A 44463-nucleotide genomic window follows, 5' to 3' on the forward strand; every position below is an offset into this window, starting at 1 on the left:
ACGTCAAACGGTTCGAGACCCTGCCTGCCTTCGACGTGGTCAAGTCGAGCCAGGCGGTCCCGGTTCCCGGCGTCAGCCGTGGATCCGGCCGGTGAGTTCGGCGAGCCGCGAGCCCGAACCGCTCCACCGCAGCGCGATGATCTCCGCCGCGATCGACACCGCGGTCTCCTCCGGCGTCCGCGCGCCGAGGTCGAGCCCGATCGGCGAGGCCAGCCGTCCGAGTTCCGCCTCGGTGACCCCGGCCTCGCGCAGCCGCGCGAACCGGTCGTCGTGGGTCTTGCGCGAGCCCATCGCGCCGACGTAGCCGACGTCGAGCCGCAACGCGACCTCCAGCAACGGCACGTCGAACTTCGGGTCGTGGGTGAGCACGGCGATCGCGGTCCGGCCGTCGGTCCGGCCCGCCTCGGCTTCGGCGTTCAGGTAGCGATGCGGCCAGTCGACGACGACCTCGTCCGCGTCGGGGAACCGGCTCTTCGTCGCGAACACGGGCCGCGCGTCGCAGACCGTGACCTGGTAGCCGAGGTACGCGCCCATTTTCGCCATCGCGGCGGCGAAGTCGATCGCGCCGAACACCAGCAGCCTCGCGGGCGGCTCGAAGGAGTTGACGAAGACCGTCATCCCTTCGCCGCGGCGCTGCCCGTCCGGCCCGTGGTGCAGCGTGCCGGTGCGGCCCGCCACGAGCATTCCGCGCGCGTCGTCGGCGACGGCGTCGTCCATCCGGGAGGAGCCGAGCGAACCGGCGACACGGTCCGGCCAGACGATCAGGTGCTCGCCGACCAGCCCTTCCCGTTCGTGCTCGATCACCGTCACCACGGCCACCGGCTGTCCACTGTGGACCGATTCGACGACGTCGCCGAGTTCCGGCATCGAGTCGCGATCGATGTGCTGGACGTAGATGTCGATGATCCCGCCGCAGGTCAGCCCGACCGCGAACGCGTCGTCGTCGGTGACGCCGTAGCGCTGCAACACCGGGGCACGGTCGGCGACCACCTGTCGCGCGAGTGCGTAGACGGCACCCTCGACGCAGCCGCCGGAGACGCTGCCGGTGACCGTGCCGTCCGGCGCGACGAGCATCGCCGCGCCCGGGCTCCGCGGCGCCGACGAGAACGTCGCCACCACCGTGCCGACCCCCACGGTCTCACCGGCCGCCCAGCGGCGGTGCAGTTCGTCCAGTACGTCACGCATCGGCGATCTCCACCAGCAGTCGTTCCAACGTGGCCAAGCTGTGCCCGGCGAGCAGCCGATCGAGGTACGGGAGCGCGGCCACGATGCCGGACTGCACGGGCGCGTAACCTGCCCGCCCCGCGTGCGGATTCACCCAGAATACGACGTGCGCGAGCCGTCGCAGCCTGGCGAGCTGCTCGCCGAGCATCCCGGGGTCGCCCCGCTCCCAGCCGTCGGAGAACACGGTGACCACGGAACGCCTGGCCACGCCGCGTTGTCCCCAGCGGTCGAGGAAGGCCCGCAGGGTCTCGCCGAGCCGGGTCCCGCCCGCGAAATCGGGGACGGCGGCGGCCGCGGCGAGCATCGCGTGCTCGGGATCGCGCAGGCGCAGCTGGCGGGACACCCTGGTGAGCCGGGTACCGAGGGTGAACACCTCGACCCGGCCGGGAGCGCGCCGGGTGACGACGTGCGCGAACCGCAGCAGGGCGTCGGCGTACGGGCCCATCGAGCCGGAGACGTCGATCAGGAAGACGAGACGGCGCGGTTTCGTGCTCCTCCGCCGGTACGCCAGGCGAACGGGCTCGCCGCCTCCGGCCAGCATCGCGCGGAGCGTGCGTGACGGATCGAGAGTGCCCCGCCGGGCGGCGCGGCGGCGCGGCGATGACCGCGGAGGGAGGGCCGGGCGGAGTTTCGCCAGCAGTTCCCGCAGGTGAGCGCGTTCGGCGATGGTCAGTTCGGCGAGGTCGCGGTGTCGCAGGATCTCGTCGTCACTCGCCGCCACGCGGAGCTGGTCGGGCTCCGCGCCGGACTCGCCCTGGCCCGGGGCCTGCGCGAGCGCGGCGATCCTGGCGCGCTTCGGGGGTGCCTCCCGGCCTCGCCGCCGGGGACCGGATTCCGCCTCGGTGAACCAGCTGTCGAACGCCGTGTCGTAGCGCGGGAGGTCGTCGGGGTCGGAGCACAGTGTCAGCCGTCCTGCCCAGTACAGCTGCTCGGAGTCGGCGAGGTCGACCTCGCCGACCGCCGCGAGGTACGCCTGGACTCGGTGTGCGTCGCACGGCAAACCGGCTTCGCGCAAAGCCTCCGCGAAGCCGACGAAACCCGCCAATGGATCGCTCACCCCTCCATTGTGCGCGCGTTTCGTCCTCTAGTTGCGGTAGTTGCGTGTGCAAGTACCGCAACTAGAGGACGAAACGCGGGGTCGGCGGCGGGCGAAGACGGGGGGTTTCTCGCGGAGGGGGCCGATGCCACCCATGAAGGCGCCCAGGCCGGTGAGCAGCGGAAACCGGTCCGAGATCCGGAGAACCAGGGGGATGGTCCGCTCGTTCAGCGTCCCGTCGAGGGCGGGCTCGATGAGCATCTTGTGTTCCCCCAGTTGCTGCTTCTGGGCGAGGGTGACGGCGACGTTCCGGCGGCGTTGCACGCGGCCGAGGTCCCGCGCGGTCAGCGTGCCACTCCGGAGCGGCGCGGCGAGGATCCGCGCGGCCGCCACGGCGTCCTGCACCGCGATGTTGACGCCCATCCCGCCGACCGGCGACATCGCGTGCGCGGCGTCGCCGATGCAGAGCACCCGTTCGGAGTACCAGTGCGGGAGTTTGGACATCCGGACCTTCAGCAGTTTGACGTCGTCCCAATCGCGGATCGCGGCGAGTTCACCCTGTCCCCAGCCGAACAGGGCGCCGATCCGCTCGCGGAACTTCTCGATGCCCTCGGCACGCAGCGCCTCGTCCTGGCCCTTCCTGATCAGGTACGAAGTCTGGTAGTAGTCGCCGCGGTCCATCGTCACGCCGGCGTGGCCGTTCGCGAAACAGCCGAACACCTGGGCTTCCTTACCCGTGTCTTCGAGTTTGGGCACGCGGACCCACCACACGTCCATCGGCACGTCGTACTCGTGCGGCACGAGCCCCGCTTCCGCGCGCACCAGGGAATCCCGGCCGTCGCAGCCGACCACCAGCGACGCGGCCAATTCCCGCTCCACCCCGTCGGAATCGAGGTAACGCACCCCGCCGCCCTGGCGCAGTCCGGTGACCTCGGCGCCCATCCGCAGGGTGAACGTCGATTCCTCGGCAGCCGCTTCGGCGAGCAGGTTCAGGAAGTCCCACTGCGGGACCATCGAGATGTACTTGTGCGGCCCGGGAACCCGGCTGAAATCGGCGGCGACGATCGTCTTGTCGCCGATCACCATCCGCATCTTCTCCAGCCGTTTCGACGGGAGTTCCGCAAACCGTTCGCCGAGCCCGAGTTCGTCGAGCAGCGTCAACGTCGGCGGATGCACCGTGTCACCACGGAAATCGCGGAAGAAGTCCTTGTGTTTTTCGAGAACGGTGACCTCGACCCCGGCTCGCGCCAACAGGAGTCCGAGCACCATCCCCGCCGGACCGCCCCCCACCACACAACACTGTGTACGTTCCATAATCGAGTTGTAGCGCGCCCGGCGGGCCGTCGCCAAGCTTTCGGCGCCGAAGAGGACCTAGGTCCTACCGGGAATCCTCGCTACGGTGACGCCATGTTCCCGTCCCGTGCCGTGCTCGCCACCCTGCTCGCCTGCGCCCTCGGCGCGGCCGCCGCCCCGGCCGCCTCGGCGACCCCGCCGCCCGCCCCGGTCCCGGTGGTGTTCGACGGCGACTCCGATTTCGCGGACATCGCGACACTCGCGTATCTGTGCCAGGCCCACAAACACCGCCGCGTCGATCTGCGCGCCGTCACCGTCACCAACAACGGCGCGGGAATTCCCGGACGCGCGCTGACCCACGTGCGGACGACACTCGGGAAGTGCGGACTCTCCGGCATTCCGGTCGCGGACGGATCCGACACCGGCGTGAACCCGATGCCCGCCGACAGCCGTGCGTGGACCGAGAGCATCCTCAACGGCGCACTCGGTGACGCGGGGGTTTCGCACCGTCCGTCGCGGGTCCGGGCGTCGGCGCTGCTCGCCGCGACGGTACTCAAGTCGGCGAAGCCAGTCGTTGTGATCGCGACCGGTCCGCTCACGAATGTCGCGAAGGCCATGGCCGTTCCCGGTGTGGCGCAGCGGATTTCACGGCTTTCGGTGATGGGCGGTGCCTTCGACGTCCCCGGCAACGTGTTCGGCCCGGACGCGGGGAAGTTCGACGGAACCCAGGAAGTCAACATGTGGCTCGACCCCGCTTCGGCGGACAAGGTCTTCGCCGGGATCCGCCGCGTCGACATCGTTCCGCTGGATGCCACGAACGACGTCCCCATCACACCGTCCTATGTGGAGCGATTGGGCCGCGAAGCCCGGACCGCGGAGGCGAAGCTGGTGCACTCCATCGTCACCCAGCCCGATCTCGTCCCGTACGTCCAGGACGGGACCGCGTTCTGGTGGGACACGCTCGTCTCGTCCGAGGTGTTCGACGCCGTGAGCCCGGTGAAGCTGCGGCAGGCGAAGGTCGACGTAAGGCAGGACGGCGCCGCGGCGGGCCGTACTTACGTGACGCCGGAGGGAACTTCGCAGAACGTCGGCTACGACGCCGATCCCGTGGCTTACGAGAACGGCTTCCTGAAGATGCTGAACGGTCAGGTCGTGACGCGCAGTCCGGCGATGAGGACCCCGACCATCCGGCGCGCGTCGTAGCGGGGATCGCTGTCGGCGCCGATGCAGAGATTCCCGACGCCTCGCATGACTTCGATCGCCTGCAGATCGGAGCGGATCTCGCCGGATTCGGCCGAGGCGTCGAGCAACGTCGTGCACGCGGGCAGGAGCCTGTCGAGGAAGTAGGCGTGCAACGGCTCGAAGCCGGTGTTGTCCGACTGGAACGCGGCGGCGAGGCCATGTTTGGTGACCAGGAAATCGACGAAGAGGCCGATCCAGCGTCGCAACGCCTCGTACGGGGAATCGCTCGACGCCAGTAGCTCCGGCCCGGCCTCGGCGCAGGCGTCGACCTGGTGCCGGTAGACGGCGATGATGAGATCCGCCCTGGTCGGGAAGTGCCGGTAAATGGTGCCCATCCCGACGCCCGCCTTGGCCGCGATGTCGCGGACCGGCGCCTCGACGCCCGAGGTGACGAAAACGGCGGCGGCCGCGTCGAGCAGGGTCTTCTCGTTGCGCCGGGCGTCCGCGCGTTTGGATTTGGCGCCTTCTTCACTCACCACGCGGCATCCTCCACCATGCTTGCCAAGCGGAACAGTGTTCCATATCGTTAGCGGAGCAACGTTCCGCTTGCTCATCCTGCCATGGAGGACACCGTCATGCAGTACCGCACCTTGGGCCGGACCGGCGTGCAGGTCAGTACCCTCGCGCTCGGCGCGATGAACTTCGGCGCGATCGGGCGCACCACCCAGGACGAGGCCACCGCCATCGTCGACGCCGCCCTCGAAGGCGGGATCAACCTCGTCGACACCGCCGACCTGTACAGCGCCGGCGAGTCGGAGAAAATGGTCGGCAGAGCCATCACCGGACGCCGCGAGGACATCGTGCTTGCCACGAAGGCGACCATGCCGATGGGCGGCGACCGCAACCATCAGGGCGCTTCACGGCGCTGGCTGGTCACCGAACTGGACAACAGCCTGCGCCGCCTCGGCGTCGACCACGTCGACCTCTACCAGATCCACCGCTGGGACCCGAAGACCAGCGACGAGGAGACCCTTTCGGCGCTGACCGATCTCCAGCACGCGGGGAAGATCCGCTACTTCGGTTCGTCGACGTTCCCCGCCTACCGCGTCGTGCGGGCACAGTGGGCCGCCCGCGAACACCGCCTGAGCCGGTACGTCACCGAGCAGCCCAGCTACTCGATCCTGCAGCGCGGCATCGAAACGCATGTGCTGCCCGTGACCGAGGAATACGGGCTGGGCGTGCTGGCGTGGAGCCCGCTCGCCTCGGGCTGGCTTTCGGGCGCGGTCCGCGCGGGGCAGGAGATCACCACCAACCGCTCGAAGGTCCGGCCGCAGCGCTTCGACCTGGCCATCCCGGCGAACCGGGCCCGGCTCGAAGCCGTCGAACGGCTGGCCAAGGTCGCCGACGAGGCCGGTCTGACGCTGATCCAGCTCGCGCTCGGCTTCGTGACCGCGCATCCGGCCGTGACCAGCGCGATCATCGGGCCGCGCACCCTGGAGCACCTGGAATCCCAGCTCGCCGCCGCGGACACGGTGCTGCCGTCCGACGTCCTCGACGCGATCGACGAGATCGTCGCTCCCGGTGTGGACCTCGCCCCGGACGAAAAGATGGATACCCCGCCGTCGCTGCTCGACCCGGCACTACGGCGGCGCTGACCAGGTCAGGTGAGCAGTTTGTCCAGCTTGGCGCGGACCCGGTCGAGGTCTTCGCTGTACTTGAGCACCGCACCGAGCGTCCGCGCCGCCGCCGCGGCGTCCAGTTCGGACACTTCCAGCGCTAGGAGCGCCTGAGCCCAGTCGAGGGATTCCGCCACCCCGGGTGGTTTCAGCAGTTCCATCGCCCGGAGCCGGTGCACCGCGTTCGCGACCTGCGCCGCGAGCCCTTCGCCGAGGTTCGGGATCCTGCGTCGCAGGATCTCGATCTCACGGCCGAGGTCCGGATGTTCGAGCCAGTGGTAAAGACAACGGCGCTTGAGCGCGTCGTGAACTTCCCGGGTCCGGTTCGAGGTCAGCACCACGAGCGGCGGATGCTCGGCGCGCACCTCGCCGAACTCGGGAATGGTGACGGCGTTCTCGTCGAGGAGTTGCAGCAGGAACGCCTCGAACTCGTCGTCGGCGCGGTCGATCTCGTCGACCAGCAGCACGCACGGCGCGATCTGCAACGCCTTCAGCAGTGGCCGGGAGAGCAGGAATCGTTCGGTGTAAAGGGACTGCTCGGCGGCCTCGACGTCGAGGCCGCCGTCACCGGCGGCTTCGAGCGCCCGCAGATGCAGCAACTGGCGGGGGAAGTCCCACTCGTACAACGCCTGGGCGGCGTCGATGCCTTCGTGGCACTGAAGCCGGATGAGTGGCATGCCGAGTGCTTCGGCCAGTCCCAAGGCGAGTGAGGTCTTGCCGGTGCCCGGTTCGCCCTCGCAGAACAACGGGCGGCCGAGCCGCAGGGCAAGGAATCCGGCCGTGGCGATGCCGTCGTCGGCGAGGTAGCCGACCGCTTCGAGGGCTTCGGCCAGTTTCTCCGGCGATTCGACGGTCACTTCCCGATCGTAAGCCTCGGAGAGTGCGAGATCAGCCTGGAAGATCCTCGCGGCGGTCCACGTCGTGCCCGGTGCCGAGGTCGCCGCATTCGACGAGCCGCAGTTCCGGGCGTCCCTTCAGCCAGTCGCGTGCGCCCTTGTCCCCGGACGTGCCCGCCGCGATCTCCGGCCACCAACGGCGGCCGAGCACGACGGGATGGCCGGGGACGCCGTCGTAGGCCGCCCGCGCGACGGTGTCCTCGTCGGCCTTGTCCGCGACCCGGTGCACCACTCCGGCACTGACGCCGGGCAGATCCACGAGATGCACGACGGCGGCTTCCGCGGCAGTGGTTTCCAGTGCCCTCAGGCCCGCGCGCAGTGACGCGCCCAGGCCGGATTCCCAGTCCTCGGCCACGACTGCGGCCTCGGAGTCGGGCAGGAGCGCGCGGACTTCCTCGGCCGAGGCGCCCAGCACCACCCGGACCGGTGCGCAACCGGCGTCGGTGAGCACTCGCAGCGCGCGGACGACGAACGGCTCACCGTCGAGGACGGCCAGTGCCTTCGGCCCGCCGAACCGGCGGCCGGCCCCGGCCGCGAGCAGCAGCCCGGCGGTCTCAGCCATGCCCTGCCTTGGTCGGCGGCGCGGAGGCCAGGTCGGTCTCGATGGCTTTCGCCGCGTTGAGCAGCGACGGCAGCAGTTCCTGCTCGACCGACTCGGGCGTCGTGCGGCTGGCGTGGGTGGAGAGGTTGACCGCGGCCACGACCTTGCCACGCCGGTCCCGGATCGGCGCGGCGATGGAGCGGAGGCCCTCTTCGAGCTCCTGGTCGACCATCGCGTACCCCTGCCGGTAGACCCGCTCGAGTTCGGCGATCAGGTCTTTTCGCCTGGTCAGCGTGCGCGCGGTCAGTTTCTCGAGTTTGGCCGCGTCGAAGTAGCCGTGCAGGTCGTCACCTTCGAGGTCGGCCAGCAGGACGTGCCCCATCGACGTCGCGTGGGCCGGGAAGCGGGTGCCGACGTTGATGCTGACGGTCATGATCCGCGAAACGGCTACGCGCGCGACGTAAACGATGTCCAGGCCTTCGAGCACCGACACCGAACTCGACTCGTGTACCTCGGCGGACAGCCGTTCCAGATGCGGCTGGGCGACCTCGGGCAGCGACAGGCTCGACAGATATGAGTAGCCGAGTTCGAGGACCCGCGCGGTGAGCGAGAAGTATTTGCCGTCCGTGCGCACGTACCCCAGGTCGACGAGGGTGAGCAGGAACCGGCGGGCGGCCGCCCTGGTCAGCCCGGTGGAGCGGGCGACGTCGCTCAGCGTGAGTTCCGCCGCGTCCGCGTTGAACGCCTTGATCACCGCCAGTCCGCGTTCCAGCGACTGGACATGATGCGCTCCGCGCTCGGTCACCTCGCCTTCGTCCATACGAGAACCCTAACCGTCACCCTCTTCCTGAGCGGCAGGCTCACCGAGTTCGGCCAGCACCCGCTGGGCGACGGCGAACGCCGCGTTGGCGGCCGGGGCACCCGCGTAGACGGCGGTGTGCAGCAGGACCTCGGAGATCTCCTGCGCGCTGAGTCCATTGTGGACGGCGGCCCGGACGTGCATGGCGAGTTCGTCGTGTGCGTGCAGCGCGGTGAGCGCGGCCAGGGTGACGCAACTGCGGGTCTTGCGGTCGAGTCCGTCGCGGGACCAGACCGACCCCCACGCGCCCCGGGTGATGTAGTCCTGGAACGGGCGGCTGAACTCGGTGGTGCGGGCCACCGCGCGATCGACGTGCGCGTCGCCGAGGACTTCGCGGCGCACCCGCATCCCGGTCTCATAGGGGTCTTCGCTCATCGGGCCACCTCCAGGTGTTCGAGGATCAGCGCGGTGAACCGCTCCGGCTGTTCGAAGTTCCCCAGATGAGCGGCGCCTTCGACGACCTCGAGCCGCGCGTCCGGTATGCCGCCCGCGATCACTTCGGCGTGCTCGACCGGGGTGGCCGGATCTTCGGCCCCGGCGATGACCAGGGTCCGCGCCGCGATCTTGGGCAGATCGCCGACGAGGTCCATCCGTTCGATGGCCTGGCAGGACGCCGCGTATCCCTCGGCGGGGACACTCGCGATCATCTCGCGCAAGAACCTCGCCTGGTCGGGACGGGCGGCGGCGTAACCGGCGGTCACCCAGCGGCCGACCCCGGATTCGGCGACGGATCCGGTGCCGTTCTCCCGGACCGCCCTCGCCCTGTCCGCCCACCTCTCCGGCGGCCCAAGTTTCGCGGACGTGCAGCACAGCGTGAGGCTCTTGATCCGGTCCGGCGCGTTCACGCCCAGCCACATCCCGGTCATCCCACCGAGCGAGAGCCCGACGAAATGAGCGCTTCCGACGCCTTGCTCGTCGAGCAGCGCGAGCAGGTCGCCGCCGAGGTCCTCGAGCGCGTACGGCCCGGGCGGGACCGGAGAGGCGCCGTGCCCGCGGGTGTCGTAGCGGATCACCCGGAAACCCTGCTCCACCAAGGGTTTCATCTGCGGTTCCCACATGCGGTGGTCACTGCCGAGCGACCCGCTGAACACCACGACGGGACCGTCCACGGGTCCTTCCGCGATGCTGTGCACCTTCACCGGCTCAGACATCGAAGAACACCGTTTCCCCTCGGCCCTGCAACCGGATGTCGAACCGGTAGCCGTCGCCTGTCTTGGTGGCGATCAGCGTGCTCCGGCGTGCTTCCGGGACCGAGGCGAGCACCGGATCTTCGGAGTTGTCGTTGTCCTCGAAGTAGATCCGGGTGACGACGCGGTGCAGGAGACCGCGCGCGAGCACCGAGACGTCGATGTGCGGCGCCTGCGTGCTGCCCGCCGGACCGGGCAGTACGCCGGGCATGATCGTCCGGATCTCGTAGTTCCCGCCCGGATCGGTCGGGCAGCGCCCGAAGCCCCGGAACCCGCTCGCGACGGCTCCGCGCGGGTCGTCGGGGTGGTTGAACCGGCCGTCGGCGTCGGCCTGCCAGGTTTCGATCATCGCGTCCGGGACAGGGTCACCCGCGCCGTCGAGGACCCTGCCGTGGATGCGGATCGCGGCCGGTTCGTCCGCCGGGACGACGTCCGGCCCGTCGGGCCACGGCAGGCCGATGGACAGGTAGGGGCCGACGGTCTGGGAAGGCGTCGTCTCCGGCATCAGTGCTCGTCCTCCTCGTCCTCGAAGACCGACGCCTCGCGGCCACGCACGACGATGTCGAACTGAAAGGCCAGCGCCCACTCGGCTTCGGTGCGGTCGAGGTCGAAGCGCGCGATCATCCGCTGCCGCGCCTTCTCGTCCGGGATGGAGTTGAAGATCGGGTCCTGCGAGAACAGCGGGTCTTCCGGGAAGTACATCTGCGTGACCAGCCGCTGGGTGAACGCGCTGCCGAAGACGGAGAAGTGGATGTGCGCCGGCCGCCAGGCGTTGTCGTGGTTCTTCCACGGGTACGCGCCCGGTTTGACGGTGGTGAAGGTGTAGCGTCCCTCGCCGTCGGTCAGTGTCCGGCCCGCTCCGTCGAAGTTGGGGTCCACCGGCGACGGCCACCGGTCTCCGGTGTGCCGGTACCGGCCACCCGCGTTCGCCTGCCAGATCTCCACGAGCGAATCCCGGATCGGCCGCCCGTCGCCGTCGAGCAGCCGTCCGGTGACGATGATCCGCTGTCCCTGCGGCTCGCCCGCGTGCCCCTTGGTGAGGTCGTTGTCGAACTCGCCGATCCGCCCCGGCCCCAGCGCCGGCCCGGTGACCTCGGTCAGCAGGTGCGGGAGCACGATCAGCGGTTCCTGGGGGTGGCGCAGCGCCGTCGACCGGTACCCGGCGTAGTCGAGCGGCGGATGCGTTCCCTCCGGGTCGCGCCGGTAGCTCGGGAGCCTCAGTTCTGCGGGTGCGGACATGTCGTGTGCCTCCTCCAGGCGCCGGTCAGTGAGCTTCGAGGACGACGGCCAGCCCCTGGCCGACGCCGATGCAGATGGCCGCCAGCCCCCACCGGCCGCCGGTGCGGCGCAGGTGGTGGGCGAGCGTGCCGAGGATCCGGCCGCCGGAGGCGCCCAGCGGATGCCCGATCGCGATCGCGCCACCGTTCACGTTCACGATTTCCGGGTCGAGCTTCGACCAGTCGCGCAGACAGGCCAGTGATTGCGCGGCGAAGGCCTCGTTCAGTTCCACCGCCGCCAGGTCGTCCCAGCCGATCCCGGCGCGCTCCAAGGCGATCTCGGCCGCGCGGACCGGGCCGATGCCGAAGACGTCGGGATCGACGCCCGCCGCGCCCCGGCCCGCGATCCTGGCCAGCGGCGCCTTTCCCAGCTGCTTCCCGGCGGCCTCGTCACCGAGCAGCAACGCGGACGCGCCGTCGTTCAGCGGCGACGCGTTCGCGGCCGTGACCGTCCCTTGTGGACGGAACACGGGCTTGAGCTTCGCCAGCTTCTCCAAGCTGGAGTCCGGCCGGATGCCTTCGTCACGGGTGAGTTCGACGCCCGCGACCGGGACGACGTGGTCGTCGTAGAACCCCTCGTCCCAGGCGCGGGCGGCGTTGACGTGGCTGCGGACGGCGAACGCGTCCTGCTCGTCGCGGCCGATGCCGTAGCGCTCGGCGAGCTGCTCGGTGGACTCGCCGAGGGAAACCGTCCACTGCTCGGGCATCTTCGGGTTGACCATGCGCCAGCCCAGCGCGGTGGAGTGCAACGTCTGGTTGCCGGCGGGGAAGGCCTTCTCCGGCTTCTGCATGACCAACGGCGAACGGCTCATCGACTCGACCCCGCCCGCGACGGCGAGCGAAGCGTCACCGACCTGGATCGACCGGCTCGCCTGCATGACCGCGTCGAGACCGGAACCGCACAGCCGGTTCACGGTCGCGCCGGGGACGGTCGTCGGCCAGCCCGCCAGCAACGCCGCCATCCGCGCGACGTTGCGGTTGTCCTCGCCCGCGCCGTTGGCGTCGCCGAGCACGACCTCGTCCACGGTGGCCGGGTCGAGGTCGTTGCGCTCACCCAGGGCCCGCAGCACGGTGGCGGCGAGGTCGTCCGGCCGGACCCCGGACAGGGCGCCGCCGTACTTGCCGAACGGGGTACGGATGGCGTCGAACAGGAAGACGTCGGTCATGCGCTCGCCCTTTTGAGGTCTCGGAGGATGCGGAGTTCCGCCTCGGTCGGCGCCGGGGTGGTTCCGGCGTCGCCCGCCACTTTCAGTTTCCACCCTGTCGCCTCGACGACCTGATCGACTTCGATTCCGGGATGCAGTTCGGTGAGCGTGAGCTCGGCGGTCTCCGGGTCGGGCCGCATCAGGCCGAGGTCGGTGACCACCAGCGTCGGCCCGGCGCCGGGGAGCCCGAGCCGCTCGCGGTCGCCCTTGCCGGTGCCGTGGCCGAACGACGTCACGAAGTCGACCTTCTCGACGAACGTGCGGGTGCTCTGCCGCAGCACCACGAACACCTCGCGGCAGGACGCGGCGATCTCCGGTGCCCCGCCCGCCCCTGGCAGCCGCACCTTGGGGTTGGCGTAGTCCGGGCCGATGACGGTGGTGTTGATGTTGCCGAACTTGTCCAGCTGGGCGGCGCCGAGGAAGCCGACGTCGATCCGGCCGGGCTGGAGCCAGTAGTTGAAGACCTCGGGAACGCTGACCACGGCGTCCGCGGTGTCGGCGAGTTCGCCGTCGCCGATGGACAACGGGAGCCGGCTCGGTTTGGCGCCGAGGCAACCGGATTCGTAGATCAGCGTGAGGTTCGGCGCGTGCCCGCGGCGGGCGAGGTTGGCCGCCGTACTGGGCAGGCCGATGCCCACGAAACAGGACATCCCGTCACCGAGCGCGCGAGCGGCGGCGACGCTCATCATCTCGTCGGAGGTGTACTCGGTCATGCCTTCACTCCAGTCAGCTCGTCGAGCCAGCGGGTGAAGCTCTCCCTGTCCCGGCCGATCGCGTCCCATGCCTGGTAGGCGTCGTTGTCCCGTTCGTAGTACCCCGCCGCGTACGACGGCCTCGCGCCGCCGGGAACCTCGGCGACGGCCGTGACCGCCCACGACGGCAGCACGATCGCGCCCGGCCGGGGCTCCAGTGCGTCCACGACCTCCTCGACGGTGACGAGCGATCGCTTCGCCGCCAGCACCGCCTCCTTCTGCACACCCGTGATGCCCCAGATCTGGACGTTGCCGGACCGGTCGGCGCGCTGGGCGTGGACGATCGTCACGTCCGGGTTGAGCGCGGGGACGGCCGCGAGCTGCTCACCGGTGAAGGGACAGGTGATGGGCTTGATCGTGGCCGTCTTGGCGGGGAGATCGGTGCCGGTGTAGCCGCGCAGCACGGCGAACGGCAGCCCCGACGCACCGGCGACGTACCGATTCGCCATGCCCGCGTGGCTGTGTTCCTCTATCTCCAGTGGCACCGGCCACGCGTGCTGGACCGCGTCGCGGAAACGATGCAGCGAGCCCACACCGGGATTGCCGCCCCAGGAAAAGATCAGCTTGCTCGCGCAGCCCGCGCCGATGAGCTGGTCGTAGACGATGTCCGGGGTCATACGGACCAGCGTCAGGCCGGTGCGGCGCTGACGGATGATCTCCTGGCCCGCGGCTACGGGGATGAGGTGCGTGAAGCCCTCGAGCGCGACAGTGTCCCCGTCGCGCACCAGCCGTGCCACGGCCTCCTTCAACGACAGCAGCTCCGCCATCCCCACTCCCGGCTTGTTCGTATCGCGCACACATGTTCTTCATATGAACATAGCACAGCGGAGCCAGTCGGGCACTCCTTCTTTGAGCCGGCTGCGTGAAGGTGCCGGTCGCGACACTTGCCCGCTTGAAGTACGTGAAGGCCCCCTTCCTACGCCTAGCGCCAGGGCCTCGGCAAAGGTGAGGTCTTGCCGGTCAGGCGGCTGTGCCCCCATTCCTCCATCGTCGCGCGATCACACCGGTCGCGAAGCTTGATCAACAGAGGTTCAGAGACATGCCCCCTCCGGCACACGCCCGAGTGGGAAAATTCCGGACGTTGAACGCCCCAAATCCTCCCCGCTCGGCCTTGCGGGCGCCAGCGATGCCAAGCCCGGACTCCCACCAGCAGCTCTGTTGCGGACACCAATCACCCCCACCGACACGGCATGAAGGCCTCCTTGAGGGACCCAGAGTCCCTCAAGGAGGCCTTCACAGACCACAGGACCTGCCGTGGTCGTACACCGTCATCCCGACCCGGCGGTCCTTGAGCCTGGGAACGTTCGCGTCCTTGACGATGCCGGTGACCACGGCGACCGGGCCGCCGACCACCAGGCAGTCGACGATCCCCTGGAAGTAGCCGGAGAAGCCCTCGCCGACGTGGCTCACCCGGAACGTCCCGCGACTGTTCGGATAGAGGCCGTGGGCGTCGAAGGCGAACCGGACGTCGTCGCCACCCTTCCGCAGCATCTTGGCGCTGCCGACCAGACTCGGTTCGGCCGGCTTCCCGCCGCCCTCCTCCGCACCCGATGCCGGACCGGCGGCGGCGAGAGTCGCGGCGAGGACCATCGCGGCACCGACGGCCGCCAGTGCTCGTGATCGTTTCATTTTCACCCCTGGTATCCCCTGGTCGCGGAACTTTTCCGCACTTACCACGGTCCCGGGAGGCCCGACGGTGAAGACTCCCCCGCACAGGGGAAGCGCCTCCCTCATCACGGGGATTCTCACGGTTGGGATACCAACTGCCGCACACTAGGCTGAGGAAGTGACCTCGACGACCGCGGTGACCCGGTGGATTCCCGACGAAGCGCTGAAAGTGCTCGCCGAAGCCGGGGAGGTGAAACTGTCGCGCGCCGACCGGCCGTTGACGCCGGAAGAGCTCCGCGAGTTCGTCAAAGGCGCCTCCGCGGTCGTCGGCATGCTGCACGACCGGATAGACGGCGTGGTCGCCGACGCGGCCGGGCCGGGACTGAAGGTCGTGGCGAACGTGGCCGTCGGCTACGACAACATCGACGTCCCGGCGCTGGCCGAACGCGGGATCACCGTCACCAACACCCCCGGCGTACTCACCGACGCCACCGCGGATCTGGCGTTCGGGCTGATCCTCGCGGTCACGCGACGCCTCGGCGAGGGCGAACGGGTGATCCGCTCGCGCACTCCGTGGTCGTTCCACCTCGGTTTCCTGCTCGGTTCCGGACTGCAGGACAAGACGCTCGGAATCGTCGGGCTCGGCCAGATCGGGCAGGCGGTCGCGCGGCGGGCACTCGGGTTCGGCATGCGGATTGTCTACACAGGACGGTCGCGGGCCGCCGAAGACGTCGAGAAGACCTTGGGCGCGAAGTACGTGTCCCGCAACGAACTGCTGGAAAGCTCCGATGTCGTTTCCCTGCACTGCCCCCTGACGCCGGAGACCCGGCACCTCATCGACGCGGGCGCGCTGAAGTCGATGAGGCCGGGCGCGTACCTGATCAACACCACGCGCGGTCGGGTCGTCCACGAGGCGGCGCTGGCGGACGCGCTCGAAGCAGGCGAGATCGCCGGAGCGGGGCTCGACGTGTTCGAGGCCGAACCCGAGGTCGAGCCACGCCTGCTCGCCCGCGAAAACGTCGTCTTGACGCCCCACCTCGGATCGGCGACGGTCGAGACCCGTACCGCCATGGCCGTGCTCGCGGCCGAAAACGTCGCGTCGGTGCTCACCGGCGGAAACCCGCTGACGGAGGTTCGTCCATGACTCGTGTGGTCATCGCGCCCGACAAGTTCAAGGGAAGCCTGACCGCGGTCGAGGCCGCGGAGGCGATCGCCCACGGCGTCCGCGACGCACTGCCCGAGGCCGAGGTTTCCTCCTGTCCGGTCGCCGACGGCGGCGAGGGAACGCTCGACGTCCTCGTCGCGGCGGGTGGCCGCCTCGTGGAACTCCCGGTCCGGGGGCCGCTCGAGGACACCGTCGACGCCCGCTACGTGCTGCTCGACGGGACGGCCTACATCGAGTCGGCCCGCGCGTGCGGAATCGAGTTCGTGGAGCCGAGCCCGGAAGTGGCGCTGGCCGCGCACACCTGGGGCGTCGGCGAACTCCTCGCGCACGCGCTCGACAACGGCGCGCGGCGGCTGGTGCTGACCGTCGGCGGAACCGCGAGCACCGACGGCGGCGCCGGGATGCTGGCGGCGCTGGGCGCCGGGGTGTTCGACGCGTTCGGCGCACCCGTCGGACTCGGTGGCGGCACGCTGAGCCGCGTCGCCTCGGCCGAACTCGGCCCGGCACGCGAACGGCTCGGGGACGTGACGGTCGCCGTCGCCACGGACGTGACGAACCCGCTGCTCGGATCGCGTGGCGCGGCCGCGATCTTCGGTCCCCAGAAGGGTGCGGGCCCGCACGAGATCGAGCGGCTGGACGAGTCCTTGGCCCGCTGGGCGCAAGCGTTGCGGAACGCCGGGACTCCCGACGTTTCCGACATCCCCGGAGCGGGAGCGGGCGGCGGGGTCGCCGCCGGTGCGATCGCGGGACTCGGCGCGACGGTCGAATCGGGCTTCCAGCTCATCGCCGGGCTCACCGGGGTCGCCGACGCCATCGAACGCGCCGACCTCGTCATCACCGGTGAGGGCTCACTGGACGAGCAGAGTCTCGACGGCAAGGCCCCGGCCGGCATCGCGGCCCGCGCGCGGGAGCACGCGGTGCCACTGATGGTGCTTGCCGGGCGGATTCAGCTGGACGAGAGCCAGCTCGCCGGCCTCGGAGTCGTGGGCAGCGCCGCCCTGATCGACCACGCGCCTTCGCTCGACCACGCGCGTGCGCACGCCGCAGAGCTTCTGCGCGAGCGGGCCGGCGAACTGGTCCGTGCCTGGTCCCGGATTTGAAAGCCTGAACTCGCCGGGCTCAGCTGCCGGACTGGGGCTGAGCCTGCGGGAGTACGGCGAAGGCGACTTCGCCGGTCTCGTCCTGCTGAACGTCGAGCACCTTGTCGTCGAGCAATGCGGCCGCTTCGGGTTCCAAGTACACCTTCGGGCCGCCGTCGGCGCCGACCACCTTGTCGCCGCTCTCCGGCTCGGGGGCGACGGAAACCGCGAGCTGGGGACTGTCTCCCTGCTGGGAATGCATCGCGAACCGCAGCCCGCCTCCGTCTTGCCCGTCTTCCTGCCCGGTCAGTGCGGTGATCGCCTCAGCGGCGGCTTCGGTGACTGTAAGCATCTCTGCCTTTCCTTCGGCGCGTCTTGCACTGGCGGACCACGCCAGGGGTCGCGGCATGGCCTGCCACCTGGGTGAAGATCATTTTTCGCCCACGTCCGGCTCCTCTTCGGCCAGCCGCATGGCGTGGGATTCCCCTTCGCGGACCTCCGCGGGCGTGGTCCCGAACCGGTCGGCCCCACTCCAGTGTTCAGGCGGCTCAACGCCTTCCTCGAGCGGATCGACACTGAGTTCGTCCTCGTCGAGCGCCTCACTGGGAGGCAACGTTTCCGGCTCTGCGGTCTCGCGGTCACTCATCGGCCGCTCCCTCCTCATCGGACGTCGGCCGGGTCGTGCTGTATTCGCCCGGCCCCTGTGGCCTACCCGATGACTTCGGCGGCCAAACGACGGCACTGTCGCCGGGATCACAGGCCCCAGCGGGTTTACCGGCTTCACAAGTTTGTGAAACGAGGAGTAGCGTCGTCGTCATGACCACCACCAGGTGGGCGCCAGGACACCGGATCATCCGGCGCGCGCCGGAACGGCACCACGAACTCGGCCACCATGCCGCTTGGTACGTCGTCGCCGGTGTCGTCGCAACCGGCCTGCAGGCGGTGCTCTTCCTCCTCCTGCAACCGGTCCTCGGACCTCAGGTGGCCAACCTGGTCGCGCTCGCGGTCACGACCGTCGGGAACACCGAGTTCCACCGCCAGGTCACCTTCGCCACCCGGAAGAGTCATGCGGGCAGGCGGCACTTCCAGGACCTGGTGACGTTCGCCTTTTACGCCGCGTACGGTTCGATCGTGCTCGCGTCCCTCGATGCGGTGATCACCGAGCCGACCGCGTTGGAGCAAACGGGTGCCCTGCTCGCGGCCAGCGTCGTAGGCGGCATCGCGCGCTTCGCGGTCCTTCGCTGGTGGGTCTTCGCGCGCCGGAATGCGTAGGCGCTACTCGGCCGCATCCGCCCGTGCCGTCAGGAACCGCCTGGGCGCGAGCAGACTTACTCCAGCAGCGCCTACTGTTCGTCGCGTGGCAGAGATCAACGGACCGCACGAAGGCGGTTCGGAACCCGACTACCGATTCACGCTCGCCAACGAACGGACCTTCCTCGCCTGGCTTCGGACGGCGCTGGGCCTGCTCGCCGGCGGCGTCGCCGTGCACCAGCTGGTCCCCGACCCGACCGCGCTGAGCACCGTCCTCGCGAGTCTCTGCGTCGTACTGGCCGCCGTGCTCGCGGCGAGCGCGTATCCGCGCTGGCGGCGAGTGCAGTCGGCGATGCGTGCGGGGCGGCCGCTACCGAAGAGCGGGATGCTGGTCTTACTGACGGCCGGGATCTTCGCGATCACCCTGACCGCCGCGGCACTGATGGTCCTCTCGTGAGTTCGGGCAATCACGGAGCGCAAGCGGAACGGACGGGACTGGCCTGGCGCCGGACCGCGCTCGCGGCTACTGCCTGCACACTCCTGCTCCTGCACCTGGCCGCCCGGCGAGGCTGGGGGACGACGGTCATCCCGGTCGTGTTCGCAGGCGCCATGGTGATCACTTTGGTCGTCATCGGTTCGCTTCGTGAACGGGTACTGCGCAGGGCGGAAACCCCGAAACCTCTTAACCCCGCCTTCGCCGTCACCGCGTCTGCACTCGTCGTAGCGACGGCGGCCGCTTTGATCGCGGTGCGCTAAAGGCCGCACACATCCTGCGATCACGACCCGCGTTTTTCCTGACGCGGAGTCTCGGTTGTGTTAAGCCGACTCCGGCGAATGGGCTATCTCTAGTTGAAATCTTTACTGCCGTTCGATCGACGCCTACGATTACGCTGCGTCGCAACGGCGGTGGATGGATCTGATCTTACGGAGTATCCGCCGCCCTCAATCGTTACGGATTGTTGACCCCTCGACAGCGACGGTCACAGGGTCGGCCGGGGAGGACGACCATGCAGACACTTTCCAGCGCGTCCAGAACCGTTACCCCCGATGCGGTCCCCGGGTACACGACTCCGGAGAACCTGCCTCGACCGGGCGGACGGCTGACGAAGGAGGACCTCGATCCCCTCGTCAAGGACGCGGGTGACGGGAATCCCGCCGCCGTTCAATCGCTGCTGCGGATGATCGGGCCCGTCGTGGTCCGCTACTGCCGCGCCAGAATGGGCGGCCGCGACCTGTCCTACCTGTCGGCGGACGACGTCGCGCAGGAAGTGTGCATGGCCGTGCTGAAAGCACTGCCCGGCTACCAGGATCGCGGCGGTTCGTTCCTCTATCTCGTGCACGCGATCGCGGCCAACAAGGTCGCCGACGCCTATCGCGCGGTCTCCCGCGACCGGTCGGAGCCGGTGCCCGAACTGCCGGAACGACCCATCGGCGACAACGAGCCCGAAACGCACGCCCTGCATCTCGACCTCGGTGCCCGGCTCAACCGCCTGCTCTCCACTCTTCCGCGAGTGCAGCAGGAGATCCTCGCCCTCCGTATCTCCGTCGGCCTCTCCGCCGCCGAAACCGCCGAGGCGCTCGGGATCTCCGCCGGCAACGTGCGCGTGACGCAGCACCGCGCATTGGCCCGCCTGCGGACGATGGTCAAGCAGGACGAATTCTGAGCTTTCTTCCCCCTGCCACAGGTCGTTGATCGGCGGTTCGCAGGCGCCCGGTCCCCGAGCCCGCCCACTTCTTCCGTCTCCGGTTCCGGCCGGGGGTGGATGAGCCAGGCCCCCTTCCTTGCTGGGCGCGGGTGGGCAACCGCGCGACAGGACCACATGGCTCACGAGAGGCGATAAGCCCGCCGCGCGGTCCCCTCGAAGAATTCCCACCGCTCCGCGTCGCTCAACGAGCCGGTCAGCGAGAACGCCGTGTCGACGACGACCTCGTACGCGGCCGCGAGTTCGCAGACCGGCCAGTCGGAGCCGAACATCAGCCGCGAAGCCCCGAAGGACTCCAGCACGTGTTCGGCCCAGCGCGCCAGATGTCCGGCCTTCCACTGTGCCCAGTCGGCCTCGGTCACCAGCCCCGAAAGCTTGCAGTACACGTTGTCCAGCTCTCCCAACGCCGCGACACCGTCCGCCCACGGCTGCCATTCCCCCGAGGAGATGGGCGGCTTCGCGGCGTGGTCGAGCACGAAGACCTGGTCCGGCAGGGTGGAAGCCGCGGCGAGCGCCGCCGGAAGCTGGGCTGGCTTCACCAACAGGTCGTACGCCAGCCCGGCCTCACCGAGAGCGGCGAGGCCACGCAGAACGTCGGGCCGCGTGAGCCAAGACGGGTCCGGCTCGTCCTCGACCTGATGCCGGATTCCCACCAGGGGGCCGGAAAACGCGGCGAGACGATCGGCGACATCGGGCGCCGTGAGATCGGCCCAGCCGACGACACCCGCGATCAGCGGTTCGGCACGGGCGACGGAAAGGAACTCGTGCGTCTCCTCCTCCGACGAGACCGTCTGCACCAGGACGGTCCCCTGCACGCCCGCCATCTCGGTCACCGCGTGGAGATCGTCCACTGTGTACGGACGGCGGATCGGGTCCAGCGCCGCGCCCGTCATCCACGGGTAGTGCCGTCGCGAGGGATCCCAGAGATGGTGGTGCGCGTCGATCACGACTGTCCTTCCGGCCGCAGCGAGGTGTCCTCTCGCAACAGTCCCGCACGGATCAGGTCCGTCCACAACTCGCGCGGCACCGGGCGACGGAACCGTTCGGCGTTGAGCCGGACCTGGCCGGGATCGTGCGCGCCGACGACGACGGACACCACCGCCGGATGCGCGGCGGGCAACGCCAAGGCGGCCTGGGGAAGTTCGACACCGTGCCGCTCGCAGACCTCGGCGATCCGCTGTGCCCGCTCGACCAGTTCGGCCGGAGCCTCGGCGTAGTCGTACATCGTGCCGGGTGACGCCGTGGCGAGGATCCCGGCGTTGAACGCGCCACCGGCCACCACGTCGACCCCACGTTCCGCGCACAGCGGCAGGAGATCGTCGAGGGCGGGCTGGTTGAGCAGGGTGTACCGGCCTGCCAGCAGGATCACGTCGAGGTCGAACCGGCGGACGAACTCCGTGAGCATCGGCGCCTGGTTCATCCCTGCCCCGATGGCGTCGACGACACCCTGTTCCCGCAATTCGAGCAGCGCGGGGAAAGCGCCGTTGACGGTGTCTTCGAAGTGCTCGTCCGGGTCGTGCACGTAGACGACGTCCACTCGGTCGAGCCCGAGCCGCTCCAGACTGTCCTCAAGCGACCGGAGAATCCCCTCGCGGCTGAAGTCCCAGCGCCGTTTGTAGGCCGCCGGCACGACGAAACCCTGGCTGTCGGTCCGCGAAGCGCCGCCGGGATCCGGTTCCAGCACGCGGCCGACCTTGGTCGACACCACGAAGTCCGCACGCGGACGCGACGAAAGCGCCGCGCCCAGCCGTCGTTCCGACAGGCCGAGACCGTAGTGCGGGGCGGTGTCGAAGTACCGGATGCCTTCGTCCCACGCCTGCCGGACGGTCGCTTCGGCCGTCTCGTCGGTGATGGCGTGGTACAGATTGCCCAGCTGCGCGCAGCCGAGCCCCAGTGGGGACAGGGAGATCTTCACGGAAGCTCCCAAACCAGGCCGATACCCGAATCGTTACCCGAGTAGTCGTCTTCGACGTCGAGCAGTTCGGACATCCGCGCCTGCCAGGGAATGTTGGCCGGATGATCGCGCAGTGTCGCGCGCATCTTCGCGTAGTCCTCGACTTCTACCAGGTGGAACAGATCGAGACCGTCACGCCAGATCCGCCACGAGCGCACCCCCGCGGACCTCAGCGCTTCGTCGAGATCGACCGGGATGACGGCGTGGACCGACTCGTATTCGGCCTCCTTCCCCGGCTTCAGCCGGGTGTGGAGTGCCACTCTTTGTAGTGCGACACCGTGGGTCACCGCGCCTCCTCAGCTCGAAACATGGCACTCTGTCAACTAACACTCAAACATCCGAGGTCTTCGGGGAGGGCGGTGGAACATGCCGGTCACCGATGTCGCGATCGACAAGATCAAGGACATGATCATCTCCGGCGAGCTTGCTCCAGGCGACAGGCTGCCGAAGGAGGCCGAACTGGCCCAGCGGCTCGGTCTGTCCCGCAGTTCGCTGCGCGAAGCGGTGAAGGCGCTGTGCCTGATCCGCGTGCTCGACGTCCGCCAGGGCGACGGAACGTACGTCACCAGCCTCGAACCGAATCTCCTCCTCGACGCGATGACCTTCGTGGTGGACTTCCACCGCGACGACACCGTGCTGGACTTCCTCGCCGTCCGCCGGATCCTCGAACCGGCCGCGACGGCGATGGCGGCGATACACATGAACGACGAGGACATCGCGGAACTAGGCCGCCTGCTCGACGAACTGGCCGACTCGCCGACCGTGGAAGCGCTGGTCGCGAACGACCTGCAGTTCCACCGCAAGATCGCCGACGGCTCCGGCAATCCGGTGCTGTGCTCGCTGCTGGACAGCCTCTCCGGCCCCACCGCGCGTGCCCGCATCTGGCGCGGGCTCACGCAGGAGGGCGCGGTCGCGAAGACCCGCGAGCAGCACTCGGCGATCTACGAGGCCATCGCCGCCCGCGAACCCGAACTGGCGCGTTCGTGGGCGACCGTGCACGTGGCCGGGGTCGAGCAGTGGCTCCGCAACGCCCTCGGCACCGCCGACGACCCGACCGTGGCCGCCGAAGCTTCCTGACACAACTTCCTCCATTAGGGTCCTCGAACCGTCTCGCGGCGTGCAATGAACGGTCCGTTCCTTGCAAATTTTGCAAGGAACGGACCGTTCATTGCATCCGCCGGCTAGGTCTGGGCCTTCCCGCCGGCATAGCGGGAAATGATCAACGCGACCAGGATGATCACGCCGTAAATCGCCTTCAGCCACTCGGGTGGCACCTGCGCCACCTGCAGCAGGTTGGTGACCGTCTGCAGGAGCAGGACGCCGGTGAGCGCCCCCACCAGCGTGCCCTTCCCACCGTCCAGTGAGACACCGCCGATCACCGCAGCGGCGAACACCTGGAGGATCAATCCGTCGCCCTGATCCGCGCCGAGCGCGCCGACGTACCCCGTGTACGCGAGCCCGCCGAGCGCGGCCAGCACACCGGCCACGACGAACACACCCCACGAGATCCGGTCGACGCGGATGCCCGCGGCCCGCGCGGCTTCCCGGTTGCCGCCGATGGCGTACAGCGATCGGCCGATCCGGTGATAGCGCAGCCCCAGCCCGAACACGGTGAACAATGCCGCGGCCAGCCACACTGACATCGGCAGCCCGATGAACGTGGTCGTCGCCAGCGCGGTGAACACGTCCAGCTGGTCGAACAGCGTCTTCCCCTGGGTGGAGCCGATCTGCGTGCCACGCAGCACCGTCAGCATCGCCAGCGTGACGATGAAGGCGTTCAGTTTCAGCTTGACGATCAGGAACCCGTTCACGAAACCGATGGCGGCACCGGCCACCAGCACGGCAAGGATACCCGCGAAACCGGGGAGTTCGGTGCCGAAGCCCGAAGACGCCACCGGGATCACCAGCATCGCGCCCAGCGCGGGTGCCATGCCCATGGTGGATTCCAGCGAAAGGTCGAACTTCCCGGTGAGCAGGACCAGCGATTCGCCAAGCACCACCATCGACAGTGCCGCCGAGGCGGACAGGATGCCGACGATGCTGCCGAAGGTCAGGAACGTGTCACTGATCAGTCCTCCGATGATCAGCACCACGATGAGGGCGGGCACCAGCGCGAGTTCGCGCAGCCAGCGGAACTTCCGGCGTTTCGGCGAGGCCGCGAAGGACGTTGTTGGGCCTGTTATCAAGGCTCGACTCCTTCGATGTCAGCCACCAGATCGCCGTCGGACCAGCCCGCCCGGTGTTCGGCGACCACCGCACCGGCGCGCAGCACCAGCACCCGGTCGCTCAGGCGCAGATCGTCCAGCTCGTCGCTGACGATCAGCACCGCCTTGCCCTCGGCCCGCACCCGGTCGACGACCGCGAGCAGTGCCTCCTTCGATTTCACGTCCACGCCGGCGGTCGGGTTGATCAGCACGACCAGCCGGGGGTCCCCGGCCAGCGCGCGGGCCAGGACGACCTTCTGCTGGTTGCCGCCGGAAAGGTCGGACACCGGCTGGTCGGCGTCGGCCGCGACGATGCCGTAGTCCTTCAGTGCCTTGGACGCCCGCTCGTATCGCGCGCCAGGTGACGCCAGGCCCACCTTGCCCATTCGGTCCAAAATGGACAGTGTGGCGTTGTCCATGATGGAGTGTTCGAGGACCAGGCCTTCGTGGTGCCGGTCTCTCGGCACACAGCCGATTCCGGCGCCAATCGCGGCCGGGATGTCACCCGGCTTCAACGACTCGCCTTCGACCCGGATCGTGCCGGAGGCCGCCGAACGCAGCCCGTACACGGTTTCGGCGACCTGGTGCTTGCCGCTGGCGTTGCTGCCCGCGAGCCCGAGCACCTCACCGCGGTGGATCCGGAAGGTCACGTCGTCGAACCCGGCACCGGAAAGCCCGTCGACGGTCAAGACCTCGTCCGCGTCCGAAGCCAGCGCCTCTCGCGCCGAGGCGTCGCGGACGGAAAGCCCGCCCTGCTCACCGGTCATCGCGTCGATCAGCTCGGCGTGACCGACCTCCGAGACCGGCGCGGTGAGGATGTGCTTGGCGTCGCGCAGCACGGTGACCGCCTGGCACACCTCGTACACCTCGTGGAGGTGATGCGAGATGAACAGGAACGTCACCCCGTTCGCCCGCATCTGGCGCATCCGCCCGAAGAGCCGCTCGATCGCCTGGCTGTCCAGTTGCGCCGTCGGTTCGTCGAGCACGATGAACCGGGCGCCATGGGAAAGCGCCCGCGCGATCTCCACGAACTGCCGGTCCTCGACCGCAAGCTCGCCCGCCGGGGTGTCGACGTCGACCCGCACGTCCCACGAGTCGAGCAGTTCCCGCGCCTGACGGCGCAACCGCTGCCAGCCGATCGCGAAACCTTTACCGGACTGGCGGTTGAGGAACAGGTTCTCCGCGACGGTCAGCTGCGGGACGACCATCGCGTGCTGGTACACGCAGGCGACCGCGCGCTTCCATTCGTCCTGTTTGGACAACGGTGGGGCGGGAACGCCGCCGAACTCGACGCGGCCGGTGTCCGTTTTGGACAGTCCGGTGAGGATGGAGACGAGGGTGGACTTCCCCGCGCCGTTGCGGCCGACGAGCGCGTGCGACTCGCCGGGGTGCACGGTGATACTGACGTCGGACAGCGCCACGGTCGGGCCGTAGCGTTTACCGACGCCCTGTGCGCTGACCACCGGTACGGCGGCGGAGCCGGCGGGCAGCGCGCTCACAGGTTGTTCCCCCACAGGGCCTTGTCGTCCACGTTGTCCTTGGTGACCACGGGTGCGGGAAGCTGGTCCTCCAGTATCCCGGGCCGGACCTCGACGATCGTGCTGCCGTGGTCGGTCGGCCCCGCCTCGAAGGTCTCTCCCGCCATCGCCTTCTTGATCCAGTACATGCCGTACTTGGCGTAGTCGTCGGCGGGCTGGGAGACGGTCGCGTCGAGTTCGCCGGCGCGGATCGCGGCCAGTTCCTGCGGAATGCCGTCGTTGCTGACCAGGACGACGTGCCTAGGGTCGCCGACCGGGAAGTAGAGGCTCTTGCGTTTGAGGGCCTGCTGCGTCGGCGCCAGGTAGACACCGCCGGCCTGCATGTACACGGCCTTGATGTCCGGGTTGGCGGTCAGCAGACTGTCCAAACCCGACGATGCCTTGTCCGCCTTCCACTCGGCGGCGATCTCCAGCACCTGGACGTCCGGGGACTTCGCCTTCATGCACTGCCGGAACGCCTCGGAACGGTCGCGGCCGTTGACCGAGGCGAGGTCACCCATGACCTGCACGACCTTGCCCGAAGTGACCTTCGCGCCGATCGCCTCACAGGCCTTGGTGCCGTACGCCTTGTTGTCCGCGCGCACCACCATCGCGACCTTGCCGCTCTCCGGTGCGACGTCGACGGCCACCGCCGGAACACCCTTGTTCTCCGCGGCCTTGAGGCCCGCCACGACGGCGGCGGAGTCCAGCGGAGTCACGACAAGCCCCTTGATGCCCTGGTTGAGCAAGGTGTTGATGTCGGTGATCTGCTTCGCCGAATCACTGTCCGCGTTGACCGTCGGCAGCGCGTCGACGCCCTGTTCCTTCGCCTTCAGTGGTACGTAGTTGTTGTAGGCCTGCCAGAACGGCGAGGCCAGCAACGGGATCGTCGCACCGACCTTGCCACCGCGGGCCCCACCGGCACCCGGTGCCGGCGCGTTGTCCTTGGTGGACCCACAGGCCGACAGGGCCAGGCCGAGCGCGGTGGCCGCGGCGGCCACCTTGATCACCCTCGTACGCACCGCATCCTCCTCGATGACCGGGAACCTACTGCTGGACCGGGCCGCGCGGACGCAGCCCGTACATACCTCCGTCGACGGCGAGCGCCGTTCCGGTGGTCGACGCGGACAGCGGACTGGCGAGGTACGCGATCGAGTTCGCGACCTCGTCCGCGGTCACCAGCCTGCCCATCGGCTGGCGGGCGGCCAGCGCGGCCCGTTCGGCCTCCGGGTCGCCCGCGGAGTCGAGCAGCCTGCCGACCCACGGGGTGTCCGCGGTGCCGGGGCAGACGCAGTTGACCCGGATCCGGTCGGCGAGGTGGTCGGTCGCCATCGCCAAGGTCAGCGAGAGCACCGCGCCCTTGCTGGCCGAGTACAGCGCGCGGCTGGGCAGGCCCGCCCACGCGGCGATCGAGCAGGTGTTGACGATCGCGGCCGACGGCGACTTCTTCAGCTGCGGCAACGCCGCCCGCGCGAGCCGCACCATGCCGACGACGTTGATGTCGAGCACCCGGTGCCATTCGTCGTCGTCGTTGGCGGTGACGTCACCCTGAGCGCCGATCCCGGCGTTGTTGACCAGGATGTCGAGCCTGCCGAACCGTTCCGCGACCGCGTCGATCGCCGAGCGCACCTCGTCGTCCGAACCGACGTCACACCGGAATCCGGTGAGGCCCTCGGGGAGGTCGCCCGGTTTGAGGTCGAGCACCGCGACCGTCGCCCCTCGGGAGGCGAGCAGATCCGCGGTGGCCCTGCCGATCCCGGACGCGCCACCGGTGACGGCGGCGACGAGGCCTTCGAACTCACTCACTGGCGGTCTCCGTCCATTCTGGACCGTCGGGGAAGGTGAACCGGCGCAGCGTCGCGTCGTGCATCCGCGCGGAGAAGCCCGGCGAGGACGGCGCGAGGTAGCGGCCATCGGCCACGACGGCCGGATCGGTGAAGTGCTCGTGGAGGTGCTCGACCCACTCGATGGACCGGTCGGCGTCGGAACCGGACACCGCCACGTAGTCGAACATCGACAGGTGCCGCACGAGTTCGCACAGCCCGACACCACCGGCGTGCGGGCACACCGGGACGTCGAACTTGGCCGCCAGCAACAGGATCGCCAGGTTCTCGTTGAACCCGCCGACCCTGGCGGCGTCCAGTTGCAGCACCGAGATCGCCCCGGCCTGCAGGAGTTGCTTGAACACCACGCGGTTCTGGACGTGCTCGCCGGTGGCCACGCGGATCGGGGCGAGTGCCTTGGCGATCGCGGCGTGCCCGAGCACGTCGTCCGGTGAGGTGGGTTCCTCGATCCAGTACGGGTCGTACGGCGCCAGCGCGGTCATCCAGGCGATCGCGACCGAGACGTCCCAGCGCTGGTTCGCGTCGACGGCGACCCGGATGCCCGCACCGACGGTCTCGCGGGCGAGCTTCATCCGGCGGACATCGTCCTCGAGGTTGCCGCCGACCTTCAGCTTGATCATCTCGAAACCGTCCGCGACCGCCTGCCCGGCGAGCCGGACGAGTTTCGCGTCCGAGTAACCGAGCCAACCGGGAGACGTGCTGTACGCGCGGTATCCGTCGCGTTCGATCCGGGCGATCCGTTCGGCGCGGCCGGGCTCGGCGGCACGAAGGATGTCGAGCGCTTCCTCTTCGGTCAGCGCGTCGGAGAGGTAGCGGAAGTCGACGAGGGAGACCAGATCCTCTGGCGACATCTCGGCGGCGAAACGCCAGACCGGGAGCCCGGCGATGCGCGCGGCGAGATCCCAGGCGGCGTTGACCACCGCGCCGATCGCCATATGCGCGACACCCTTTTCCGGGCCGAGCCAACGCAGTTGCGAGTCGCCGACCAATGCCCTGGACAGGTCGCCGAGCGCTGCCGCGTCCGTGGGGACGTCACGGCCGACCACATGCGTTTCGAGCGCGCGGATGGCGGCGGCCTGGACGTCGTTGCCGCGGCCGATGGTGAAGGCGAGCCCGTAGCCGTCCGGGCCGCCGTCGGTGTGCAGCACGACGTACGCGGCCGAGTAGTCCGGGTCCGGGTTCATGGCGTCCGAACCGTCCAGCTCGCGCGAGGTGGGGAAGCGGACGTCGAGCACCTCCATGCCCACGATCTTCGCCATCACGCCTGCCTCACGGTCTGGCGCTGGCGGCCGAGGCCGTCGATCTCGAGCTCGATGACGTCACCTTCCCGCAGGTACGGCTTGGGATCGGGCTGACCGAGCGCGACGCCCTGCGGGGTTCCGGTGTTGATGAGGTCCCCCGGACGCAGCACCATGAACTGACTCAAATAATGCACGATCTCGGCGACCGTGAAAATCATGTCCTTGGTCGACGAGTCCTGCTTCTTCTCGCCGTTGACCCACAGCCGCAGGCCGAGGTCCTGCGGGTCGGGCACCTCGTCCGAGGTGACCAGCCACGGGCCGAGCGGGTTGAAGTTCTCGCACGACTTGCCCTTGTCCCACTGGCCGCCGCGTTCGAGCTGGAACTCGCGCTCGGACACGTCGTTAGAGACGGTGTACCCGGCGACGTAGTCGAGAGCTTCTTCGACGCTGTCGAGATAGCGCGCGGTCTTGCCGATGACGACGCCGAGCTCGACCTCCCAGTCGGTCTTCGCCGAGTTCCGCGGCACGAGCACGTCGTCCTCCGGGCCGACGACCACATCGGAGGCCTTCATGAAGACGACCGGCTCGGCCGGGACGGCGGCGCCGGACTCCTCGGCGTGCCGCCGGTAGTTGAGGCCGATGCAGACGACCTTGCCGGGCCGGGCGATCGGCGCGGCGACCCTGGGCCCCGCGGCTTCGGCACCGGCTTCGGGCAGCTCACCGGCGGCCAGCGCGGCCGCGACCCTGGCGACGCCGTCGCTCGCGAAGAAGCTGCCATCGATGTCGGCGGTCAGCCCCGCGAGGTCGCGCAACGTGCCGCCCCCGGCACGTACGAACGGACGCTCACTCCCCGGCTCCCCGAGACGCAACAGCTGCACGGATTTTTCCTTCCGGCCGAACCAACAGCAACGAACAGACATCCGATGTATACCCGACTACCTCCGGCCACATCTAGGGGGCGTCTCGATTTGTGCGGAAAATTGATCGGATCAGTGGTCGAAAGTTGACGTGGTCTGCCTCACAGCGGGAATAGTTACCTACTCTAAGCAAGTTGTTCTTCGCGGAACCGTCACTGGGAGAGGAAAAGCATGACCATCGCGCCCGAGCGAGTGGAACAAACCGTCGCGCGCCCGAGCACGACCGGACGCGCCCGATTCGTCCTGATCCTCGGCGGCCTGTCCGCCTTCGGGCCCCTGTCGATCGACATGTACCTGCCCGCACTGCCGCAGATGGCGGGGGAACTGCGCGCGGCGGACGCGACCGTCCAGCTGACGCTGAGCGCGTTCATCATCGGGCTCGCCATCGGCCAGCTGATCCTCGGACCGCTGTCCGACGCGATCGGCCGCCGCAAACCGCTCGTGGCCGGGCTCAGCCTCTACCTGGTCGGCTCGATCCTGTGCGCCATCGCCCCGAGCGCCGAACTGCTCATCGCCGCCCGCGGCGTCCAGGCCTTCGGTGCCGCGGCCGGCATCGTGATCGCCAGGGCGACCGTGCGCGACCTCTATTCCGGCACCGCGATGACGAAGTTCTTCTCCCTGCTCATGCTGGTCAACGGGCTCGCCCCGATCCTGGCGCCGATCATCGGCGGCCAGATCATGAACTGGACCTCGTGGCGCGGCGTGTTCGTCTGCCTGACCGTGTTCGGCGCGATCCTGCTCGCCGTCGTCTTCTTCCTGCTGCCGGAACCGCTGCCCGAGGAACGCCGCACGCCCGCGCGGTTCGGCTCGGTGATGCGGACCTACGCCTGCCTGTTCCGCGACCGCGGTTTCCTCGGCTACGCGCTCGCTTCCGGGCTCATGTTCGGCAGCCTGTTCGCCTACATCTCCGGATCGTCCTTCGCGCTGCAGGGTGTCTACGGGCTCAGCCCGCAGGCGTACAGCCTGGTGTTCGGACTCAACGGCATCGGCATCGTGGCCGTCGGCCAGCTGAACGGGCGAATCGTCGGACGATTCCCGGAGCGGACGCTGCTGACCGTCGGCCTGATCGTCGCCGCGGCGGCCGGGTTCGGCGTGCTGGCCGCGGTGGTGCTGGACCTGAGTCTGGTCGGTCTGCTGGTCCCGCTGTTCATCCTGGTGTCGAGCATCGGCATGGTCGCGCCGAACGCGAGTTCGCTGGCGCTGGCCGAGCAGGCCCGGTCGGCCGGTTCGGCGTCGGCGTTGCTGGGGGTGGTGCAGTTCGTCGTCGGCGGGCTGGCGACGCCACTGGTCGGACTGGGCGGTGCGGGAACCGCGGTGCCGATGGGGATCACGATGGCGGTCTTCGGCGTACTCGCGCTGCTGGCCTTCGGGACCATGACGCGCCCTTCGCGGTTCGTAGCGGCGCCGGTGGCCTTGGCGGTCACTCAAGAGGCTTAAGGGGCCGCGAAAGGCCTCGCGGCCGTCGACCAGGGCCTTCAACGCGTCCCCGTCATCCCACTGGTTGACGTTCATCGCGGCGGCCACCTGCCCGTCCCGCAACTCAGAACGCCGTGAAGTCCCGCGCCGCGAGGTCGCCACGCACGACGAGTTCGTCGCGTCCGGGCTCGGCGAGACCGCGGTATTCGCAGCCCAGGGTCGTACTGATCCGAGAAGAAATACGGGCCTTTCAGGTACGGCTCGTTCTCTCCCAGCAGGTTCCGCTACTCCGCTCCGGCCTCGTCCGGCCAGCGAACGCGGAAGTCGATCACGATACGAAGGATCGGTTAACCCATCAGTAGGAAAGTCGGGTATTCCGCGTCACGGCCCTGAAACCGCCTCGTCCCAGCCTCGGACGAGAAAGGAAGATCATGGGATACGGGAGGATGAGGACGTTGGCACCCCGGGACGAATGGTCGGTCGGCTGCCGGGATCTCGCGGGCAGGCGCAGGGACCTGACGGTGTTCGTGAGCAGCGACAAGATCGTGCTCGTGGCGCCGCCCGGAGAGGCCGCCGTGCTCGGGCCGCTGGGCGTGGGTCGCCTGCGCGCCGCGCTCCGCGACGCCGTGGTCGCGGTGGCAGAACATCCGGACCACAGTGAATGACAACTACCGTTCCTACTTCTGAGTAGGTAGAGTCGGCCCCGTTCGGAAGGAGCCGGCCATGACCACCTACTTCGTGACGGGCGCGACGGGATTTCTGGGCAAACGCCTGGTCGCGCGCCTACTGCGGCGACCTGAGACCGTAGCCGTCCATGTTCTCGTGAGGGAGACCTCACGCGGGAAGCTTCCGAGCCACGAGAAGCTCGTTCCCGTCACCGGCGATCTGACCGATTCCTCGCTGGGCATCGACCCCGACGGCCTGGGCCCACTCGACCACGTCGTGCACCTCGGCGCGATCTACGACCTCACCGCGGACGAAGCGGCCAACCGTGCGGCCAACGTCGACGGCACCCGCAACGTCCTGGAGTTCGCCGCCGCCGCGAACGCCGGGCTCTTCCACCACGTCTCTTCGATCGCGGTCGCCGGACAGTACGCCGGGCGCTTCACCGAGGCGGACTTCGACCTCGGCCAGAGCTTCGCGTCGCCGTATCACGCGACGAAGTTCGAGGCCGAGAAGCTCGTGCGACGACACGGGAAGACGCCGTTCCGCGTGTACCGGCCGTCCGCCGTGGCAGGCGATTCGCGCACCGGCGAGATGGACAAGATCGACGGCCCGTACTACTTCCTTCCCGCGATCTCACGGCTCGCCGCGCTACAAGAAAAACTGCGCCTTCGTCTCCCGCTCGCCGCCCCGGATCTCGGCGCCACGAACATCGTGCCGGTCGACTACGTCGTCGAAGCGCTCGAGCACCTCATGCACGTCGACGCGCCCAGCGGCAGCACGTACCACCTCGCGTCGCCGCGTCCGCAACCACTGCACGAGGTCTACAACGCCTTCGCGCGGGCGGCGGGCGCGCCGAAGATCTCCGCCGTCCTTCCCTCACGAGCGTCCGGAGCGCTGAAGCGAACCGGGACCCGCTTGGCGAAGTCCGCGGCGGCCGGATTCGACCGCGTCCCGGGCGGGCGTTCGGCCCGCGCGGCGGTGCTGGCGGAGCTCGGCATCCCGCTCGAAGTCCTGCCGCATCTGAGCATGGCGGTTGACTTCGACACGAGTGCGACCACCGCGGCGCTCGACGGCAGCGGAATCACCTTGCCCCCGTTGAAGGAGTACGCGGGGCCGCTCTACCGGTACTGGCTCGGACACCTGGACCCCGATCGCGGCCGCCGTCGTCCTGGGCAGGAACCGCTCGACGGCCGCAAGGTCCTGATCACCGGTGCCTCGTCGGGCATCGGGCGCGCGTCCGCGCTGGCCATCGCCGCGAAGGGCGCCGAGGTGATCCTCGTGGCCAGGCGTGCCGACGAACTCGAAGAGGTCCGCGAACAGATCGTCGCGGCGGGCGGGAAGGCCTCCGCGTACCCGTGCGACCTCACCGACGGCGGCGCGGTCGACGCTCTGGTCAAGGACGTGCTCGCCGCACACGGCGCCGTCGACATGCTGGTCAACAACGCGGGCCGCTCGATCCGGCGTTCGCTTTCGCTGTCCACCGAACGTTTCCACGACTTCGAGCGCACGATGGCGATCAACTACTTCGGCCCCGTGCGGCTGACCCTCGGCCTGCTGCCGTCGATGACCGCGCGCGGATTCGGCCACGTCGTCAACGTGACCACCCAAGGACTGCAGACGGACACACCGCGGTTTTCCGCCTACCTGGCTTCGAAGGCCGCGCTGGAGGAGTTCGGGCTGACCGCCGGACGGGAGACGCTTTCCGACGGCGTCACCTTCACTTCGGTCCGGATGCCACTGGTGCGCACCGACATGATCGCGCCGACCGGGTCCTACCGCGGGATGCCGTCGAGCTCTCCCGAACGCGCCGCCGCTCTGGTGGTGAAGGCACTCGAGAAACGGCCGGAGATCTTGAACCTGCCCGAAGGCACGGCCGCCGAGTTGGTGACGCTCGTCGCACCCAGGACGACGCGGTTCTTCGCCCACCTCGTCTACCGCGCGATGCCCGAGTCCGCGCCGGAAACCCGTGGCCTGCCCCGGAAAGCCCCACTCGCCTCGGTGGCGGGCGCGGTCACCAGGCTGGTCTGGCGCCGCCGTCCCTGACGTCCCCGCCGCCGGGCTCGATCGGGATACGCCCCGGCCGCTACCATCGGTTTCCGATACGCCGTGGTCGGCGGGCACGGGCCGAGGTAGGGACGAGCGGGAAGGGGCAGTGTGGACGTCGCCAGTCCCCCGCTGTCGACCGGACCGGACACTGCGGTGGTACGTCCGTCCAGGACAGTGCTGCGGCTTTCCCTGCACGTGACGTGGGTCCTCGCACTCGCCATCGCCACCGAACTCCGGGTGGGGCGCTTCGGTTTCCACCCGTCGGACCAGGGTTTCATCCTCGCCCAGGCGTGGCGGGTCCTGCACGGCGAAGTCCCGCACTCCGACATCATCTCCGCGCGGCCGCTGGGTTCGGCGTACCTGCACGTCGTCGACTTCGTCCTGCCGGGGCCGCTGTTCTTCGTCTCCAGCGTGCTCAGCATGCTGGAGATCATCCTGGCGACCATCGCGTTCGCCGTGCTGGTCACCCGCCGCCGCGTCCGCGACTGGGGACCCGGGCTCACCGGACTGACGGCGGCCGCGTCGCTGCTGAACCTGAACGCTTTCCCGCTGATGGCGTGGCACACGATCGACGGGATCTTCCTGACCGCCTGCGGCGCCTGGGCGCTGGATTCCGGGCTGCGCGGCGAGCTGGCGTGGCCGCGGCGGCTCGGTCTCGTCCTGCTGGGCACCGCGGTGTTCGTCAAGCAGAGTTTCGCGCCGGTGCCGGTGATCGCGCTGTTCTGGTTGCTGCTGCACCCGTCGCTGGCCGACGGCGCGTTCCGCATCGGCCGCTGGTGGGCACGCCTGGCGTGGGACCTGCTGGCGCTGGGTGCCTTTTTGGTTTTCTACCTCGGAATCGTCACACTCGACGGTGGACTCGGCGCGATGGCCGAGCAGCTCACCGGCGGCCTCCCCGCGTACGGCGAACGACTTCTCGGGCTGTGGCTGGAGAATCCCGAATCCCTCTTGCTGCCGCCGGTGCGGGGCTTGACCTTCTTCGCCATCGCGGGCGTGCTGCTGGCTCTGCTCGCGATCTTCCGCGACCGTGCCGGATTCACCGGCGCGATCATCGCGAGGCTGGTGTCACTGGCCGGGGTGGCGGTGGTGGTCGGCACCGTCGTGGATGGACACTTCACCGGCGCGTCGCGCTGGGCGGACGTCCTCTGGTGGATCCTCGGTGTCGCACTGCTGGTGAACTGGGTGGCGAAACGGCGGTTGCCGCGAATGGGCGCGCTGGTCTTCGCGACCGGCTTCATGACGAGTCTGTCCTGGGGGAACGACACCCCGACGCTGTTCACCGGAACGCTGGCGCTGACGGCGATCCTGCTGCTGTCGGACGCGCTGCCGCCGATGCCCGAGCCGCCTCGCCAGGTCGGCCTGGCCGTCGCCGCGGCGATGGGCCTGGTCGCGGTGCTGGCGTCGGGCTGGGCCGTGGTCGCGCACCACGACGAAGCCGCGTACCTCGACATGGCGCACGAGAAGCTGACCGGTGACCTGGGCGCGGTGACGCCGTCGATGCGCGGGATCCGGACGAACCCGGGGACCTTCACCTACATCGCCCAGATCCAGGACTGCGTCACGCGGTTCCCCGCGGGGCGGACGGCGATCCTGCCCGACAACCCGTTCGCCTACCCCGCCTTCGGCCTGCGCAACCCGTTCCCGCTGGAATGGCCGCTGCCGCTGGAGATCGTCGCCGACGCTCCACAGCGGATGCTGTCGACCGCCGACGACCTCAACCGTGACGGTGACTACCTGGTGCTGTTCCAGACGGTGAGCATGCCGACCTTGGCCAAGGGCGGGCCGGTCCCCGCCGAGGTCGCGGGAGACGCGCCGATCTTCGACTACCTCGGGATGGAGAACGCGCTGCGGTCGCGGCTCACCGGGCAGACCGTCACCTGCGGCAGCTTCATCGGCAAGTGGGTCCCACGCCCCTGACCCCCCTGCAATTCGTCCTCTAGTTGCGGTAGTTGGGAATACGAACGACCGCAACTAGAGGACGAATTGCGGGAGTTAGTCGACGCCCGCGTCTTCGGGGCGTCCGGCGGCGAGCCCGGCGAGAACGTCCAGGGCGGCCGAAAGCGTTTCGATCGGCGGAGAGGACACCGCCAGGCGCACGGCGTTCGGGGCGTGGCCGGGGACGATGGCGAACGCGGCCGCCGGGGTGACCGCGATCCCGCGGCGCGCGGCCGCGGCGACGAAGGTTTCGGCACGCCAGTGCTCGGGGAGTTCCCACCAGCAGTGGTACGCCCGCGGATCCGCGCGCAGCGTGAACCCGTCCAGCCGCTCAGCCGTCACCCGCTGGCGTTCCGCGGCGTCGAGGCGTTTCGCCCGTTCGACGGTTTCCAAGGTGCCGCCGGTGATCCACCGGGTGGCGGCTTCGAGGGCGAACCGGGGCGCGACCCAGCCGCCCGAACGCACCGCCGCCGCCAGCCGCTCCGTCCATTCCGGTGGCACGGCGAGGAATCCGGTGGTCAGCCCGGGGGCGAGCCGTTTGGACATGCTGTCGGCGAACACCGTGCGTTCGGGCGCGTAGGTCGCGAACGGACGGATCTCGGGCCGGAGGAACGTGTAGATCCCGTCCTCGATCACCGGGATGTCCATCCGGCGCACGGTTTCCGCCAGCTCGACACGCCGCGTTTCGTCCATTGTGGACCCGAGGGGGTTGTGCAAAGTCGGCTGGACGTACAGCGCGCGGACCGGCGCGGCGGCGTGCGCGGCTTCGAGCGCTTCGGGCATGAGGCCGAGGTCATCGGTCTCGATGGGCACCAACTGGACGCCGAGCCGTCCGGTGAGCGCCTTGACCACGGGGTAGGTGATGGCCTCGACGGCGAGCCGTTCCCCCATCGGCACGAAGGCGGCGATGGCGGCCGCGATGGCCTCGCGACCGCTTCCGGCGAAGAGGACTTCCGGCGACCAGCCGTCCTTCGCGAACAGTCCGGTGACGGCGTCACGCGCCTGCTTCGAACCGGTGACGCTCCCCGGCCGCAGCGCCGCAGTCAGGACGTCGTCACGCAGGAGCGGCTCCAGCGCCTTCCCGACCAGCGCGGATTGCTCCGGGAGGACGGCGAAATTGAGTTCGAGGTCGACCTTCGCGCCGCCCGGCTCGGCGAGCGCGGTCTCCAGCGGTGGCTTCGCGGCGCGGACGAACGTGCCGCGGCCGACTTCACCGACAACGACGCCTCGCCGCACGAGTTCGCCGTAGACCCTGGCGGCGGTCGAGTTCGCGATCCCGCGTTCGCGGGCGAATCGCCGCTGTGGGGGCAGCCTGTCACCCGGCCGAAGCCTGCCCGCCTCGACATCGGCGGAGATCTCGTCCGCGACTATCCGGTAGTCCTCCATGCCTCCCCCTCGATCGCACCGACACCGCTCGCGTGATCGCACTGCGGATGATGCCATCGAACGGGAGACGGGAGCCGACCGCGACCTACGGAACATCACAACGGCGGCCTTCTAGGTAGCCTAACCTGCGTGGAGGCCCTCACCGAGCAAAGCACGACGTCGCGCCTGCACGCGGACGCGCTGACGCTCGTCTACGACGGCCGGACCGTGGCCGAAGACCTCGGGGTGGTCATCGCCGACCGGTCGTTCACCGTCATCGTCGGACCGAACGCCTGCGGCAAGACGACCCTGCTGCGCGCGCCGCGCGGATGCTCGAACCCCGACAGGGTTCGGTGTTCCTCGACGGCCAGGTGATCAGCTCCTTCCCCGCCAAGGAGGTCGCGCGACGGCTCGGCCTGCTGCCGCAGAGTTCGATCGCGCCCGACGGCATCACCGTCGCCGACCTCGTCGCACGCGGCCGGTACCCGCATCAGCGCCTGCTGCGCCAGTGGTCCCGTGAGGACGCCACCGTGGTCTCGGAATCCATGCGCGCCACCGGGGTCGGTGACCTCGCCGAGCGGCTGGTCGACGAACTCTCGGGTGGCCGGCGGCAGCGCGTGTGGATGGCGATGGCGCTCGCGCAGGAGACGGACCTCCTGCTCCTCGACGAACCGACGACCTATCTGGACATCGCGCACCAGATGGACATCCTCGACCTGTGCGCGCGACTGCACCAGGAACAGGGCCGGACGCTGGTCGCGGTGCTGCACGACCTCGACCACGCGGCCCGCTACGCGACGCACATGATCGCGATGCGGGACGGAAAGGTACTGGCGACCGGAGCACCCGAAGAAGTCGTGACCGCCGAAAACGTCGAGAAGATCTTCGAGCTGCCGCGCCGGGTCATGCCGTGCCCCGAAACCGGGACCCCGCTGGTGATCCCGAAGGCGGTCGCCGCGCCGCCTGATCGGAGTAGGTTGGCGGAGGAGGTGCCATGTCACAGCAACTGTGGTCCGAAGTGGACGACTACCTGTCCGGGGTGCTCGTCCCGTCCGATCCCGCCCTCGAAGCCGCGCTGCTGGCGTCGGAGAAGGCCGGGCTGCCCTCGATCGCCGTCGCCCCGAACCAGGGGAAGCTGCTGAACCTGCTGGCCAGGATGATCGGCGCACGGTCGATCCTGGAGATCGGCACGCTCGGCGGGTACAGCACGATCTGGCTCGCACGCGCCCTGCCGCCGCAGGGCAGGCTCGTCACGCTCGAGTTCGACCCGAAGCACGCCGAAGTCGCGCGCGGCAACCTCGACGCGGCCGGGCTCGGCGGGCTGGTCGACGTCCGCGTCGGCAAGGCACTGGACCTGCTGCCGTCGGTCGAAGGACCGATCGACTTGGCGTTCATCGACGCGGACAAGGTCAACAATCCTGGTTATTTCGAAGCGGCGCTGAAGCTCGTCCGGCCCGGCGGCGTGATCGTGGTCGACAACGTCGTCCGCGGTGGCGCGGTGGCCAACGCCGCCAGCGAAGACCCGAACATCCAGGGGATCCGGCGGCTGCACGAGATGATCTCCGCCGAACCACGCGTCGACGCGACGGCTGTCCAGACCGTCGGCGCGAAGGGCTACGACGGGCTGACCATCGCGCTCGTGAAGTCCTGATGGCCCGGTTCGATCCGGCGGCGCTGCGGCGCGCGCACCGCGTGCTGTCCGGCTACGTCGAGCGCGGCGAGGTCCCCGGGCTCGTCTCCCTCGTCGCGGCAGGCGACGAGGTCCACGTGAACGTCTTGGGAGACAAGGCGATCGGCGGCGAGCCGATGGAACGCGACAGTCTCTTCCGGATCAGTTCGATGACCAAACCCGTCACCGCGGTCGCGGCGATGATGCTGGTCGAGGAGTGCCGCCTCCGGCTCGACGAACCGGTCGGCGGGCTGCTGCCCGAACTCGCGGACCGCCGGGTGCTGCGCCGGATCGACGGCCCGCTGGACGACACCGTCCCGGCGGACCGGCCGATCACCCTGCGGGACGTGCTCACCTTCCGGCTGGGATTCGGCATCGTCCTCGCACCGCCGGGAGCGACCCCGATCCAGCGCGCGATCGACGAACTCGAACTGGTCATCGGCCCGCCGAAACCGACGACACCGCTCCATCCGGACGAGTGGCTGCGCCGGTTCGGCACGCTGCCGCTGCTGCACCAGCCCGGCGAGCGGTGGATGTACCAAGTCGGTTCGGAAGTGCTGGCCATCCTGATCGCGCGCGCCGCGGACATGCCCTTCGAGCGGTTCCTCGCCGAACGGATCTTCGAGCCGCTGGGCATGTCCGACACCGCCTTCGTGGTCTCCGCCGGGCAGGCCCACCGGTTCACGACGTCGTATCAAGCGGACGAGGTCACCGGTGAACTGCACGTGTTCGACGCCCCCGACGGCCAGTGGAGCGCACCGGTCCCGTTCCCGTCCGGCGGCGCGGGGCTCGTCTCCACGGCCGACGACTACCTCGCGTTCAGCCGGATGTTGCTGAACAACGGCGAGCGGCTCTTGTCCCCTAGGTCGGTCGCGCTGCTCACGGCCGACCACCTCACCCCGGAGCAGGCGTCGAGCGGCGCACCGCTCCTGGATCACGGCCTCGGCTGGGGGTTCGGGCTCGCCGTCGTCAACCGGGAAGACGGCCTCGCCACCAAGGGCCGCTACGGCTGGGACGGCGGGCTCGGCACGTCCTGGGCGGCGGATCCGGCCACGGGGCTGACCGGGATCCTCCTCACCCAGCGCGCCGACTGGCCCGCCCCGTGGCACGCGCGCGCAGACTTCTGGACGACCACGCAGACCGCGCTCACCTGAGTCACCGAGTCGGTGCCGGAGCCATCCGGGTTTCGACGGGCTCCGGCCACCGCACCGGCATCCCTTGGTGGAAACCGCTCATGAAGCGCTGCCACATCTCGCTCGGGATCGTCTTGCCCGTCAGCTTCTCCCCGGCGGCGTCCCGCATCCGTCGCGGCTGGTCGGAGCCGACCCAGACCGCCGTCGAAAGCTGCGGCGTGTAGCCGACCGCCCAGCCACCCGCGTTGTCGTCGGTTTCGTTGTACTGGAAGTCGCCGGTCTTCATCGCCGCCGGGCGGTCCTTCATCCCGGAGGTCAGCACGCGGCTGACCGTGCCGGCGATCCGGCGGCTCAGCGTCTCGTCGCCGCCGAAAGCGGGCGTCTTGTCCTCAGATCGTTCCCACACGACTTCGCCGTGCTCGTCCCGGATCTTCGACACCAGATGCGGGGTGGCACGCATGCCGTCGGCGGCGAAGGTGGCGTAGGCGCCGGCCATGTCGCTGGGCCGCAGGGGATACCGGCCGACCGCGATTCCCGGGCCGATCAGGAACCCGTCCTTCTCGCGCAGGGTCACTTCGCCGTCGACGGTCTCGGGGATCCCGGCCGCGCGGGCGCCGTTCCGGACCGCTTCCGCGCCGAGTTTCTTCGCCAGGTCGACGAACGGCCCCTGAGCGCCCCGTCCGATCGCCTCGCGCAGCGTGCACTTCCCCGCATCGCCGCACTGCTCCTGGAACGTGAAGGTCTCCCCGAGAAAGTCGACCTGTGCGGGCGGCTTCAGCGGTTCGTCCACGTTGACGCCCCGCTCGAAACCGGCGGCGAGAGTGAACGGCTGGAAGGCCGAACCGGTGCCGTACGGGGTTCCGGCGTAGTCGTGCACGCTCCAGCCGCCGCCGTTGTAGGCGCGGATGGCGCCGGTCCCGGGTTCGACGGCGACCAGCGAGGCGCGGAAGTGCTCCGGCTGCCCCCGCAGTCGCTCCTTGACCACCTTCTCGGCTTCGGCCTGGGCACGCGGATCGATGGTCGTCTCGACCTTCATCGCGCCGCCGCGGAGCCGGTCCAGCGGGTAGCCGACCTGTTCCAGTTCGGCGAGGACCCGCTGCTTGATGTGGTACTGCTCGTAGGTGACGCGACCGGCGCGGGTCTCCGAAGGCGCCTGGATCGCGTCCTCCGGATAGGTCATCGCGACCGCTTCGGCCTGACTGAGGTAACCCCGCGCGACCAGCTTGTTCACCACGTAGGACCAGCGTTTCATGGCGTGCTCGTGGGTGGAGGCGTACGGGTCGTGCACCGAAGGCGACTGGATCATCCCGGCGAGGAAGGCCGCCTCGCTCCAGGTCATCGAGTCGTCGAGCTTGCGGCCGAAGTAGGCGTTCATCGCCGACGCCGGGCCGTAGGTGCCGCGGCCGAACGAGATGATGTTGAGATAGCTCTCGAAGATCTCCTTCTTGGTCTGCTGCTGGGTGATCTTCGTGGCGAGCACCAGTTCGGAGAACTTGCGGGTGAGGGTGGCGTCCTCGTTGCCGGTGGACTTCTTGATGTACTGCTGGGTGATCCCCGAGCCGCCGCCGACGCCGGTCACCAGCGCGCGGCCCAGGCCGGTGAGGTCGAAACCCTCGTTGTCCCAGAAGGTCGGGTCCTCGGTCGCGACGATCGCGTCGCGCAACTTCGCGGGGATGTCGGCGTAGGGCATGAACAACCGGTCGCCGCCGGGCGGGATCACCTTGAGCAGTTCGGAGCCGTCGGCGTTCTGCAGGACGACGGTCTTGTCGAGGTCGGCGAGCACCTCTTGCGGGCTGCGGACGTCGAGCAGAACGTAAGCGATCCCGAACGCGACCACCGGGATACCGATCAGGAGGCCCAGCGACCAGGCGGCGATGCGGCGCCACCTGCGCTTTTTCCCCTTCGGTTCCGGGGTGGCCGTGGGTTCCGACTCGGGTGCGGTCTCGTCATCCGGGTTCTCCACGCCAGGTAAGACGCCCGAACGAGTGAAAAGGTTGTGGGAAAATCACCGAATCCCGGGCCCTGGGTCAGGCGAGGAAGGCGCGAAGCAGCGAAGCGGTGCCTTCGACGTGCTCGGTCATCACCCGGCGGGCCGCCTCGGAGTCACCGGCGAGGATCGCGTCGACGATGGCCTCGTGCTGGGCGTTCGAGTGCTCCAGGTTCGGTTCGAGCAGCGGGATCGTGTCGAGCAGCTGGTTGACCCGCATCCGCGCGTCGGCCATCGCCGTGGTCAGCGAGCCGGACGCGGTGACCTCGGCGATCGCCAGGTGCAGCCGCGAATCCTTGCGCCGGTAGTCGCCGACGTCGGCAGCGGCGGCCTCGGCGAGCGTGCTGGTCAGGTGCTGCCGGTCGGCCGGGGTGAGGGAACGCGACGCCGCCATCTCGGCGGCGCCGGTTTCCAGGACGTGCCGCAGGCCGAGCGCGTCCTCCAGGGTGGCGTTGTCGATCTTCCGCCCGTCGGCGGCGGGCGGATCGGGCAGGACGCCGTTGACGAACGTGCCGCCGTAGCGACCCCGCCGCGACTCGACGTATCCGGCGTCGGCCAGCGCGCGGATCGCTTCCCGCAGCGTCACCCGGCTGACGCCGAGCCGCTCGGCGAGTTCCCGTTCCGAAGGCAGTCGCTCCCCCGCGCCCACCACTCCGAGCCGGATCGCCTGGAGCAGCCTTTCGACGGTCTCCTCGAAGGCGTTGCCCGCGCGCACCGGGCGGAACAGCGCGTCACCCGCGTTCGCGACCGTGCTCGACTCCACCCTTCGAGTTTAGGCCGCCCGCAAGTCGTCCTCTGGTTGCGGTACTTGCACACGCATGTACCGCAACAAGAGGACGACTTGCGGGGGGTGTCAGCACTCGATGACGTTGACGGCCAGGCCGCCGCGCGCGGTCTCCTTGTACTTCACGCTCATGTCGGCACCGGTCTCGCGCATGGTCTTGATCGCCTTGTCCAGCGTCACGACGTGCGAACCGTCGCCGCGCATCGCCATCCGCGCGGCATGGATCGCCTTCGACGCGCCGACGGCGTTGCGCTCGATGCACGGGATCTGCACCAGCCCGCCGACCGGGTCGCAGGTGAGCCCCAGGTGGTGCTCGACGCCGATCTCGGCGGCGTTCTCCACCTGCGCCGGTGAACCGCCGAGGACCTCGGTGAGCGCGGCGGCGGCCATCGCGCTGGCCGAACCGACCTCGCCCTGGCAGCCGACCTCGGCACCGGAGATCGAGCCCGTCTGCTTGAGGATCGAGCCGATCGCGCCCGCGGTGAGCATGAACGTCACGATGCCGTCGTCCGACGAACCCCGGATGAACCGCTGGTAGTAGTGCAGGACCGCGGGGATGATCCCGGCGGCGCCGTTGGTCGGCGCGGTGACGACGCGGCCACCCGCGGCGTTCTCCTCGTTGACCGCCAGCGCGTACAGGCTCACCCAGTCCATGGCGTACAGCGGATCGCCGACGCCGTCTTCGGCGAGCAGCTTCTCGTGCAGCGCCTTCGCCCGGCGCGGCACCTTCAGCCCGCCAGGCAGGACACCTTCGTGCTCGCAGCCGTTGAGCACGCACTCCACCATGACCTGCCAGATCTCCAGCAAGCCTTCGCGGACCTCCTCGCGCGTACGCCAGGAGAGCTCGTTGCGCAGCATGATCTCGCTGATCGGCAGCCCGGTGTCCTCGCAGTGCTTCAGCAGGTCCGCGCCGGTGCGGAACGGGAACTCCAGCCGCGTCGAGTCCTCGACGACGACAGTGTCGGTCTCGTAGGACTCGTCGCGCACGAAGCCACCACCGACGGAGTAGTAGGTGCGCTCGCGCAGCACCTTCCCGTCGGCGTCGAACGCGCGGAAGATCATGCCGTTCGGGTGCGCCGGCAACGACTTCCGCCGGTGCATCGTCAGGTCGGTGTCCTCGGTGAACACGATTTCGTGCTCGCCGCGCACCTTCAGCAGGCACGATTCCCGGATCTCGGCGATCTTGCCGGGCACCGTGTCGGTGTCGATCTCCTCCGGACGCTCCCCGGACAGCCCGAGCAGCACGGCCTTGTCGCTGCCGTGCCCGAATCCGGTCGCGCCGAGCGAACCGAACAGTTCGGCTTGGACCCGAGTCGTGGCGGCCAGGTCACCGTCGTCGGCGAGACCGTCCACAAAGGTCAGTGCGGCGCGCATCGGACCCACCGTATGGGAGCTGGAGGGGCCGATGCCGATCGAAAACAGGTCGAAGACGCTGATCGCCATTGATCTGCCCTCCTTCCTATCTGGCCAGCAGTGAGCTGGCTTCTTGGGCGGCGGGGCCTTCGGCGGCGAGGTGGGCCAAGTTCTCCGACAATGCTTCACCGCGGTGAGCCTTCGTCTGCGCGAACAGACGCCCGGCCCGATACGACGACCGGACCAACGGCCCGGCCATCACACCAGCGAAACCCAACGCCCCAGCGGCATTGGAATGCTCAACGAACTCCTCCGGCTTCACCCACCGATCCACCGGATGATGCCGCGGCGAAGGCCGCAAATACTGAGTGATCGTCAAAATCTCACACCCCGCCTCCACCAGATCCCGCATCGCCGGCGCCACCTCCTCCGGAGTCTCACCCATACCCAAGATCAAGTTCGACTTCGTCACCAAACCAGCCGCACGAGCCCGCGAAA

At 69.2% G+C, this 44463-nt stretch carries 46 protein-coding genes and 3 pseudogenes (1 of these 49 cut by a window edge); 17 read left to right on the forward strand and 32 right to left on the reverse strand.

The window, feature by feature from the left end; genetic code table 11:
• Nucleotides 1-95: the 3' portion of an Lrp/AsnC family transcriptional regulator gene (locus ACM6LU_RS28835; RefSeq protein WP_414940917.1), read on the forward strand. It extends 385 nt beyond the left edge of the window; the window shows 95 of its 480 coding nt (coding positions 386-480); its start codon lies beyond the left edge, outside the window; its stop codon occupies nucleotides 93-95.
• Here ACM6LU_RS28835 and ACM6LU_RS28840 read toward each other — a convergent pair.
• The 3 genes from ACM6LU_RS28840 to ACM6LU_RS28850 are packed head-to-tail and all read right to left on the reverse strand — an operon-like array spanning nucleotide 73 to nucleotide 3574.
• Nucleotides 73-1185 (reverse strand): XdhC family protein, encoded by a 1113-nt coding sequence (locus ACM6LU_RS28840; RefSeq protein WP_414940918.1) that lies wholly within the window; start codon nucleotides 1183-1185, stop codon nucleotides 73-75. The genes ACM6LU_RS28835 and ACM6LU_RS28840 overlap by 23 nt on opposite strands.
• Complete coding sequence (locus ACM6LU_RS28845) at nucleotides 1178-2281, reverse strand: vWA domain-containing protein (protein WP_414940919.1); 1104 nt, start codon at nucleotides 2279-2281, stop codon at nucleotides 1178-1180. Before ACM6LU_RS28845 ends, ACM6LU_RS28840 begins: the two co-directional genes overlap by 8 nt.
• Before the next feature lie 27 nt (nucleotides 2282-2308).
• Complete coding sequence (locus ACM6LU_RS28850) at nucleotides 2309-3574, reverse strand: FAD-dependent oxidoreductase (protein WP_414940920.1); 1266 nt, start codon at nucleotides 3572-3574, stop codon at nucleotides 2309-2311.
• Between the two features lie 93 nt (nucleotides 3575-3667).
• Between ACM6LU_RS28850 and ACM6LU_RS28855 the strand changes: the two genes are divergently transcribed.
• Nucleotides 3668-4756 carry a nucleoside hydrolase gene (locus ACM6LU_RS28855; protein WP_414940921.1) on the forward strand — a complete coding sequence of 363 codons (1089 nt, stop codon included), beginning with the start codon at nucleotides 3668-3670 and terminating at the stop codon, nucleotides 4754-4756.
• On the opposite strand, the gene ACM6LU_RS28860 is transcribed toward ACM6LU_RS28855, so the two are convergent.
• Nucleotides 4699-5271 carry a TetR/AcrR family transcriptional regulator gene (locus ACM6LU_RS28860; protein ID WP_414940972.1) on the reverse strand — a complete coding sequence of 191 codons (573 nt, stop codon included), beginning with the start codon at nucleotides 5269-5271 and terminating at the stop codon, nucleotides 4699-4701. The two genes, ACM6LU_RS28855 and ACM6LU_RS28860, sit on opposite strands and share 58 nt — an antisense overlap.
• 99 nt (nucleotides 5272-5370) lie before the next feature.
• On the opposite strand from ACM6LU_RS28860, the gene ACM6LU_RS28865 reads away from it, so the two are divergent.
• Nucleotides 5371-6390 carry an aldo/keto reductase gene (locus ACM6LU_RS28865; RefSeq protein ID WP_414940973.1) on the forward strand — a complete coding sequence of 340 codons (1020 nt, stop codon included), beginning with the start codon at nucleotides 5371-5373 and terminating at the stop codon, nucleotides 6388-6390.
• Nucleotides 6391-6395: 5 nt separating this feature from the next.
• Here the strand turns inward: ACM6LU_RS28865 and ACM6LU_RS28870 are convergent, their stop codons facing one another.
• The 11 genes from ACM6LU_RS28870 to ACM6LU_RS28920 form a co-directional block, all read right to left on the reverse strand.
• On the reverse strand, nucleotides 6396-7268 hold the full coding sequence (locus ACM6LU_RS28870) for an AAA family ATPase (RefSeq protein WP_414940922.1): 873 nt from the start codon (nucleotides 7266-7268) through the stop codon (nucleotides 6396-6398).
• Nucleotides 7269-7299: 31 nt separating this feature from the next.
• Nucleotides 7300-7869, reverse strand: coding sequence for a nucleotidyltransferase family protein (locus ACM6LU_RS28875; RefSeq protein WP_414940923.1), 570 nt, complete (start codon nucleotides 7867-7869; stop codon nucleotides 7300-7302).
• Nucleotides 7862-8668, reverse strand: a complete 807-nt coding sequence (locus ACM6LU_RS28880; protein WP_414940924.1) for an IclR family transcriptional regulator C-terminal domain-containing protein — start codon at nucleotides 8666-8668, stop codon at nucleotides 7862-7864. Before ACM6LU_RS28880 ends, ACM6LU_RS28875 begins: the two co-directional genes overlap by 8 nt.
• Before the next feature lie 9 nt (nucleotides 8669-8677).
• The gene (gene pcaC / locus ACM6LU_RS28885; protein WP_414940925.1) at nucleotides 8678-9082 is read right to left on the reverse strand and encodes a 4-carboxymuconolactone decarboxylase; all 405 of its coding nucleotides are present in this window, start codon (nucleotides 9080-9082) and stop codon (nucleotides 8678-8680) included.
• Nucleotides 9079-9858, reverse strand: coding sequence for a 3-oxoadipate enol-lactonase (pcaD, locus tag ACM6LU_RS28890; protein ID WP_414940926.1), 780 nt, complete (start codon nucleotides 9856-9858; stop codon nucleotides 9079-9081). Before pcaD ends, pcaC begins: the two co-directional genes overlap by 4 nt.
• The gene (pcaG, locus tag ACM6LU_RS28895; protein WP_414940927.1) at nucleotides 9851-10399 is read right to left on the reverse strand and encodes a protocatechuate 3,4-dioxygenase subunit alpha; all 549 of its coding nucleotides are present in this window, start codon (nucleotides 10397-10399) and stop codon (nucleotides 9851-9853) included. The genes pcaD and pcaG overlap by 8 nt, the downstream gene beginning before the upstream one ends.
• Nucleotides 10399-11133, reverse strand: coding sequence for a protocatechuate 3,4-dioxygenase subunit beta (gene pcaH, locus ACM6LU_RS28900; RefSeq protein WP_414940928.1), 735 nt, complete (start codon nucleotides 11131-11133; stop codon nucleotides 10399-10401). Before pcaH ends, pcaG begins: the two co-directional genes overlap by 1 nt.
• 25 nt (nucleotides 11134-11158) lie before the next feature.
• Nucleotides 11159-12337: a thiolase family protein gene (locus tag ACM6LU_RS28905; protein ID WP_414940929.1), complete on the reverse strand. Its 1179-nt coding sequence runs from the start codon at nucleotides 12335-12337 to the stop codon at nucleotides 11159-11161.
• A complete protein-coding gene (locus ACM6LU_RS28910; protein ID WP_414940930.1) occupies nucleotides 12334-13089 on the reverse strand; it encodes a CoA-transferase subunit beta in 756 nt (251 codons plus the stop codon). Before ACM6LU_RS28910 ends, ACM6LU_RS28905 begins: the two co-directional genes overlap by 4 nt.
• On the reverse strand, nucleotides 13086-13895 hold the full coding sequence (locus tag ACM6LU_RS28915; protein WP_414940931.1) for a CoA transferase subunit A: 810 nt from the start codon (nucleotides 13893-13895) through the stop codon (nucleotides 13086-13088). Before ACM6LU_RS28915 ends, ACM6LU_RS28910 begins: the two co-directional genes overlap by 4 nt.
• A 466-nt stretch (nucleotides 13896-14361) precedes the next feature.
• Nucleotides 14362-14757: a hypothetical protein gene (locus tag ACM6LU_RS28920; protein ID WP_414940932.1), complete on the reverse strand. Its 396-nt coding sequence runs from the start codon at nucleotides 14755-14757 to the stop codon at nucleotides 14362-14364.
• Nucleotides 14758-14914: 157 nt separating this feature from the next.
• Here ACM6LU_RS28920 and ACM6LU_RS28925 point away from each other — a divergent pair, with 157 nt between their 5' ends.
• On the forward strand, nucleotides 14915-15880 hold the full coding sequence (locus ACM6LU_RS28925) for a 2-hydroxyacid dehydrogenase (protein ID WP_414940933.1): 966 nt from the start codon (nucleotides 14915-14917) through the stop codon (nucleotides 15878-15880).
• Entirely contained in the window at nucleotides 15877-17001 is a 1125-nt protein-coding gene (locus ACM6LU_RS28930; protein ID WP_414940934.1) for a glycerate kinase, read from the forward strand. The genes ACM6LU_RS28925 and ACM6LU_RS28930 overlap by 4 nt, the downstream gene beginning before the upstream one ends.
• A gap of 19 nt (nucleotides 17002-17020) precedes the next feature.
• Here ACM6LU_RS28930 and ACM6LU_RS28935 read toward each other — a convergent pair whose 3' ends face one another.
• Nucleotides 17021-17332: an iron-sulfur cluster biosynthesis protein gene (locus tag ACM6LU_RS28935; protein ID WP_414940935.1), complete on the reverse strand. Its 312-nt coding sequence runs from the start codon at nucleotides 17330-17332 to the stop codon at nucleotides 17021-17023.
• Nucleotides 17333-17410: 78 nt separating this feature from the next.
• Nucleotides 17411-17626: a hypothetical protein gene (locus ACM6LU_RS28940; RefSeq protein WP_414940937.1), complete on the reverse strand. Its 216-nt coding sequence runs from the start codon at nucleotides 17624-17626 to the stop codon at nucleotides 17411-17413.
• Nucleotides 17627-17796: 170 nt separating this feature from the next.
• On the opposite strand from ACM6LU_RS28940, the gene ACM6LU_RS28945 reads away from it, so the two are divergent.
• The 4 genes from ACM6LU_RS28945 to shbA all read left to right on the forward strand — a co-directional run bounded on the left by ACM6LU_RS28945 (nucleotide 17797) and on the right by shbA (nucleotide 19895).
• Nucleotides 17797-18252, forward strand: coding sequence for a GtrA family protein (locus tag ACM6LU_RS28945; protein WP_414940938.1), 456 nt, complete (start codon nucleotides 17797-17799; stop codon nucleotides 18250-18252).
• 85 nt (nucleotides 18253-18337) lie between these two features.
• Nucleotides 18338-18688 (forward strand): YidH family protein, encoded by a 351-nt coding sequence (locus tag ACM6LU_RS28950; RefSeq protein ID WP_414940940.1) that lies wholly within the window; start codon nucleotides 18338-18340, stop codon nucleotides 18686-18688.
• Nucleotides 18685-18987, forward strand: coding sequence for a DUF202 domain-containing protein (locus ACM6LU_RS28955; protein ID WP_414940941.1), 303 nt, complete (start codon nucleotides 18685-18687; stop codon nucleotides 18985-18987). Before ACM6LU_RS28950 ends, ACM6LU_RS28955 begins: the two co-directional genes overlap by 4 nt.
• Before the next feature lie 251 nt (nucleotides 18988-19238).
• Nucleotides 19239-19895, forward strand: a complete 657-nt coding sequence (gene shbA, locus ACM6LU_RS28960; RefSeq protein WP_414940942.1) for an RNA polymerase sigma factor ShbA — start codon at nucleotides 19239-19241, stop codon at nucleotides 19893-19895.
• Nucleotides 19896-20056: 161 nt separating this feature from the next.
• Here the strand turns inward: shbA and ACM6LU_RS28965 are convergent, their stop codons facing one another.
• Genes ACM6LU_RS28965 through ACM6LU_RS28975 form a run of 3 tightly spaced genes read right to left on the reverse strand, consistent with a single transcriptional unit; the run spans nucleotide 20057 to nucleotide 22148 of the window.
• Nucleotides 20057-20881 carry an amidohydrolase family protein gene (locus ACM6LU_RS28965; protein WP_414940943.1) on the reverse strand — a complete coding sequence of 275 codons (825 nt, stop codon included), beginning with the start codon at nucleotides 20879-20881 and terminating at the stop codon, nucleotides 20057-20059.
• The gene (locus tag ACM6LU_RS28970) at nucleotides 20878-21849 is read right to left on the reverse strand and encodes an aldo/keto reductase (protein WP_414940945.1); all 972 of its coding nucleotides are present in this window, start codon (nucleotides 21847-21849) and stop codon (nucleotides 20878-20880) included. Before ACM6LU_RS28970 ends, ACM6LU_RS28965 begins: the two co-directional genes overlap by 4 nt.
• On the reverse strand, nucleotides 21846-22148 hold the full coding sequence (locus ACM6LU_RS28975; protein WP_414940946.1) for an L-rhamnose mutarotase: 303 nt from the start codon (nucleotides 22146-22148) through the stop codon (nucleotides 21846-21848). Before ACM6LU_RS28975 ends, ACM6LU_RS28970 begins: the two co-directional genes overlap by 4 nt.
• Before the next feature lie 106 nt (nucleotides 22149-22254).
• Here ACM6LU_RS28975 and ACM6LU_RS28980 point away from each other — a divergent pair, with 106 nt between their 5' ends.
• A complete protein-coding gene (locus tag ACM6LU_RS28980) occupies nucleotides 22255-22965 on the forward strand; it encodes a FadR/GntR family transcriptional regulator (RefSeq protein ID WP_414940947.1) in 711 nt (236 codons plus the stop codon).
• Nucleotides 22966-23069: 104 nt separating this feature from the next.
• Here ACM6LU_RS28980 and ACM6LU_RS28985 read toward each other — a convergent pair whose 3' ends face one another.
• The 6 genes from ACM6LU_RS28985 to ACM6LU_RS29010 are packed head-to-tail and all read right to left on the reverse strand — an operon-like array spanning nucleotide 23070 to nucleotide 29572.
• Nucleotides 23070-24074, reverse strand: coding sequence for an ABC transporter permease (locus tag ACM6LU_RS28985; protein ID WP_414940948.1), 1005 nt, complete (start codon nucleotides 24072-24074; stop codon nucleotides 23070-23072).
• Nucleotides 24071-25591 (reverse strand): sugar ABC transporter ATP-binding protein, encoded by a 1521-nt coding sequence (locus ACM6LU_RS28990; protein WP_414940949.1) that lies wholly within the window; start codon nucleotides 25589-25591, stop codon nucleotides 24071-24073. The genes ACM6LU_RS28985 and ACM6LU_RS28990 overlap by 4 nt, the downstream gene beginning before the upstream one ends.
• Nucleotides 25588-26631, reverse strand: a complete 1044-nt coding sequence (locus ACM6LU_RS28995) for a sugar ABC transporter substrate-binding protein (RefSeq protein ID WP_414940950.1) — start codon at nucleotides 26629-26631, stop codon at nucleotides 25588-25590. Before ACM6LU_RS28995 ends, ACM6LU_RS28990 begins: the two co-directional genes overlap by 4 nt.
• A 25-nt stretch (nucleotides 26632-26656) precedes the next feature.
• A complete protein-coding gene (locus ACM6LU_RS29000) occupies nucleotides 26657-27415 on the reverse strand; it encodes an SDR family NAD(P)-dependent oxidoreductase (RefSeq protein WP_414940951.1) in 759 nt (252 codons plus the stop codon).
• Nucleotides 27408-28712, reverse strand: a complete 1305-nt coding sequence (locus tag ACM6LU_RS29005) for an enolase C-terminal domain-like protein (RefSeq protein WP_414940952.1) — start codon at nucleotides 28710-28712, stop codon at nucleotides 27408-27410. Before ACM6LU_RS29005 ends, ACM6LU_RS29000 begins: the two co-directional genes overlap by 8 nt.
• Nucleotides 28712-29572: a fumarylacetoacetate hydrolase family protein gene (locus ACM6LU_RS29010; RefSeq protein WP_414940953.1), complete on the reverse strand. Its 861-nt coding sequence runs from the start codon at nucleotides 29570-29572 to the stop codon at nucleotides 28712-28714. Before ACM6LU_RS29010 ends, ACM6LU_RS29005 begins: the two co-directional genes overlap by 1 nt.
• Nucleotides 29573-29782: 210 nt before the next feature.
• Between ACM6LU_RS29010 and ACM6LU_RS29015 the strand changes: the two genes are divergently transcribed.
• Nucleotides 29783-31048, forward strand: a complete 1266-nt coding sequence (locus ACM6LU_RS29015) for a Bcr/CflA family multidrug efflux MFS transporter (RefSeq protein WP_414940954.1) — start codon at nucleotides 29783-29785, stop codon at nucleotides 31046-31048.
• An 18-nt stretch (nucleotides 31049-31066) separates the two neighbouring features.
• Here the strand turns inward: ACM6LU_RS29015 and ACM6LU_RS29020 are convergent.
• A pseudogene (locus ACM6LU_RS29020) lies at nucleotides 31067-31308 on the reverse strand (oxidoreductase C-terminal domain-containing protein); the annotation flags it as partial.
• 174 nt (nucleotides 31309-31482) lie between these two features.
• Here ACM6LU_RS29020 and ACM6LU_RS29025 point away from each other — a divergent pair.
• The 3 genes from ACM6LU_RS29025 (at nucleotide 31483) to ACM6LU_RS29035 (ending at nucleotide 35656) form a co-directional block, all read left to right on the forward strand.
• Nucleotides 31483-31692, forward strand: a complete 210-nt coding sequence (locus ACM6LU_RS29025; protein WP_414940955.1) for a hypothetical protein — start codon at nucleotides 31483-31485, stop codon at nucleotides 31690-31692.
• Nucleotides 31693-31750: 58 nt separating this feature from the next.
• Nucleotides 31751-33736, forward strand: a complete 1986-nt coding sequence (locus tag ACM6LU_RS29030; protein ID WP_414940956.1) for an SDR family oxidoreductase — start codon at nucleotides 31751-31753, stop codon at nucleotides 33734-33736.
• A 111-nt stretch (nucleotides 33737-33847) separates the two neighbouring features.
• Entirely contained in the window at nucleotides 33848-35656 is a 1809-nt protein-coding gene (locus tag ACM6LU_RS29035) for a hypothetical protein (protein WP_414940957.1), read from the forward strand.
• Between the two features lie 75 nt (nucleotides 35657-35731).
• On the opposite strand, the gene ACM6LU_RS29040 is transcribed toward ACM6LU_RS29035, so the two are convergent.
• Nucleotides 35732-37060, reverse strand: coding sequence for a PLP-dependent aminotransferase family protein (locus tag ACM6LU_RS29040; RefSeq protein WP_414940958.1), 1329 nt, complete (start codon nucleotides 37058-37060; stop codon nucleotides 35732-35734).
• 129 nt (nucleotides 37061-37189) lie between these two features.
• Between ACM6LU_RS29040 and ACM6LU_RS29045 the strand changes: the two are divergent.
• The 3 genes and pseudogenes from ACM6LU_RS29045 to ACM6LU_RS29055 form a co-directional block, all read left to right on the forward strand.
• Nucleotides 37190-37989: pseudogene (locus tag ACM6LU_RS29045) on the forward strand (ABC transporter ATP-binding protein); the annotation flags it as partial.
• Between the two features lie 44 nt (nucleotides 37990-38033).
• Nucleotides 38034-38690, forward strand: coding sequence for an O-methyltransferase (locus ACM6LU_RS29050; RefSeq protein WP_414940959.1), 657 nt, complete (start codon nucleotides 38034-38036; stop codon nucleotides 38688-38690).
• Nucleotides 38690-39862 carry a serine hydrolase domain-containing protein gene (locus ACM6LU_RS29055; RefSeq protein WP_414940960.1) on the forward strand — a complete coding sequence of 391 codons (1173 nt, stop codon included), beginning with the start codon at nucleotides 38690-38692 and terminating at the stop codon, nucleotides 39860-39862. Before ACM6LU_RS29050 ends, ACM6LU_RS29055 begins: the two co-directional genes overlap by 1 nt.
• A gap of 1 nt (nucleotide 39863) precedes the next feature.
• Here the strand turns inward: ACM6LU_RS29055 and ACM6LU_RS29060 are convergent, their stop codons facing one another.
• From ACM6LU_RS29060 to ACM6LU_RS29075, 4 genes and pseudogenes are all read right to left on the reverse strand, one after another.
• Nucleotides 39864-41804, reverse strand: a complete 1941-nt coding sequence (locus ACM6LU_RS29060; RefSeq protein WP_414940962.1) for a transglycosylase domain-containing protein — start codon at nucleotides 41802-41804, stop codon at nucleotides 39864-39866.
• Nucleotides 41805-41868: 64 nt separating this feature from the next.
• The gene (locus tag ACM6LU_RS29065; protein ID WP_414940963.1) at nucleotides 41869-42591 is read right to left on the reverse strand and encodes a FadR/GntR family transcriptional regulator; all 723 of its coding nucleotides are present in this window, start codon (nucleotides 42589-42591) and stop codon (nucleotides 41869-41871) included.
• Nucleotides 42592-42681: 90 nt separating this feature from the next.
• Nucleotides 42682-44055, reverse strand: coding sequence for an L-serine ammonia-lyase (locus tag ACM6LU_RS29070; protein ID WP_414940964.1), 1374 nt, complete (start codon nucleotides 44053-44055; stop codon nucleotides 42682-42684).
• 16 nt (nucleotides 44056-44071) lie between these two features.
• Nucleotides 44072-44463 (reverse strand): annotated as a pseudogene (locus tag ACM6LU_RS29075) (lipoyl synthase); the annotation flags it as partial.

Origin of the sequence: Amycolatopsis sp. cmx-11-51 (assembly GCF_047608665.1) — a bacterium.
Lineage (GTDB): Bacteria > Actinomycetota > Actinomycetes > Mycobacteriales > Pseudonocardiaceae > Amycolatopsis.

Excerpts from the sequence above, each read along its gene's own strand:
- ACM6LU_RS28840 (WP_414940918.1), bottom strand. The coding sequence starts at position 1,185 with ATGCGTGACGTACTGGACGAACTGCACCGCCGCTGGGCGGCCGGTGAG.
- ACM6LU_RS28850 (WP_414940920.1), bottom strand. The coding sequence starts at position 3,574 with ATGGAACGTACACAGTGTTGTGTGGTGGGGGGCGGTCCGGCGGGGATG.
- ACM6LU_RS28855 (WP_414940921.1), top strand. The coding sequence starts at position 3,668 with ATGTTCCCGTCCCGTGCCGTGCTCGCCACCCTGCTCGCCTGCGCCCTC.
- ACM6LU_RS28865 (WP_414940973.1), top strand. The coding sequence starts at position 5,371 with ATGCAGTACCGCACCTTGGGCCGGACCGGCGTGCAGGTCAGTACCCTC.
- ACM6LU_RS28875 (WP_414940923.1), bottom strand. The coding sequence starts at position 7,869 with ATGGCTGAGACCGCCGGGCTGCTGCTCGCGGCCGGGGCCGGCCGCCGG.
- ACM6LU_RS28880 (WP_414940924.1), bottom strand. The coding sequence starts at position 8,668 with ATGGACGAAGGCGAGGTGACCGAGCGCGGAGCGCATCATGTCCAGTCG.
- pcaC (WP_414940925.1), bottom strand. The coding sequence starts at position 9,082 with ATGAGCGAAGACCCCTATGAGACCGGGATGCGGGTGCGCCGCGAAGTC.
- pcaD (WP_414940926.1), bottom strand. The coding sequence starts at position 9,858 with ATGTCTGAGCCGGTGAAGGTGCACAGCATCGCGGAAGGACCCGTGGAC.
- pcaG (WP_414940927.1), bottom strand. The coding sequence starts at position 10,399 with ATGCCGGAGACGACGCCTTCCCAGACCGTCGGCCCCTACCTGTCCATC.
- pcaH (WP_414940928.1), bottom strand. The coding sequence starts at position 11,133 with ATGTCCGCACCCGCAGAACTGAGGCTCCCGAGCTACCGGCGCGACCCG.
- ACM6LU_RS28905 (WP_414940929.1), bottom strand. The coding sequence starts at position 12,337 with ATGACCGACGTCTTCCTGTTCGACGCCATCCGTACCCCGTTCGGCAAG.
- ACM6LU_RS28910 (WP_414940930.1), bottom strand. The coding sequence starts at position 13,089 with ATGACCGAGTACACCTCCGACGAGATGATGAGCGTCGCCGCCGCTCGC.
- ACM6LU_RS28915 (WP_414940931.1), bottom strand. The coding sequence starts at position 13,895 with ATGGCGGAGCTGCTGTCGTTGAAGGAGGCCGTGGCACGGCTGGTGCGC.
- ACM6LU_RS28920 (WP_414940932.1), bottom strand. The coding sequence starts at position 14,757 with ATGAAACGATCACGAGCACTGGCGGCCGTCGGTGCCGCGATGGTCCTC.
- ACM6LU_RS28930 (WP_414940934.1), top strand. The coding sequence starts at position 15,877 with ATGACTCGTGTGGTCATCGCGCCCGACAAGTTCAAGGGAAGCCTGACC.
- ACM6LU_RS28935 (WP_414940935.1), bottom strand. The coding sequence starts at position 17,332 with ATGCTTACAGTCACCGAAGCCGCCGCTGAGGCGATCACCGCACTGACC.
- ACM6LU_RS28940 (WP_414940937.1), bottom strand. The coding sequence starts at position 17,626 with ATGAGTGACCGCGAGACCGCAGAGCCGGAAACGTTGCCTCCCAGTGAG.
- ACM6LU_RS28945 (WP_414940938.1), top strand. The coding sequence starts at position 17,797 with ATGACCACCACCAGGTGGGCGCCAGGACACCGGATCATCCGGCGCGCG.
- shbA (WP_414940942.1), top strand. The coding sequence starts at position 19,239 with ATGCAGACACTTTCCAGCGCGTCCAGAACCGTTACCCCCGATGCGGTC.
- ACM6LU_RS28980 (WP_414940947.1), top strand. The coding sequence starts at position 22,255 with ATGCCGGTCACCGATGTCGCGATCGACAAGATCAAGGACATGATCATC.
- ACM6LU_RS29005 (WP_414940952.1), bottom strand. The coding sequence starts at position 28,712 with ATGGCGAAGATCGTGGGCATGGAGGTGCTCGACGTCCGCTTCCCCACC.
- ACM6LU_RS29015 (WP_414940954.1), top strand. The coding sequence starts at position 29,783 with ATGACCATCGCGCCCGAGCGAGTGGAACAAACCGTCGCGCGCCCGAGC.
- ACM6LU_RS29030 (WP_414940956.1), top strand. The coding sequence starts at position 31,751 with ATGACCACCTACTTCGTGACGGGCGCGACGGGATTTCTGGGCAAACGC.
- ACM6LU_RS29040 (WP_414940958.1), bottom strand. The coding sequence starts at position 37,060 with ATGGAGGACTACCGGATAGTCGCGGACGAGATCTCCGCCGATGTCGAG.
- ACM6LU_RS29050 (WP_414940959.1), top strand. The coding sequence starts at position 38,034 with ATGTCACAGCAACTGTGGTCCGAAGTGGACGACTACCTGTCCGGGGTG.
- ACM6LU_RS29055 (WP_414940960.1), top strand. The coding sequence starts at position 38,690 with ATGGCCCGGTTCGATCCGGCGGCGCTGCGGCGCGCGCACCGCGTGCTG.
- ACM6LU_RS29070 (WP_414940964.1), bottom strand. The coding sequence starts at position 44,055 with ATGGCGATCAGCGTCTTCGACCTGTTTTCGATCGGCATCGGCCCCTCC.